Here is a 55,155-nt window from a genome sequence, read left to right on the forward strand (position 1 = left end):
CCGCCGACCCGCACGATGGCCGCCTCGCCCACCACGGTCAGGCGTTCGGCGCCCAGCACCTGGTCGAAAAACTGGGTCATGGTGGTCTGGAACTGGGTAATTTCCTTGCGCCGGTAGCCGATGTTGTCGGCGCCAAATGAGCTCCTGATAGGTGACACGGTGTTACCGGCAATCGGGTTGACCAGGGCCAGGGTCAGGTCAGTGGTGTTGAGTTGCACGGGGGCGTTGGGGCGGTAGCTGATTTCCCCGGTCCAGGCCGTGCCGGTGGGCAGGGTCGTGGAAAAGCTGGCGCCGTACAGGCGGATATCTTCGGGGTAATCCAGGTAGTACTGGCCGCGCCCGAGCATCACGCTCTGCGCCAGGCCGGCGCCACTGCCGGGGGCAATGCCGTTGGCGGTATTGATGATATTGCCGATGGTCGCCAGGTTGGTGTTGGCCGTGAGGGTGCCCACCGTCGGTGTGCGGCTGTGGTAGTTCATGAAGTACAGGCCGTACTCGGTGTCATCGCCCAACCAGCGCAAGGCCATGCCGAACTGCCCGGAATCCCGGGCGTCACGGTCGGCGGCGCGGCGTACGATCACCCCTTCATTGGTTACGCCAAAACCCTGGCCGAACGCGGCAGCGACCGGTTGCAGCGGGCGGATCGCCGGGCTGCCAACGGTGTAGTTGTCGGTGCAGCCATCGGCCGCCACGTCGCCACCAAAGTAGGTGCCGCAGTTATCCAGCACGGTCTGGTCCCATTCCAACTGGTAGAAACCTTCCACAGTCAGTTGGTTGGTCAGGCCCTGGGAGGCGAACAGCATGTTGACTGGAATCAGGCCCTCCTTGATCTCGGCGCCCGGCCGGCGGAAGGCCGAGACGTCAATGGGGTTGATGCTGTTGATGGAGTTACCGATGAAGGTACTTTCGCCCCAACTGACCACCTGTTTACCGGCGCGCACGGTGCCCGGCAGGTCGCCCAGGGAATAGTTGTGATAGACGAAGGCATCGAGGATCTGCGCACCGCTGGACTTGGAGCCTTCCTTGCGGTTGTGGTCGCTGATCGGCTTGAACTCGCGGTCTTCGTCCTTGAGTTCGAAGTCGTACCAGTATTTGCCCCGCACAAACACACCGGTATCGCCGTACTTGAGTTCCAGGTCGTGCAGGCCCTTGAAGATTTTCGAGAAGGTTTCGCCCTTCTTGAAGTTCAAGCGCCCGTCATCCCCGGTGGAGGCCTGGCCACTGCCCCCGTTGACCGTCCCCACCAGCTTGCGGTCGGCATCGCGCATGCCCCAACTGGCCCCGACCGACAGCGATGAATCGAATTGACCCTCGATCTCGCCGATATTGAATGAAACAGCCTGCGCCTGAACGCAGCAGCCCAAAGCAACCGCAGCGGCCAGCGCCTGTGGCCTGAAGATGGCGCGCATTGTTGTTTTTGTCATGCGTCTTCCCCGGTGGTGTGACAGAAGGCCCCACCCTACTGCCCGCCAGCAGGAGCGATAAGCGCACCAAGGAGGTATTCGTTGTGTCGCTCGAAAGGATTAGCGCAGGCTCTAGCGTGGGTATCGGCGGGGCTATGGACGCAGTGGATGGAGCGCCATCAAGAGAATGGATACCCCCGCCCGGCAGGGGCGCCACTGTTGTTGTTTTGGTAACAGTCCTTGTCCTGAATCAGTGTTTTTCATTCTGTTACAACGGACTATTCTTGCCGGGCTTTCAAGGCAAACCGCCTGCTTCACGAAAGCCAGTTCTGGATGGATTGAAGCTTATTTTCAGTCTGTTAACGGTGTTCACTGACGTTGATTTGTAGCTCCTTGATCCAACGTCTTACTTCGGCCGCTGCTTTTGCAGCGGCCTTTTTTATGCCTGAAACAAAGCGGGGCGCTCTCAGCGCCCCGCAGGATTAAATGTTTTTCAGGTAACGATCACAGGCTGTACTTCTGCAGGTTGTCCATCATCTCTTTCAAGGCTTCGATATTGTCCTTGGGATGGGCCGCCCCTTCAAAGTCGCAGATCTGCTGCCAGTGCGCCGCCACATCCTCTGGCGAGAAGCCAGCCTCAGGATCAAAGCCTACGCCCAGGCTGCGTTCCCAGCGGGTCTTGCCGATCCAGCCGCCGCCCACTTCAAACAGCCCCGAGGTTTCCTGGCAGGTCTCGCTGCCCAGGTACACCACCAGCGGGCTGACCAGCTCGGGCTTGAGTCGCTCGAACACCTGCGGCGGAATCAACCCTTCAGTCATGCGCGTGCCGCCAGTGGGCGCGATGGCGTTGACCAGGATGTTGTGCTTGCGCCCTTCCAACGCCAGGGTGCGGGTCAGGCCATACAGGCCGAGCTTGGCCATGCCGTAGTTGGACTGGCCGAAGTTGCCGTAGATGCCTGAAGTGGACGCGGTGAAAATCACCCGGCCGTAGCCTTGCTCGCGCATATGCCGCCAGGCGGCGCGGGTCACTTTGTAGGCGCCTTCGACGTGCACGCGGTACACCAGGTCCCAGTCGCTGTCCTCCATCTTGTGGAAGGTCTTGTCCCGCAGGATCCCGGCGTTGTTCACCACCACGTCGATGCGGCCAAACACGTCGAGGGCGTGTTGCACGATCTTTTCGCCGTCGGTCACCGAATCGTGATTGGCCTCGGCAATGCCGCCGGCCTCACGAATCTCGGCCACTACGCGGTCGGCCGCCGAGGCGTTGGCGCCTTCGCCCTGAGTCGAGCCGCCAAGGTCGTTGACCAGTACCTTGGCCCCGTGCCTGGCGAACAGCAGCGCATGGGCACGGCCCAAACCACCCCCGGCCCCGGTGACGATCACGACTTTATCTTGGAACTGCACAGACTCACTCATAGGGAACTCCAGCGAAGACAGTGGACGATGGCTTGAGTGTCAGGCACCGGGCTTGTGGTCACAATAAATACGGGCGGGGGTGAATGGTGCGCAATAAGGCACGGGGATGATTGAACTGATGCAGGAGATAGCTTGTGTGGCAGTTGGCTTATGTGGGAACTGGCTTGCCTGCGATTGCATCACCTCGGTACAACTGATTTACCGAGGTGTACCCATCGCAGGCAAGCCAGCTCCTACACAAGCCAGTTCCCATAGCGGGTCTTTGCTGTTGCCGATGCCGTCGCGAAATGCCAGGTAATGCTTGAGCACCTGCACCGGCGCCTCGATCTGCGGGTAGTGGCCGATATTGGCCAGCAACACCGTGTCGGCGTCCGGTATCAACTCGCGGTAACGCGCGACCATGTGCGCGCCGGAGACCGGATCGACTTCGCCATCGATCACCCGCAACGGCACTTCGCCGCGCTGCATGGCCGCCACCCAGCGCTCACGCTGGCGACGGCGCTGGGGAATGTAGGCGATGAGTTTGTGCAGGATCCGCGGGCCGTCGTTGTTTTCGATCAAGCTCCAGAAATCATCCAGGGCACTTTCGCTGGGACGGGTGTCGGGGCCGAAGATCTGCTTGAAGCTGTCGGCCAGGGCGTTGCGCCCGAATGCGCGACCGATCATCCACCCCAGGGGGCTGAGCAAGAGTTTTTGTACCAGCGCCGCGCGGTGGGTCTCGGGGAACAGCCCGCCATTGAGAAATACACAACTGGCCAGTTGAAAACGACCTTCGTAGTGCCGGGCGAGCAGTTCCTGGGCCACGCTGTCGCCGTAGTCATGGGCCATGACATGCACCGGCTGTTGAATCCGCAGATGGGCCAGCAGCGCCTGTTGCAGGTCGGCCTGTTCCAGCAGGCAATAAGTGTGGTCCAGGGGCTTGGCCGAGTCGCCGAAGCCGAGCATGTCGCAGGCGATCACCTGATAACGCTGGGCCAGGGGCTGCCAGAGGTAATGCCAGTCCCAACTGGCGCTGGGGAAACCGTGGATCAGCAGCAAGGGCTCGCCCTGCCCGGCCACCCAATAACGCAGGGTCTGCCCGCGAAAGACAAAACTCTGCCCGCGCTTGCGCCAGGCGCTCAGGGGGATCTCGGCCAGTGGCATCAGAGTCGGTATCCTGGGTCTTGTTGGTCCAGCTTGCGCAGCAATGCCGGCCAGGCCAGCGCACCGCCCATGCCTTGGGCGCTCTTGGTAACCCCAGCAATCATCGCCTTGGCCCCCGCCAGAATCTGCGGCTCGATGGCAATCAATTCCGCACCGCCGTTTTGCGCCAGCACCTGGATATCGCAGGCGCGCTGGAAGGTGAACATCATCAGGAACGTATCGGCGATGGTCGCACCGCAGGTCAACAGGCCATGGTTGTGCAGCATCAGGAAATTGTTCGGCCCCAGGTCGGCCTGCAGGCGGGCCTTTTCCTCGTGGTTGAGCGCTACGCCTTCGTAGGCGTGATAGGCCAGGCTCGACAGCACGAACAGCGATTGCTGGCTGATGGGCAGCACGCCCTGCTTCTGCGCCGACACGGCCACGCCAGCCGCCGTGTGGGTGTGCAGCACGCAGACCACGTCGTGGCGTACTTCGTGTACCGCGCTGTGGATGGTGTAGCCGGCCGGGTTGATCTCGTAGGGGCTGTCCATCAACTTGTTGCCGGCCTGGTCGACCTTGACCAGGCTGGAGGCGGTGATTTCGTGGAACATCAGCCCGAACGGGTTGATCAGGAAGTCTTCGGTGCCCGGCACCTTGGCCGAGATATGGGTGAAAATCAGATCATCCCAGCCATGCAGGGCCACCAGGCGATAGCAGGCGGCCAGGTCGATACGGGCCTGCCATTCGGCGGCGCTGACCTGGTCTTTCACACTCTGTGTCGATTGAACGGGGGCTAGGCTCACGGCAATGACCTCGACGCTGTGGTGTTCTTATTATTTTTTTAGGGTGATGGGCCAGTCTAGCCAGACCTCGGGGCAGCCGTAGTTGCGTTGGCAGCCAGCTTGATGACCGAGCGAGTCAACTACGAGGATAGTTCATATTCGTACAACAAGGTGTCAGAGAAGCGACGCCAATAAAGGCGCGGCAAACAGGTTGAGCAAACCGGCCAGGACCATCACCAGTCCGGCCACCGAGCCCTCCTCGCCCCCCACTTCATGGGCACGGCTGACGCCCGCACCGTGGGCGCCCACGCCAAACAACGCGCCCCGCGCCAGGGCACTGCGCAGCGGCAACCACTTGAGCAGTACCCCGCCGAGCATGGCGCCGAACACACCGGTGAACATCACAAATACTGCCGTCAGCTCCGGTACACCGCCCAAGTCATGGGCCAGGGGCATGGCAAAGGGCGTGGTGATCGAGCGTGGCACCAACGACATCGTGACCGAACTGTCCAGGGCCAGGGCCTTGGCCAGGCCAAATGAGGTGCCAATGGATGCCGCGCTACCCGCCAGCATCCCCAGCAGCAACGCCGACCAGTGCCGCATCAATAACTGGCGCTGCTGCCAGATCGGAATGGCGAACGCCACCGTGACCGGCCCCAGTACCAGCATCAGCCAATGGGTGTCGGTGGAGTACTCGGCATAGGCGGTGTTCAGTGGCACGGCCACCGCCAGCAGCAGCGCGGGCACAAGAATCAGTGGCGACAGCAGGTAGCGCCCGGTACGCCGATAGATCCAGCGGCTGAAACCATAGGCCACCAGGGTCAGGGCCAGCCAGAACAGCGGCATCAGTTCAAGCTTCATGGCGCAACTTCCAGCGGCAGACCAGTTCGACGGTAAACGCCGTGACCAGCATCACCATCAGGGTACTGAGGGCGATCACCAGCATGATCCGCCAGCCGTCATGGCGCATCAGGCCACCGTAATCGAGCAGGCTCATCAGCGCCGGGATAAAGAACAGCAGCATCTCTGCCATCAGCAGGCCAGCGCCCAATTGCAGGGCCGCCGGTTTGATCAGGCCGCTGGCGAACACCAGCAACAGCAAGCCCAGGCCAATCACCCCGCCAGGGATCGGCCAGGCCAGCCACACGGCCACTTGGCAGCCCAGCAAGTAAATCGCCAGCAATACCAGCAACTCAACCAGCAGCCGGCCCAGATGTTTGAAGGTTAAGCGTTTAGTAGACATAGGTTCCTCGCAGGCCTTCATTTTAAAGAGCCGCGTGGCATACCCGAAGCGAATTGTTAGACTGCAAGCCATTCCAAACAGGAATTACCGCAATGGAATTCAAACAACTGCGCAGCTTTATCGAAGTGGTCCACCGTGGCGGGTTTACCCAGGCCGGGAAAACCTTGCATATCAGCCAGTCCGCCGTGAGCAAGCAAGTGGCGCAACTGGAGCAAAGCCTGGGCACGCCGCTGCTCGACCGCATTGGCTCCCAGGTGCGCCTGACCGCCGCCGGGCAGGTGGTGCTGCAACGGGCCGAAGCCATGTTGCGCCTGCAAACCGAGCTGCTGAGCGAGCTGGACGACTTGAATCAACTCACCCGTGGCGAGTTGCGCATGGGCCTGCCGCAGTTGGGGGGCGACACCCTGTTTGCCGGGCTGTTTGCCGAATATCGCCGGCGCTACCCCAATGTCAGCATCCAATTGCTCGAAGGCGGCAGCCGCAATATTGAGCAGGCAATCCTCGCGGGTGAGCTGGACGTCGGCGGCAGCCTGCTGCCCACCGATCCGGCCTTCGCCTGGCAAGCCTTCTGTGATGAACCGCTGGATGCGCTGCTGCCCGTGGACCACCCATTGGCGCAGCACACAGAGATTGGCCTGGAGGAACTGGCCGACACGCCATTTTTGATGTACCAGCGCAGCTTTGTGCTCAATGACCGGCTACTCCAGGCCTGCCAGCAACTGGGCTTCACACCCCGGGAAAGTGGGCGCAGTGGCCAGGCGGACTTTCTGGTGGCACTGGTGGCCGCCGGCCAGGGCGTGGTGCTTCTGCCCAGCGTGGTCGCACGTGGGCTGGAACGTCCCGGCGTGGTGCGCCTGACACTCAGGGCACCGCAATTCCTACGTTGGGATATCGCCTTTATCTGGCGCAAGGGCGCCTATCTGTCGAAAGCCGCCCTGGCCTGGCTGGCGCTGCTGCGCGAATACCCGATCAGCCGCGCAGTGCGCTGACCAACTCTGCCAGCCATGGCTCCGCGTCAGCTTCCGGGGTGACGCTTTCGCTGGCATCCAGGCGCAGCATTGGCAGGACTTCGCGCACCCCCAATTCGCCGAACAGCTCACGCATCTGCTCGCCGCCGCCACAGAAGGTGTCGCCGTAGCTGGCGTCGCCCAGGCCGATCACCGCGCCAGGCAAACCGCGCCAGGCGGCGGGCAATTGGTCGCGGATCATCGAATACAGCGGCATCAGGTTGTCCGGCAGTTCGCCCATGCCGGTGGTGGAGGTGACGGCCAGAAAGGCGTCCGGGGCGAAGGCCTGCACATCGGCCAGGGTCGCCCGCGGGTTATGCCAGGCCTCGAAACCGGCTGCATTGAGGATACCCATGGCGTGGCGGGCAACTTCTTCTGCCGTGCCATAGACCGAGCCGGAAAGGATGGCGACTTTCATCAATCTGATCCTGTAGTTGAGTGAAAACCTGGGATATTAACAGTTGGCAGCCGGGTGGGTTGCCCTACACTAAGAAATCCACAAACACGCTATGGATCGCTCAATGATCAACGCCAAGCTCATGCAAATGGTGGTCAATGCCTCCAACGACGGGATTGTCGTGGCGGAACGGGAAGGCAAGGACAAGCCGCTGATTTACGTGAACCCCGCCTTCGAACGCATGACCGGCTACAACCTGGACGACGTCCTTTATCAGGATTGCCGCTTCCTGCAATCGGGTGACCGCGACCAGCCGGCCCTGATGGCCATTCGCGAAGCCCTGGACAGTGGCGGCGCATGCCGGGAAATCCTGCGCAACTACCGCAAGGACGGCACGCATTTCTGGAATGAACTGTCATTATCGACGGTTTATAACCAGGCCGATCAGCAGACTTACTTCGTCGGCGTGCAAAAAGATGTCACGATTCAGGTCAAGGCCCAGCAGCGTGTGACCCAGCTGGAAGCCCAGGTAGCAGCACTTACGGCCGAGTTGGCAACGCTCCGGGCGACGAGCGGATCTAACAAACTTTAGAAAATATGGTCTTTAGGGTGATAATCAGTTTAATCACGCATTTCCTTGAGCCACATCAATGCAACGCGACGCGCTTTTGACCCAGGACGAGCTGGATTTCATCCAGAACATGCACCACAACCCGCAACTGAATGTGCGGGATGTGTCGTCGAGCCTGACGGTCAACGGTGGCGCGCAGATCCGCGACCTGCTTACGCGCCTGGCGGCCCATGAGCAGGTGACGATCCAGGCGCAGTTCGATAACCAGCAAATGACCTTTCCACTGCAACTGGTGGAAGACGAGTTCCATGCCCTGCACTTGCGTCTTGGGGTGCCGAGTATTTTCGAGGATGGGCCGATGATTCGGCCCTGGCGCCTGGTGCTTGAAGAGCCGGTCGCCCTGGAAAACGTCAGGGGTCAGCCCGGAGCGTTGTGGGTGCATGAAGTGTCGTTCAAGGGCCTGCTGGTGCAGTGTCGCGGCCGCAGCAAACCACCGCGCACGTTCTCGATGTGGTTCAGCCCCTCCGGCTACGAACGGATTGCCGTGCGTGGCACGTTAGAGCGCGAAACGGCTCGCGGTCTGTTTGCCTACCGCTTGAGCCAGGGCGATGCGGATGAAACCGAGCGCCTGCGCCAGTTCATCCTGCAACAGCATCGCCTGGCCCACCCCGAAGTGCATGCCTGATCTCAGGTATCCAGGGTTCCACTGAGAAACTGCTGCAAGCGTCGCTGCATCAACCGCCCTTCATTGCCCAGGCAACCGATGGCAGTACCGGCCAGTTGCTTGTCGGCCATGTCCGAGGCATCACCGGCCAATAGCAGCGGGCACTCCAGGGTCAGGGCCAAGCGCTCCAGCCGATTGGGCAAATCGTGGGTCGGTGAGTGGTTGGAGAACAGCACCAGCGCCTGCGGCCGGGTCTTCTCGCAGATCAGCGTCAACTCATCCAGGGGATGGCCCAAGCTCAACACGTGAACGGCCAGTTCATCACCACTGAGCATCAGCCCCGCCACCAGCAACTCCAGTTCTCGGCACTCCCCGGCAATGGCCGCCAGCAATACCTGTGGCGTACGGCCGGCACGGGCCATCTGCAGGCGCTGGGAAATCCGCGCCCGCAGGAAACTGTCGAAAAACAGCCATTCGCTGGCCTGGCCGAAACGCCCCTGGTGACGCAACAACTGTTGCCAAAGGGGCATCAGGATGTCCTGGAACACCACCGCAACGGGGTATGCCGCAAAAATCTGCCCGTACAGACGTTCCAGTTGCAGCTCATCAAAAGCGCCGATGGCAAGTTGCAACTGCTGCTGCCACTGAGTCGACTCGTGTTCTGCGTCGCCTTCCTGCAACTGGCGCACGAAAGAGGCCTGCGAATCGTCGCGCGCGAGGATCTTGCCAACTTTGCTGACCGCCACGCCACGCTCGATCCAATCCAGAATGCGATGGACGGTCTCAATATCCTTCTGCGTGTACAGGCGATGCCCGCTTTCGGTGCGTACCGGTTGGATCAAACCATAACGCCGCTCCCACGCTCGGAGCGTGACCGGGTTGATACCCGTCAATCTCGCAACTTCGCGAATCGGGAACAACTCATCTGCCGCACAGTGGGCGCTTGGTGCAATACCTTGGGATGGTGCTGTGATTACAGGCATCGGCTGACCAAAACTATACAAAGTTGGATCCCATTTAACGCTTTTATACCTGTCTTTTTCAAGGGAATTGCCCAGCCGTCCAATGTCGCTGGCGTATTTCGTCAAATCAGGAATAATCCTTGCCTGTTTTTTCTGCGTCGCCGCTCTACCCCGCGGTTTCGCCAGGGACGCCACCTACCCGGTACAGCGCTCCCACACATTCGGAGATACACAATGTCTACCCTCCCCGTCACCTTGATGGTCGCGCGCCGCGCTGCCCAAGGTCGCTATCAAGACATGATGAGCTGGCTGCGTGAAGGCGAGCAACTGGCCACTGACTTTCCCGGTTACCTGGGCTCCGGCGTGCTTGCCCCGCCTGCCGACGGTGGCGAATTCCAGATCATCTTCCGCTTCGCCGACGAGCAGACCCTGCACGCCTGGGAATTCTCGGCCTCGCGCAGCGCCTGGCTGGGCCGTGGCAGCGAGTTGTTTGCTGACCCTATGGAGCATCGGGTCAGCGGCATGGAGGGCTGGTTTGGTGCCGTAGGCCAACGCCCGCCGCGCTGGAAACAGGCCGTGGCGATCTGGCTGGCGTTTTTCCCGGTGTCGCTGCTGTTCAACTTTGGCCTTGAGCCCTTGCTGGCCGAACTGGGCCTGTTCAGCCGCGTGCTGGTCAGCACCCTGGCCCTGACGCCGTTGATGGTCTATCTGTTCATCCCGCTGTCGACCCATTTGCTGGCAGGCTGGCTCAATCCTGCGCCGCCACGGGTAAAACCTGCCGAAGCAACCGTTTGAGCCGATCCGCAACAGGCCGGTCGCTGGTATAGTTTTAGCTTGCCCGCGACTCGAGCTTCCCATGACTTCTCCCGCTCCGATCCTGATCACCGGCGCCGGCCAACGTGTCGGCTTGCACTGCGCCCTGCGCCTGCTGGACGATAACCAGCCGGTGATCTTCAGCTATCGCAGTGAGCGTCCCGGCGTGCAGGCCCTGCGCGAACGTGGGGCGATTGGCGTGTTTGCCGACTTCTCCTCTGAGGCCGGCATCCTGGCATTTATCAGCGAACTCAAGAGCCATACCGATAGCCTGCGGGCGATTATCCACAATGCCTCGACCTGGGCCGCAGAAACACCTGGCGACGAAGCCCACGCCTTTATTGATATGTTCAGCGTGCACATGCTTGCGCCGTACCTGATCAACCTGCATTGTGCTGACTTGTTGCGCTGCTCGACGCTGGCCGACATTGTGCACATCAGCGACGACGTGACCCGCAAGGGCAGCCGCCAGCATATCGCCTACTGCGCCACCAAGGCCGGGCTCGACAGCCTGACCCTGTCCTTCGCCGCCCAATACGCGCCCCGGATCAAGGTCAATGGCATCTCGCCGGCCATGGTGATGTTCAACGACGGCGACGACGCGGCCTATCGCGCCAAGGTCCTGGCCAAGTCTGCATTGGGTATCGAACCCGGGCCTGAGGTGATTTACCAGAGCGTGCGTTACCTGCTGGACAACCCTTATGTGACTGGCACCACCCTGACCGTCAATGGCGGGCGGCATGTCAAGTAAACCCGAACACCAGCCGCCTGGGGTTCCTGCAACTGATTGGACGGAGCAAGTAGCAATGCCACAACTTCAACCAGGTATGGCGCGCATCCGGGTCAAGGACCTGTGTCTGCGCACCTTTATTGGCATCAACGAGGAGGAGATCCTCAACAAGCAGGATGTGTTGATCAACCTGACCATCCTGTATGCCGCACAAGACGCGGTGCGCGATAACGACATCGACCACGCCTTGAACTACCGCACCATCACCAAGGCCATCATCGCCCACGTCGAAGGCAACCGCTTTGCCCTGCTCGAACGCTTGACCCAGGAACTGCTGGACCTGGTGATGAGCAATGAGTCGGTGCTGTATGCCGAAGTCGAAGTCGACAAGCCCCATGCGCTGCGTTTTGCCGAGTCGGTGTCGATCACCCTGGCAGCCAGCCGTTAACCCCCTGAATCTGCGTGAACCCCATGACTGATCAACAACGCCTGGAACTCGAAGCCGCCGCCTTCCGCCGGCTGGTCGCACACCTGGACAGCCGCAAGGACGTGCAGAACATCGACCTGATGAACCTCGCCGGGTTCTGCCGCAACTGCCTGTCCAAGTGGTACAAGGCCGAAGCCGACGAACGCCAGATCGAGGTCAGCCTCGATGACGCCCGCGAAGCGGTCTACGGCATGCCGTACGCCGAGTGGAAAGCCCAATACCAGCAAGAAGCCAGCGCCGAACAACAAGCGGCGTTTGCCAAAGGAAAACCCCATGACTGACCTGAACACCCTGCGCGCCAGCCTCAACAGCGGCGCACACGTCTTTGCCGACACCCTGGCGTTTATCGCTGCCGGCTACGACTACCAGCCCCAGGCCTTCACCAACGGTGGTGTAGAAAACGCCGCCGGGCAAAACGAGGGCTCGTGCAAGACCCTGGGCCTGGCGCTGCTGGAAGGCTTGAGCGACCAAGAGGCCCTGCTGGCGTTTGGTGAGCACTATCGTTCGGTGCTGGCGACGCCTGAGGGCACAGATCACGGCAATATCCGCGCGTTGATCGAGCATGGGTTGGCGGGTGTGAAGTTCGGCGCCCAGCCCTTGAGCCAGCGCTGATCGGGTTAACACGTCTGTACTCTGGCGTTGCTTGAATCGCGCCCATAAAAAAACCGGCCTCGCAGCCGGTTTTTTCATTGCAACGGTTTAGAAAGCAGCGTCTTTCAAGCCGTCGAGGTAACGCTCGGCATCCAGGGCCGCCATGCAGCCGGCGCCGGCCGAGGTGATGGCCTGGCGGTAGACGTGGTCAGCCACGTCGCCAGCGGCAAAGATGCCTTCGATGTTGGTCGCGGTAGCATTGCCTTCACGGCCGCCCTGCACCACCAGGTAACCGTCTTTGGCGGTCAGCTTGCCTTCGAACAGCGAGGTGTTCGGAGTGTGGCCGATGGCGATGAACACGCCGTCGACTTTCAGCTCGTCGAAGCTGCCGTCGTTGTTTTTCAGGCGCGCACCGGTCACACCCATGTTGTCGCCCAGGACTTCATCCAGGGTGGCGTTGAGCTTGAGGATGATCTTGCCTTCGGCAACCCGCGCGTGCAGCTTGTCGATCAGGATCTTCTCGGCGCGGAAGGTTTCGCGGCGGTGAACCAGGGTCACGGTGCTGGCGATGTTGGCCAGGTACAGTGCTTCTTCGACAGCGGTGTTACCACCACCGACCACAGCCACCGGCTTGTTGCGGTAGAAGAACCCGTCGCAGGTCGCGCAGGCGGAAACGCCCTTGCCCATGAACGCTTCTTCCGATGGCAGCCCCAGGTAACGGGCGCTGGCGCCGGTGGCGATGATCAGCGCGTCACAGGTGTAGACGCCACTGTCGCCGGTCAGGCTGTAGGGCTTTTTCGAGAAGTCCACGGCATTGATATGGTCGAAGACGATTTCGGTCTCGAAACGCTCGGCGTGCTCTTTCATGCGCTCCATCAACACCGGGCCGGTCAGGCCGTGGACGTCGCCCGGCCAGTTGTCGACTTCAGTGGTGGTGGTCAACTGACCACCCGCCTGCATGCCGGTGATCAGCAACGGCTTGAGGTTGGCCCGGGCCGCGTAGACCGCAGCGCTGTAACCGGCAGGGCCGGAACCGAGAATAATCACTCGCGAATGACGGGTATCAGACATGACTCACTCCTATCGACCGCCCGGACTACAGAGCGGCTGGAATAAAAAAGGACCGCGAAGCACTTGGGGAAGGCTTTTTAACTCGCAGGCCCTAAAAATAATGGGTGCAGCGTATAGAGGGGGGCAAGATTAAGGAAATACGGATTAACAATCCAGCTCATAGGCGGTCTCTATGCCGTGGCACCTATTAATCAACATGTTTGTTACCGTTAATGTCGGCTTGCTGACCGTGCTTTCACCCTACCGGCAAAGCCGGTAAGGTCGGCGCGTTTACCCTTTTGCCCGGAGTTTTCCATGCCCGCCCCCGTTCTGTCAGGCCCACAATACCTGCGTGAAGGCCTGAAACTGGTCTTGAGCCCAGGCCTGCGCCTGTTCGTCCTGCTGCCCCTGGCGATCAACCTGATACTGTTCGTCGGGTTGATTTATTTTGCTGGCCATCAGTTCAGCCTGTGGGTCGACACCTTGATGCCGACGCTGCCCAGCTGGCTGAGCTTCCTCAGCTACATCCTGTGGCCGCTGTTTGTGCTGCTGGTGGCCTTTATGGTGTTTTTCAGCTTCACCATGCTCGCCAATATCATCGCCGCGCCCTTCAATGGCTTCCTCGCGGAAAAAGTCGAAGTGGTGGTGCGCGGTACCGATGATTTCCCCGCCTTCAGCTGGGCCGAGCTGTTCGCCATGGTCCCGCGCACCCTGGCCCGGGAAATGCGCAAGCTGGGCTACTTCCTGCCCCGGGCCATCGGCCTGTTTATCCTGTCCTTCATCCCCGTGGTCAACCTGATTGCCGCACCGCTGTGGCTGCTGTTCGGGGTGTGGATGATGGCGATCCAATACATCGACTACCCGGCCGACAACCACAAGCTGGGCTGGAACGAAATGCTCGCCTGGCTGCGCCAGAAGCGCTGGCAGAGCATGAGCTTCGGCGGGATTGTTTACCTGGTGTTGCTGGTGCCGGTGGTCAACCTGCTGATGATGCCGGCGGCGGTGGCCGGGGCCACGTTGTTCTGGGTGCGTGAGCGCGGCGCCGAAACGATGCTGGCGCAAAAGCCCTAACCTGTTCGATTGACCTGGATCATGGCGATTTGCCCACACAGAGCACATGGTTATTAAAACTATAAGCCTGTGGGGAGCACACCGTGTACAGACCGTTAATGCTGATGTTCGGATTGATGTTGGGCGGCGAGGCCTGGGGGGCCGCCGCCGCCAATGAACCCATCTTGCCGGTGCAACCGGCGAAGATCACCGATGCCAACAAAGTCGAGTTGGGCAAGCAATTGTTCTTCGACCCGCGCTTGTCCAAGTCCGGTTTTATTTCCTGCAACTCGTGCCACAACCTGAGCATGGGTGGCAGCGACAACCTGCCCACCTCCATCGGCCATAACTGGCACCAGGGCCCGATCAACTCGCCGACGGTGCTCAACTCGAGCATGAGCGTCGCGCAGTTCTGGGACGGGCGCGCGGCGACTCTGCAGGAGCAGGCCGGCGGCCCGATCGCCAACCCCGGCGAGATGGGCTTTACCCACGACCTGGCGGTGGACGTACTGCGCTCGATCCCGCAATACCAGGCGGCGTTCAAGAAGGTGTATGGCGATGACGGCATCAAGTTCGACGATGTGACCAATGCCATTGCGGCCTTCGAAGAAACCCTGGTCACCCCCAACGCCCCATTCGACCGTTGGTTGCTGGGCGATAAAAAAGCCATCAGCGCCACTGCGGCGCAGGGCTACCAGCTGTTCAAGAGCATCGGCTGTGTGGCGTGCCATAACGGCGAAGCGGTCGGTGGCAGCACCTTCCAGAAAATGGGCATGGTCGAACCCTATGCCACCCAGAACCCGGCCCAGGGCGTGGCGGGCCTGACCGGCAAGGATCAGGACCGGATGATGTTCAAGGTACCGACCTTGCGTAACGTCGCCCTGACCTACCCCTACTTCCACGACGGTGCCTACTGGAACCTCAGCGAAGCCGTGGACGTGATGGCCCGCCTGCAACTGGGGCGCAAGTTGAGCACCGATGAGGTCAGCCAGATTGTCGCATTCCTCGACACCCTGACCGGCGACCAGCCGGACTTCAAGCTGCCGATCCTGCCACCGTCCTCGGCCAAGACCCCGCGTCCTGCGCCGTTCAACTAAGCCAGTACCGGGCCTGTCGTCATAAATCCGTCATTGCGATGACACAATGACGACATGGCCCGCGCCGACACTGGCTGCATGACGACAGCTTCCCTGAATATCACCCTGATCACCGAAACCTTTCCACCGGAAATCAACGGCGTGGCCAACACCCTTGGCCGCCTGTGTGACGGCCTGCGCGCCCGTGGGCATCAGGTGGAGTTGGTGCGCCCGCGCCAGGGTGGCGACTTGAGCCGCCTCAGCGACGACGGCCTACTGTTGTGTCGCGGCTGGCCTCTGCCAGGGTATCCCGGCCTGCAATGGGGCCAGTCCTCGATGCACAAACTGCTGCGGCGCTGGAAACGCCAGCGTCCGGACGTGCTGTACATTGCCACCGAAGGCCCGCTGGGCTTGTCGGCCTTGCGCGCGGCACGGCGCCTGGGGATCAGCGTGGTCAGCGGTTTCCATACCAACTTCCAGCAGTATTCCAGCCAGTACGGCCTAAGCATGCTCAGCCGCATCTTGACCCACTACCTGCGCTGGTTCCACAACCGTTCCAGCCTGACCCTGGTGCCCAGCGTCAGCCAGCGCCTGGAACTGGAACGCCGCCACTTCGAGCGCCTGGACCTGTTGTCGCGCGGGGTCGACAGCCAACTGTTCCACCCGGCCAGGCGTGACAACACCTTGCGTGGGCAGTGGGGCCTGGGCAATGACGATATTGCGATCTTGCATGTCGGACGCCTGGCGCCAGAGAAAAACCTCGGCTTGCTCAAACGCTGCTTCGAGGGGTTGCAGGCGACTTATCCACAGCGTCGTTTAAAGCTGATCGTGGTCGGTGACGGGCCACAGCGGGAGACACTGGCGAAGAGCCTCCCCGAGGCGATTTTCTGCGGCACGCAACGCGGCGAGGAACTGGCCCGGCACTATGCGTCAGGGGACTTGTTTCTGTTCCCCAGCCTCACCGAGACCTTTGGCAACGTGGTACTGGAAGCCATGGCCTCCGGATTGGGCGTAGTGGCCTACGACCAGGCGGCCGCCACCCAGCATATCCGCCATGGCTACAGTGGTGCCGTGGCGATGCCGGGTGACGAGGAGGCATTTTGCGATGCCGCCAGTTGGTTACTGGAAGAACCCGAGAGTCTGCGCCGGATGCGCCTGAATGCCCGCCAACATGCCAGTCGCCAGGGCTGGCCGGCGATTATCGAGCAGTTCGAGCACCAACTGCGCAGCGTGTGCGGTGAGGAACCTGTCGATACAGGCAGCTCGCGCCTGGTGTGAGGTATATCCAGTTACTTTAGACATGGAACCATCAGCCCTCTAGCGCCATACAGATAGGGCTGCAGATTCAGGCTCGTGCAGGTCTGCGCAGACAATCATGCGATGGAGTCTTAACCATGTTAATCAACACCAACCCTTTACCGACCTCAGCCATCCCCCCGAACAACGGCCAGAAGGATCCCGCGCAGTATGATCATTTATGGCAAAAGCACGGCAGAGACATCGAACCCTTCACCGCCGACGAGCAGAAACTGCTGAACAGTGACCGATTCAATCGACTCACACATGAGGCAGACCTCCCTGATCAAACAGCTGTGCAGGAAAAAGCGCAGCGCAATCAACTTCGGCGGCAGTTGGGGATATCGTCGCAAGAGCCCTCACACTCACCCAGCCAAGTCAGCTCGGGTCAGCCTAAGGCAGAGTCCCGCCCCTTTGAGCAGCTTACTTCCGCCCCAAGGGTGGATAATCCGCTACCGCCCGAGGTTGCATCGCGCCCCTTGATGTACGCTCCGAACACCGCCAAGGGTGGATAGCCCGCCCTTCAGCCGCAGCTAAAGCATGGGGATGAGCCGGGCCAGCCGGCTCATCCTGAGCGTCACACCAAGGTCATCAGCGCTTCACGACTGAACGGCAAGATATCGCCCTCACGGCCTTCACGGACCTTCAGCGCCCAATCCGGGTCGACCAGCAGCGCACGACCAACGGCCACCAGGTCGAACTCATCGTTATTCAGGCGCTCCAGCAGTTTTTCCAGGCTCGCCGGCTGCGCCACTTTGTCAGTATTGACCATGAACTGCAGGAACTCGCCATCCAGTCCCACGCTGCCCACAGTGATGGTCGGTTTGCCAGTGAGCTTGCGGGTCCAGCCCGCCAGGTTCAGTTCGGAGCCTTCAAACTCCGGTTCCCAGAAGCGCCGTGTGGAGCAGTGAAAAATATCCACACCCGCGTCCGACAACGGCTTGAGAAACTCACCCAGTGCCTCGGGCGTTTGCACCAGGCGCGCGGTGTAATCCTGCTGCTTCCATTGGGAGAAACGGAAAATGATCGGGAACTCGGGACCTACCGCCGCCCGCACGGCCTGAATCAACTCGATGGCGAACCGGGAGCGATTGGCCAGGCTGCCGCCGTATTCATCGGTACGCTGGTTGCTGCCTTCCCAGAAGAACTGGTCGACCAGGTAACCGTGGGCACCGTGGATCTCCACGCCGTCCATACCGATGCTCTGGGCATCCTTGGCGGCCTGGGCGAAGGCAGCAATCACCGCCTGGATATCCTGGACCGTCATGCCGTGGACCACCACGTTACCGTCCTTGAGTTTTTCCATCGGGCCATAGGCCGGCACGCTGGCATCGGGTTCTGTGCCTATGCGCCGCACGCTGCCAACGTGCCACAGTTGCGGGACGATCTTGCCGCCCTCGGCATGCACCGCGTCGACCACTTTCTTCCAGCCGGCCAATGCCGCTTCACCGTAGAAATGCGGGACATTCGGATAGCCGTTGGAAGCCTGGTGGCCCACCACCGTGCCCTCTGTGATGATCAGGCCAACGCCGGCCGCCGCGCGACGGCGGTAGTACTCGATGACTTTGGAATTGGGTACGCCACCGGGGGAAAACGAACGGGTCATCGGCGCCATGACCACGCGGGTCGGCAATTGCAGTGCACCGAGCTGGAAAGGTTTGAACAAGGCTTGGACAGGCATGGCAGCACTCCGCATGAAAGGGGTTTTATGATGCGGATAATATGGAGTGCAGACCGCACTGGATAGCACTATTGATTGCGGTGATTAAGGTGCAAAAGCGGGAGGATACATCGACTTGTGGCAAAGGGGCGTGCCCCCTCACCACAGCGCCAAATCAGGCCAGGGCCTTTTCGATGGCCTGGATAACACTCGGATCATCAGGCGCGGTACGTGGGGAAAAACGCGCCAGCACCCGCCCATCCTTACCCAGCAGGAATTTCTCGAAGTTCCAGGTGATATCCCCTGGAAACTCCGCGCCCTCACCTGCCAGCAAGCGATACAACTGATGACGATCGGGACCGTTGACCTCCAGCTTGCTGCCCAGGGGAAAGCTCACGCCATAGTTGAGGCTGCAAAACGCCTGGATCTCGTCTTCGGTCCCGGGCTCCTGGCCTGCAAATTGATTGCACGGCAGGCCCAGCACGGTGAAACCCTGGCCCTTGTACTGCTGATAAAGTTTTTCCAGCGCCGCATACTGCGGGGTCAGTCCACACTTGGAGGCGACATTGACCACCAGCACGACTTGCCCCTTATAGGGCGTCAGAGGCAGCTCCTGACCATCCAGGGCTGTGAGTTTAAGGTCGTGGAAAGCACTCATGACGAACTCCAGATTTCCCATATTCTGTGTAACGGCCATTCGAGATTACAGCCGCCCAGCCGGCAAGAATAGCCGCCAATCAAAAAAGGCGCCCGAAGGCGCCTTTCTTTTCAACTGACTGGACGTGGCCCGTCAATCAATGGTGGTGACCACCTTCGCCGTGTACGTGGCCGTGGGCAACTTCTTCCTGGGAAGCGTCGCGGATGGCAACGATCTTGACCTGGAAGTTCAGGCGCTGGCCTGCCAGCGGGTGGTTGCCGTCGACGGTGACATCGTCGCCGTCCAGGTCGCGAATGGTCACGATCTGCATTTGGCCGTCCGGAGCGGAGGCGTGGAACTGCATGCCCACTTCCAGTTCGTCGACGCCTTCGAACATGCTGCGGCTCAGGGTGCTGACCAGTTCGGCCGAGTACTCGCCGTAGGCATCTTCAGGTTCTACGGCAACGGTCAGTTCATCACCAACCTCTTTGCCTTCCAGGGCCTTTTCCAGGCCCGGGATGATGTTACCTGCGCCTTGCAGGTAGACCAGCGGCGCGCCGCCGGCGGAGCTGTCGATGACCTCACCAGCGTCGTTGGTCAGGGTATAGTCAATGGAGACAGCCTTGTTGGCGGCGATCGGCATGGGGCGAGACCTTTTGCATAAGAATGAAGAACGGACAAGTCTAAACAAGGATTTGCCCGAAAGCGAACACAACCCGGACAGACGGAGTCGATCCAGTGACTCGACGGTCGTCGGATTTCACCAGGACGCAGACGGCCACTGGGTCGCCGCGCTGTCCTGCGGCCATACGCAGCACCTGCGCCACCAGCCGCCCTGGCAATCCAGGGGCTGGGTGATTGATCCGGCGCAACGCCTGGCAAAAATAGGCCAGCCCTTTGCCTGTGGCTGGTGTGCGCAGCGCCCGGATAACGATACCCTTGGCAACTGATTCCCGGTCGGCGCGCAGCCATAGCGCACCACCGAAGCCATGCACCTTCAGAGAATTCGCATGCAGACTTTTTTTATCGCGCCCACCGATTTTGGTGTGGGTCTGACCTCCATCAGCCTTGGGCTGGTGCGTACCCTTGAGCGGGCCGGGCTGAAAGTCGGCTTTTTCAAACCGATTGCCCAGCCGCACCCCGGCGATACCGGGCCTGAGCGTTCCACCGAGCTGGTGGCGCGTACCCACGGCCTGAAACCGCCGCACCCCCTGGGGTTGGCCCATGTCGAGCGGATGCTCGGCGATGGCCAGCTCGATGAGTTGCTCGAAGAAATCATCACCCTGTACCAGCAGGCCGCCGTGGGCAAGGACGTGCTGATTGTCGAGGGCATGGTGCCGACCCGCAGCGCCAGCTATGCCGCACGGGTCAACCTGCACCTGGCGAAAAGCCTGGATGCCGAAGTCATCCTCGTCTCGGCCCCGGAAAACGAAGTGCTGACCGAACTGTCCGGCCGCGTGGAATTGCAGGCGCAACTGTTCGGCGGCCCTAAAGACCCGAAAGTGCTGGGCGTGATTCTGAACAAGGTGCAGACCGACGAAAGCATGGAAGTCTTCGCCGCGCGCCTCAAGGAGCATTCGCCGTTACTGCGCAGTGGCGATTTCCGCTTGCTGGGCTGTATCCCGTTCCAGCCCGAGCTCAATGCCCCGCGCACTCGCGACGTGGCCGACCTGATGGGCGCACAAGTGCTCAATGCGGGCGACTATGAAACCCGGCGCATGAGCAAAATCATCATCTGCGCACGCACCATGCGCAACACCGTGGAGCTGCTCAAGCCCGGCGTGCTGGTGGTGACGCCGGGGGATCGCGATGACATCATCCTCGCCGTCAGCCTGGCCGCGATCAATGGCGTGCCCCTGGCCGGCCTGCTGCTGACCAGCGACACCCTGCCCGACCCACGGATCATGGATCTGTGCCGTGGTGCGTTCCAGGCCGGGCTGCCGGTGCTGTCGGTGAGCACCGGCTCCTACGACACCGCCAACCAACTCAACAGCCTGAACAAGGAAATCCCGATTGATGACCGCGAACGTGCGGAGATCATCACCGATTTCGTCGCCAGCCACCTGGACGCGCGCTGGCTGCACCAGCGTTGCGGTACGCCACGGGAGATGCGCCTGTCACCGGCGGTGTTCCGCTACCAGTTGATCCAGCGTGCCCAGGCCGCCAACAAGCGCATTGTGCTGCCCGAGGGCAGCGAGCCGCTGACCGTGCAAGCCGCCGCCATCTGCCAGGCCCGGGGCATTGCCCGTTGTGTGCTGCTGGCCAAGCCGGCTGACGTCGAAGCCGTGGCCCGCGCCCACGGCATCGAGTTGCCCGAAGGCCTGGAGATTCTTGACCCGGATCTGATTCGCGAGCGCTATGTCGAGCCGATGGTGGCCCTGCGCAAGAGCAAAAGCCTCAACGCGCCGATGGCCGAGCAGCAACTGGAAGACACCGTGGTGATCGCCACCATGATGCTGGCGCTGGATGAAGTGGACGGCCTGGTCTCCGGGGTCATCCACTCCACCGCCAATACCATCCGCCCGGCCCTGCAACTGATCAAGACCGCGCCGGGCTGCACCCTGGTGTCGTCGGTGTTTTTCATGCTGTTCCCTGAACAAGTACTGGTCTACGGCGACTGCGTGATGAACCCGCACCCCAGCGCCGCGGAACTCGCGGAAATCGCCCTGCAGAGCGCCGACTCGGCCGCCGCCTTCGGTATCACCCCGCGCGTGGCGATGATCAGCTACTCCAGTGGTGACTCGGCCAGTGGCGAAGAAGTGGAGAAAGTCCGCGAGGCCACCCTGCTGGCCCACGAACAACAAAGCTCGCTGCTGATCGATGGCCCCTTGCAGTACGATGCCGCCGCCAACGAAAACGTCGCTCGGCAACTGGCACCCAACAGCCTGGTGGCGGGCAAGGCCACGGTCTTTGTGTTCCCCGACCTCAACACCGGCAACACCACCCACAAAGCCGTGCAGCGCAGTGCCGATTGCGTCAGCCTCGGCCCGATGCTCCAAGGCCTGCGCAAACCTGTGAACGACCTGCCCCGTGGGGCCCAGGTGGACGATATCGTCTACACCATCGCCCTGACCGCGATTCAAGCCGCCAACCGACCTATGGATGCCTAAATGCTGGACTTTCTGCCTGCCCCCCTGCGTGGGGTCCTTGCCTCGCTGCTGCTGGCGTTGAACACCATCCTGCTGTGTTCATTCCTGTTTATCGTCGCGCTGTTCAAGGCGCTGCCGTTCGCCAAGCGCTTCAGCGAGTGGTTGATGAACCACACCCATGAAGCGTGGATCAGCAATAACAAGGCCTGGATGAACCTGGTGCGCCGCACCCGCTGGCACCTCAAGGGCCTGGAAGGCCTGGACTACCAGCACTCGTACCTGGTGACCAGCAACCACCAGAGCTGGGTCGATATCATGGTGTTGCAGTACGTGCTCAATCGACGGATCCGCCCACTGAAGTTTTTCCTCAAGCAGGAGCTGATCTGGGTACCGGTGATTGGCCTCGCGTGGTGGGCGCTGGGCTTCCCCTTCATGAAGCGTTACACCAAGGCCTACCTGGAGAAACACCCGGAGAAGAAAGGCAAGGATCTGGAAACCACCCGCAAGACCTGTGCGAAATTTCGCGACAACCCGGTGGGTATTTTCAACTTTGCCGAAGGCACGCGGTTTACCCCTGGCAAACATGCCCAGCAACAATCGCCGTTCCGCTACCTGCTCAAGCCCAAGGCCGGCGGCATTGCGTTTGTACTGGATGCCATGGGCGAGCAACTGAAGTCACTGGTCAATGTGACTATCCACTACCCAGGCGGGCGCCCGGGGTTCTGGGACTTGCTGTGCGGCAATGTAAAAGACGTGGTGGTGCAGTTTGAAGAGGTGCAGATCCCGGCCGAGTTCATTGGCAAGAATTATGAACAGGATGGGGAGTATCGGTTGGCGTTCCAGGGCTGGATCAACCAGTTGTGGGAAGACAAGGATGCCCTGTTGAGCCGGCTTCACATCGAGTACCCAGGTAATCGCTGATCAACCTGTGTGTGGCGTGCCCGCGATAGCGGTCTGTCAGATGTAAGTGCATTGCCTGAACCACTGCCATCGCAGGCAAACCAGCTCCCACACTGACTGTGTCAACCTGAAGAATGTGAAAAGCCCGCCACCGAGTGATCGGTGGCGGGCTTTTTTGTGGCGGCGAGGTTTAGATCGCGCCGCGCTGGCGCAACAGCTCCAGCACTTGCTTGACGCTGTCGTCCAGCGACAGGGCCTGGGTGTCGAGCACCAGGTCGGCATTCAACGGCACGTCGTACGGGAACGACTCACCAGGGATGTTATCCCCACCCGCAGCATACAGGCCTTGCGGGTCACGCTCGGCACACACCAGCGGCGAGGCCTGCACGTACACGGTCAGCAAACGATCACTGCCGATCAACGCCTTGGCCTGTTCACGGCCCTCGGCATCCGGCGCCACGAAGGCCGCCAGGGTCAGCAGGCCGGCTTCGTTGAACTGACGCGCCACGTGAGCAGCACGCCGCCAGTTCTCGGTACGCCCGGCTCGGTCCTGTGGCAGACCTTTATTGAGGTCATGGCGCAGGTTCTGGCCATCGAGCACAAACACCGCACGGCCCATGTCGAACAATTTACGCTCAACTGCATAGGCCAAGGTGCTCTTGCCTGCGCCCGACAGACCGCTGAACAACACGGTGGCCGGCTGCTGGCCGAAACGCTGGGCGCGCTCTTCGGTGGCCACGTGGGCCAACTTGCCGTGCTGCGCCGCGATGCCATGGCTGACCGGTGGTGCGATGATCATGCCCGCGGCCACAGTGCCGTTGGTCAGGCGATCAATCACGATAAAGGCGCCGGTGGTGCGGTTGCTGGCGTAACCGTCCAGGGCAATCGCCGCGTCGAGGCTGACCTTGACCCGACCGATCTCGTTCAGTTGCAAGGCACTGGCGGGGCCTTCTTCCAAGGTGTTCACATCCACACGATGCACGATGCTGGTGATGGAACCCGGCACGTAGCTGGTAGCACGCTTGATGTCGTATTTCTTGCCCGGCAGCATCGGCTCCTCGGCCATCCACACCAGCATGGCGTCGAAGGCGTCGGTCACTTGCGGCACGTTGTCGGCATGCACCAGCAGGTCGCCACGGGAGATGTCGATCTCGTCTTCCATGGTCAGGGTCACGGCCTGGCCTGGGCCTGCGTGCTCCAGCTCACCTTCGAAGGTGACGATGGATTTGATGCGGCTGCTCTTGCCCGACGGCAGCACCACCACTTCGTCGCCCTTGTGCACGATGCCGCTGGCCAGGGTGCCGGCGAAACCACGGAAGTTCAGGTTCGGGCGGTTGACGTACTGCACCGGGAAACGCAGGTCGGTGTAGTTGCGGTCGTTGGCGATCTCGACGGTTTCGAGGATCTCCATCAGCGACTGGCCGGTGTACCACGGCGAACGCTCGCTCTTGTTCACCACGTTGTCGCCCTTGAGCGCCGACATCGGCACAAAGGCCATGGTGCTCGGCTTGAACGCAATGCCCTCGGCAAACTTCAGGTAGTCGGCCTTGATCGACTCGAAGATGCTCTCGTCGAAACCGTTGAGGTCCATCTTGTTGATCGCGATGACGATGTGCTTGATGCCCAACAGCGAGGCGATAAAGCTGTGGCGACGGGTCTGGGTCTGCACGCCGTAGCGCGCATCCACCAGGATGATCGCCAGGTCACAGGTGGACGCACCGGTGGCCATGTTGCGGGTGTACTGCTCATGGCCGGGGGTGTCGGCAATGATGAATTTGCGCTTGGCGGTGGAGAAATAGCGGTAGGCCACATCAATGGTGATGCCCTGCTCACGCTCGGCCTGCAGGCCGTCGACCAGCAAAGCCAGGTCGATATCGTCACCGGTGGTGCCGACTTTCTTCGAATCGCGGGTGATGGCTTCCAGATGGTCTTCGTAGATCATCTTGGAGTCGTGCAGCAGGCGCCCGATCAGGGTGCTCTTGCCGTCGTCGACGTTGCCACAGGTCAGAAAGCGCAGCATTTCCTTGCGTTCGTGCTGGCCCAGGTAGGCGAGGATGTCCTCGCTGATCAAATCAGATTGATGCGACATGACAGCCCCTTAGAAATAACCTTGACGTTTTTTATCTTCCATCGAGCCTGCACCATCGTGGTCGATGACACGGCCCTGGCGCTCGGAAGTTCGCGTCAGGAGCATTTCCTGGATGATGTCCGTCAGCGTCTCGGCTTCGGACTCCACCGCGCCCGTCAACGGGTAGCAGCCAAGGGTACGGAAACGGACTTTCTTTTTGACGATGCGGGCTTTGTCCTCGTCGGACAGGTGCTCGAGAATGCGCTCGTCGTCGATCATGATCAGCGTGCCGTTCTTCTCGATCACTTCACGTTCGGCGGCGAAGTACAGCGGCACGATGGGGATGCCTTCCAGATAGATGTACTGCCAGATATCCAGCTCGGTCCAGTTGGACAGCGGGAACACGCGGATCGACTCGCCCTTGTTGACGTTGCCGTTGTAGACGTTCCACAGCTCCGGGCGCTGGTTTTTCGGGTCCCAGCGGTGCTTGCTGTCGCGGAACGAGTACACGCGCTCTTTGGCGCGGGATTTCTCTTCATCGCGACGGGCGCCGCCGAAGGCTGCGTCGAAACCATGCTGGTCCAAGGCTTGTTTCAGGCCTTCGGTCTTCATGATGTCGGTGTGCTTGGCGCTGCCGTGGGTGAACGGGTTGATGCCCTGCGCCACACCGTCCGGGTTGACGTGAGTGATCAGCTCCAGGCCCAGTTCCTCGACCATGCGGTCGCGAAACTTGTACATTTCCTGGAATTTCCACTGGGTGTCCACATGCATCACCGGAAACGGCAGCTTGCCCGGGAAGAATGCCTTGCGCGCCAGATGCAGCATCACGGCGGAGTCTTTGCCGATGGAGTAGAGCATCACGGGGTTGTCGAACTCGGCGGCAACCTCACGGATGATGTGGATGCTCTCCGCCTCCAGCTGTTTCAGATGCGTCAGTTTGTCGACCATGGCTACTCACGGAAAAACGATCTTATGGACGGCCTGCGGGCCGTGTTCGAGCGAGGCATGCTAGCACAGCACCTACTTCTAATCAGGGAGCTGACTAGATCGAAACGGTATATGGATATACCGCTCGGTTTGCCTGCAATGACGGGCCTGTTGGGAGGCTTAGATCGGGTTGGGGCAGTCGATAAACAGGTGCTCGAGGGCAAAGCGCCGGGCCAGATAATCGCCCAGGGCCTGCACGCCATAACGCTCGGTGGCGTGATGGCCGGCGGCGATAAAGCTGATGTCGTTTTCCCGGGCACTGTGGAAGGTCTGTTCCGAGGCCTCGCCGCTGAGGTACAAATCCACCCCGGCCAGCACGGCCTGGTCGATGTAGCCCTGGCCGCCGCCGGTGCACCAGCCCACGCGGCGGATCATCGCGCTGCCTTCGATCAGCAGCGGCTCGCGGCCCATGGCTTCCTGCACACGGCGGGCGAAATCCCGTGCCGACAGGGGCTCGGCCAAGGAGCCGACCAGGCCGACGACCTTGAGGTTGTCCGGGTCCAGCGGGCCTTCGACGGTGATGTCCAACTGGCGGGCCAACTGCACGTTGTTGCCCACGTCCGGGTGCAGGTCCAGCGGCAGGTGGTAGGCCAGGAGGCTGATGTCGTGCTTGAGCAGGGTCTTGAGGCGGCGCTGTTTCATGCCGGTGATGCACGGGCTCTCGCCTTTCCAGAAATAACCGTGATGCACCAGCACCAGGTCGGCCTTGGCCTCCACCGCCGCGTCGAGCAGCGCTTGGCTGGCAGTCACGCCACTGACAATGCGCAACACCTGCGGCCGGCCTTCGACCTGCAGGCCATTGGGGCAGTAATCGGCAATTTTCGCGCTGTTCAAGTAGCGATCCGCTTCTTCAACCAGGGTGCTCAGGGCGACGGCCATAAAAGACTCCTAAATATCCCGTTCAGAGGCGCTCGCGGCCTCGTATAATGCGCGACATTATGGGCGCTCCCGCGCCCCCTGCAACCTGTCAGGACTTACTTGATGCTCAAGGCGCTGCGTTTTTTTGGATGGCCATTGTTGGCCGGCGTGCTGATCGCGATGCTGATTATTCAGCGTTATCCGCAATGGGTCGGCCTGCCAAGCCTGGACGTCAACCTGCAACAGGCACCGCAAACCAGCGCGGTGCAACAAGGCCCGGTGACCTACGCCGATGCGGTGGTGGTCGCTGCGCCCGCAGTGGTCAACCTATACACCACCAAAGTCATCAATAAACCGGCGCACCCGCTGTTTGAAGACCCACAGTTCCGGCGGTTCTTCGGTGACAATTCGCCCAAGCAGCGCCGCATGGAGTCGAGCCTCGGCTCCGGGGTGATCATGAGCCCCGAAGGCTACATCCTGACCAACAACCATGTAAGCACCGGGGCCGACCAGATTGTCGTGGCCCTGCGCGATGGCCGCGAAACCCTGGCGCGGGTGGTGGGCAGCGACCCGGAAACCGACCTTGCGGTCCTGAAGATCGACCTGAAGAACCTGCCCTCCATCACCATCGGCCGCTCCGAAAGCCTGCGGGTCGGTGATGTGGCCTTGGCGATCGGCAACCCGTTCGGCGTCGGCCAGACCGTGACCATGGGCATCATCAGCGCCACCGGGCGTAATCAGTTGGGCCTTAACAGCTACGAAGACTTTATCCAGACCGACGCGGCGATCAACCCGGGCAATTCCGGCGGCGCGCTGGTGGACGCCAATGGCAATCTGACCGGCATCAACACGGCGATTTTTTCCAAGTCCGGCGGCTCCCAGGGCATCGGTTTTGCGATCCCGGTGAAGCTGGCGATGGAAGTGATGAAGTCGATCATCGAGCACGGCCAGGTGATCCGTGGCTGGCTGGGGATTGAAGTGCAACCGCTGACCAAGGAGCTGTCGGAGTCGTTTGGCCTGACCGGGCGCCCAGGCATCGTGATTGCCGGCATCCTGCGCGGCGGCCCGGCGGAGAAAGCCGGGATGCAGGTGGGCGATGTGATCCTCAGCATCGATGGTGAACCGGCGGGCGATGGTCGCCGTTCGATGAACCAGGTGGCGCGGATCAAACCGACGGAAAAGGTCGCGATCCAGGTGATGCGCAACGGCAAAGAGATCAAGCTGCTGGCCGAAGTGGGCCTGCGCCCGCCGCCCGCCCCGGTGAAAGAGCAGGAATAAAGGACGATCCTTAAAGAGATACACTCTCAATAGTCATGTTATATTATTTCAATATTGATATTGGAATGTTAGACCATGACGTCTCGAAAGTTTGCGCCCCTGGCCGGTCTCGCCCTGGGATTGCTGGTGGACCCGGTGTTTGCAGAAGACACCAACACCCTTGAACTGGGCACCACCAGCATCACCGGCGAGGCGTATGAATCCGCTACCGGCCCGGTCACGGGTTACCGTGCGACCCGCTCGGCCAGCGCGACCAAGACCGACACCGCCCTGCGGGATATCCCACAGTCAATCAGTGTGATTCCCACCACAGTGCTCAAGGACCTGGGCAGCAACAACGTCGAGCGCGCCCTGGAGTTTGCCGGCGGGGTGTCCAAGCAGAACAACTTCGGTGGCCTGACCCTTTACGAATATAGTATTCGCGGCTTCACCACCTCGGCGTTCTACCAGGATGGTTTCAGCGCCAACCGTGGCTACCCGAGCACGCCGGACACGGCCAATATCGAACGTATCGAAGTGCTCAAGGGCCCCGCCGCCAGTCTCTATGGCCGTGGCGATCCCGGCGGCACCGTGAATATCGTCACCAAAAAGCCCCAAGCCGAAGCCTTTACCACCCTGCAGACCAGCGCCGGCAGTTGGGACCGCTACCGCACCGCCGTCGATATCAACACCCCGCTGGACAGCGAAGGCAATGTGCTGTCGCGGGTCAATCTGGCAGTGGAAGACAACCATAGCTTTCGCGACCACGTGCAGAGCAAGCGGGTGTTTGTCGCCCCTTCGTTCAGTTGGCAACTGGACCCGGACACCAGCCTGTTGGTGGAAAGTGAGTTCGTGCGCCACAGCTCAACGTTCGACCGGGGCATCGTCGCGCCGAATGACCGCTGGAGCGGCATGTCCCGCTCGACCTTCCTCGGCGAGCCCAACGACGGCGATATCGACAACCACAACAACCGCCTGCAAGCCACCCTCGAGCATCACTTGAACGATGCCTGGAAACTGCGCCTGGCCAGCCATTACAAACAAGGCAGCCTCTGGGGCCACGCCTCGGAAAGCCGCCCGCTGAATGCCGATGGGCATACCGTCAACCGCCGTTACCGCGAACGCTCCATGGGTTGGCACGACAGCATCACCCAGTTGGAGCTGCGCGGTCTGTTCGATATCGGCAGTTGGCAGCATGAATTGCTGATCGGCACCGAGTACGAGGACTACCGCAAGAAAGAACGGGTGACCGCCATCGCCGGCAGCTACCCGATTGATATCTACCAACCGGTCTATGGCCAGCCCAAGCCCAATGGCAAGCCCACGGGCACTGATTTTTTCACCCAGGTGAAAAGCCAGGCGCTGAACCTGCAGGACCAGATCGTATTTACCGACCGCCTGCGCGGCCTGGTAGGCGTGCGCCTGGAGCACGTCGAGCAAAGCTCAGAGGACTTCACCCGCAACGGCGCCAAGAGCCAGAAAACCCACGATGTCATGACCCAGCGGGCCGGCCTGCTGTATCAACTGACCCCGCAGGTGGGGCTGTTTGCCAACGCCAGTACCTCGTTCAAGCCGCAAAGTGACCTGGACGCAGCCGGTAAATTCCTCGAGCCCGAAGAAGGCGTTGGTTATGAAGTCGGTATCAAGACAGAGCTGTTCGACGACCGCCTGAGCGCCACCGTCGCCGCCTTCCATATCAATAAAGAAAACACCCTGGCCACCGACCCGGCCACCGACCTCAAGCGCGCTATTGGCAAGGCCCGCAGCCAGGGGGTTGACCTGCAACTGAGCGGGCAATTGACTGACGCTGTGCGGGTGATTGGCGCCCTGGCCTACATCGATGCGCAAGTGACCAAGGGTGACAAAGAAATCCCCACCGGCAGCCGCGTCCCTGGCGTGGCCAAGCGCAGTGGCAGCCTGTTGGGCGTGTATGAGTTCCAGGATGGCGCCCTGCGGGGCTCGGATCTGGGCGCGGCCTTTACCTACGTCGGCGACCGCTCGGGCGAGGCCGGTAAAAGCTTCGAGTTGCCGGCCTACCACACGGTCGACCTGCTGGCCCATTACAAGGCCAGCGACAACCTCACCGTGGGCTTGAACCTCAACAACCTGTTCGATGAAAAGTACTACGAGCGCTCCTACAGCAACTACTGGGTAACCCCCGGAGAGCCGCGCAACTTCACCGTCAGCCTGACCCTCAATCTGTAAAAGGACCTCACCATGCAAGCGCTCAAATCATTGGCCGTGCTCGGCCTGCTGTTCGCCACCCAGGTATCGGCCCACGGTCTGTGGACCGAGCAACGCCGGGGGCATATCGAGGTGGTCTATGGCCACGGTGCCGAAGACGAAGCCTTCAAGGCCAGGAAAGTCAGCGGCGCCTGGGCCTATGACGCCAGTGGCCGGATGATCCCGGTGACCGTACAACGCCTGGACGACCAGGCGCGCCTGCAACCGCTCAAATCTCCTGCGGTGCTGGCCGTGGCGTTTGATAACGGCCTGTGGACGCAAACCCCAGACAAGAAATGGGTGAACAAGGGCCACAGCCAGGTGCCGGGCGCCGTCGAAACGACCCAGGCCCTGAAGTACAGCCTGGCGATCTATCAGGCCGGGGCAAAACTGCCCAAGCTGGATCAGTTGAGGATGGTGATCGTGCCCGAAGTCGACCCGCTGACCGTCGGCCCAGGCCAATCGCTGCCTGTACGGGTGCTGATCGACGGCAAGCCCGCCGCCGGAATCAAGTTGATTGGCGACTACCGCAGCGCGCCGAACACCTTGAGTACCGAGACCGACAAGGATGGCCGGGCCCAGGTACTGGTGCGCAATGAAGCGCTGAATGTGATTGCGGCGCAGGCACAAGTGCCGGTCAAAGATAACGGCGAGGTCCACATCCGAGCGCTGTTCAGCTCACTGACCTTTCTTGGCCAGCCCCATCACGAGTAAAGCCCGCTGAAGCCATGTGGGAACTGGCTTGTATGGGAGCCAGCTCCCGTACAAGCCGCCACCTTAGAGGCTGACGGGCGCTCTTTCGCACAAGGTGTTAAGTGCCGCCGCCCACTGCGGATCATCATTGAGGCACGGCACCAGCACTAACTCCTCGCCCCCGGCTTCGCGGAACTGTTCCAGGCCGCGATCACCGATCTCCTCCAGGGTCTCGATGCAATCGGCGACAAACGCCGGGCACATCACCAGCAACTTCTTCACCCCCTGCTGAGCCAGGGCCTCCAGGCGGGCCTCGGTGTAGGGTTCGATCCACTTCGCCCGGCCCAGGCGCGACTGGAACGCTACCGACCATTTACCCTCAGGCAGGCCCATGCGCGCGGCAAAGTCGCGGGCGACGCTGAAGCATTGCCCGCGATAACAGGTGGTACGCACCTCAGGCGACGCATCGGCACAGCAGTCGCCCGCACCGTCCAGGGAATGCCCGGGGTTGAGTTTATTCAGATGGCGTTCCGGCAGGCCATGGAAGCTGAACAGCAGGTGATCGTAATCCTGCTGCAAATGCGGCCTGGCACTGGCCACCAGGGCATCGAGGTATTCCGGCTGGTCGTAGAACGGTTGCAGGATCGAGAACTGCAGGTCGAGTTTCTTCTCGCGCACCACCCGCCGCGCTTCTTCGATCACCGTGGTCACGGTGCTGTCGGCAAACTGTGGATACAACGGCGCCAGCGTGACCTTATGGATGCCCTGGCCGGCCAGGCGGGTCAGCACGCTTTCAATCGACGGTTCGCCATAACGCATCGCCAGTTCCACCGGGCCATGGGTCCATTGGCTGGTCATCTGCTGCTGCAGGCGGCGACTGAGGACCACCAGCGGCGAGCCTTCGTCCCACCAGATCGAGGCGTAGGCGTGGGCCGACTGCTCGGGACGCTTGATCAGGATCAGCGACACCAGCAAGCGCCGCACCGGCCATGGCAGGTCGATCACATACGGGTCCATCAAGAACTGATTGAGGTAGCTGCGCACATCGGCCACCGAAGTGGACGCCGGCGAGCCCAGGTTGACCAGTAACAACGCGTGATCCGTCATGCAACATCCTATCTCTAGAGGCGGCTGGACAAGTCGTCCAGGGCCGCGTGCAACTCAGTGAACTGAAAAGTGAAACCGGCGGCCAACAACCGCTCGGGTAGCGCCTTCTGCCCGCCCAGCAACAGGCCGGACAACTCGCCCAAACCCACCCGCAAGGCAAACGCCGGCATCGGCATAAACGCCGGGCGGTGCAGCACCTGGCCCAGGGTCTTGGCAAACTCGCGGTTACGCACCGGCTGGGGCGCGCAGGCATTATAAGGACCGCTGGCGTCAGGTTTGTGTAGAAGAAAATCAATCAGGGCGATTTGATCCTTGATATGCACCCACGGCATCCACTGCCGACCGTTACCGATAGGCCCGCCCAGCGCCAGTTTAAAGGGCAGTAACAACCGCGACAAAAAGCCGCCCTCGGCCGCTAGCACCAGGCCAGTACGCACCAGCACCACCCGCAAGCCGAAGGCCTCGGCGCGCTGGGCGGTTTCTTCCCAGGCAATGCACAACTGGCTGGGAAAATCGTCCAGCACCGGGCCGCTGGCTTCGGTCAGCTCGCGCTCACCGCCATCGCCATACCAACCCACCGCCGACCCGGAAATCAACACCGCAGGTTTCACCGCCAGGCCTTCAAGCCAGGCCAGCAAGGTTTCCGTCAGGCTGATCCGACTGCTCCACAGCAATGCCTTGCGTTTATGGGTCCAGAGCCGGTCGGCGATCGGCGCGCCGGCCAGGTTGATAACAGCATCCACCGGCTGCGTTACATCCTGCAAACGGGCAACGCCCTTCACCTGCGCACCGCACAGGGTGGCGACCTGCGCGGGATTGCGGCTCCATACCGTCAACTGATGCCCCTGGGCGCTCCAGTACTGGCAAAGCTGGCGGCCGATCAGACCGGTACCGCCGGTCAGCAAAATATGCATGAGATCTTCCTCCTGTAACGTTGGCCGGGCATCGCTGGTCTATTTTATAAGCAGGGATCTTTTTAATCGGGCGCGACCTACGTTTAACCATAGGCCACGCCACACGTTAAGGCATGCCGAAACTTATACCAAAAAACAATATTGTACAGCTATTGGTGTCGGCGTAGTCTGTACCCAAAGGTAAAACGAGGCCTCCCATGACTGTTCCCATCGCGATCATCGGTACCGGCATCGCCGGACTTTCTGCCGCCCGAGCGTTAAAAGATGCCGGGCACGCCGTCCAACTCTTCGATAAAAGCCGCGGCAGTGGCGGGCGCATGTCCAGCAAGCGTAGCGAGGCCGGCACACTGGACCTTGGCGCGCAGTACTTCACCGCCCGCGACCGACGCTTCGTCGATGAAGTACAGCGCTGGCAAGCCAATGGCTGGGTTGCCGAGTGGGAACCGCAACTCTACAACTGCCAATCCGGCCAACTGAGCCCTTCTCCCGATGAGCAGACCCGCTGGGTCGGCACCCCGCGCATGAGCGCCATCACCCGCGCACTGCTGGACGACCTGCCGGTGGAGTTCGGCTGCCGTATCACCGAAGTGTTCCAGGGCCAGCAACACTGGAACCTGCTGGACGCCGACGGTGGCAACCATGGCCCCTTCAGCCACGTAATCATTGCCACCCCGGCGCACCAGGCCACGGCCCTGCTGGCCGCGGCGCCGAAACTGGCGAGCACGGCAGCCGGGGTGAAAATGGACCCGACCTGGGCCATTGCCCTGGCCTTCGACACGCCGCTGGATACGCCGATGGAAGGCTGCTTCGTACAAGACAGCCCCCTCGACTGGCTGGCCCGCAACCGCAGCAAACCAGGGCGGGACGCCACGCCAGATACCTGGATCCTGCACGCCACCAGTGCCTGGAGCAAACAGCACCTGGACCTGCCCAAGGAAGCCATCATCGAATTGCTGCACGGCGCCTTTGCCGAATTGCTGCATTGCAGCATGCCGGCGCCCTCCTTCAGCCTCGCCCACCGCTGGCTGTACGCCCGCCCGGCGGGCAGCCATGAATGGGGAGTACTGGCGGATGCCGACCTGGGCCTGTACGTGTGTGGCGACTGGTGCCTGTCAGGCAGGGTCGAAGGCGCGTGGCTCAGCGGCCAGGAAGCCGCGCGGCGCTTGCTCGGACACCTGCAATGAACCGCATCAATCCAACAAAACTGCTGCTCTCCAAATGGACAGCAACCCACCCGCGAAACAAGGAAAAACATTTCCTGGTCACCGAGTTGTTTCGCGATGAAGAAGACAACGTACTGGAGATTGAACTGCAAGCCGTCTTGACCCGGCGCGGAGAACGCCTGACCTGGCAGAGCCTGCAAGATGCCGAGCGCTGGAAAATGGGCTGGCAATAACCTCATCAAAAAACTTGTACAAACTATTTGACTTGTACAGCGCAAAACCTATGATGAGATTAGTTGTACAGAAAACATTAACTGTACAGGAATCTTGTCGAGGCTTTGCCATGTCCTGCAACGTGTCCGTCACCGGCAAACCAAAAATCGCCATCAGCGCCTGCCTGCTCGGCGAAAACGTGCGCTTCAACGGCGGGCACAAACAATCCCCCCTGTGCAGCCAGACACTCAGTGACTATTTCGACTTCGTGCCACTGTGCCCCGAAGTCGCTATTGGCCTGGGCATCCCCCGTGAGCCGATTCGCCTGGTGGGCGACCCACTCCAGCCGCAAGCCGTGGGCACAGTCCACCGCGAACTGAATGTGACCGGCGCACTGGATGAGTACGGCCAGCGCATGGCCGCCGAACATACGGACCTGTGCGGCTATATTTTCATGCAGAAATCACCGTCCTGCGGCCTGGAACGGGTCAAGGTCTACCGCGACAACGGCACCCCGGCCGAGGGCGGTGGGCGCGGCATCTATGCCCAGGCATTCTGCGCACGCCATCCCAACCTGCCGGTGGAGGAAGATGGCCGCCTGCACGACCCGGTGCTGCGGGAAAATTTCCTGACCCGGGTCTTTGTCTATGCCACATGGCAACAATTGCTGGCGCAGGGTCTGACCCGTCACCAGCTGCTGGCCTTCCACTCGCGCTATAAATACCTGCTGATGGCCCATAGTCCGGCCCACTACAAAAGCCTGGGCAACCTGCTGGGCAGCATGAGCAAGGACTGTGACCTGCCAGTGCTGGCCGCCGAGTATTTCAGCGAGCTGATGACGGCCCTGAAAAAGTGCGCCACCCGTGGCACCCATTCCAATGTGTTGCAGCACATCAGCGGTTACCTCAAGCAGGCCCTGAGCGCCGCAGACAAACAGGAAATGCAGGCACTGATCAGCCAATACCGGCAAGGCATCGTGCCGCTGGTCGTGCCGCTGACCTTGCTCAAACATCACTTTCGCCAACACCCGGACCGCTACATCGCGCAGCAGGCCTACCTGCAACCGCATCCGGAAAATCTCAGCCTGCGTAATGCGATCTAACCCATGAATGTTTCTCCGCAACCCCCTGCCCAACCCGTCGAAGATGTGGCCCTGGCCCTGGAACAAGGCTGGCTGCCGATTCGCGAAGTGGCCCGCCAGACCGGGGTCAACGCGGTGACCCTGCGCGCCTGGGAACGGCGTTACGGCCTGATCGTGCCGCAGCGTACGCCCAAGGGCCATCGGCTGTTCAACGCCGACCATGTGCAGCGCATCCAGACTATCCTGACGTGGCTCAACCGAGGCGTACCGGTAAGCCAGGTCAAGCAGTTGATCGACAACGCCCAGCCGGTGGACGACAGCGTCGAAAACGAATGGCAGAACCTGCGCCAGACCTTGATCCAGGCCATCGGTCAACTGGCCGAGCGCCGGGTCGACGACGTGTTCAACCAGGCCATGGCCCTTTACCCACCGCGTACCCTGTGCGAGCAACTGCTGTTGCCACTGCTCAAGGAGCTGGAGCAGCGCTGGCAAGGCCAGTTCGGCGCGCAGATGGAGCGGGTGTTTTTCCATTCCTGGCTGCGCAGCAAGTTCGGCGCACGGATGTATCACAACAACCGCCAGCTCAACGGCCCGCCATTGTTGCTGATCAACCATTCCGACCTGCCGCTCGAACCGCACCTGTGGCTGAGCGCCTGGCTGGCCAGCAGCGCCGATTGCCCGGTGGAAGTTTTCGACTGGCCGTTGCCCACCGGCGAACTGGCCCTGGCTGTCGAGCACCTGCAACCGCGCGCCGTGCTGCTGTACTCGAGCAAGGCCCTCCATTTAGCGACCTTGCCGAAACTGCTGAGCGGCACCCACTGCCCGATCCTGATCGCCGGACCAACGGTGTGCATCCATCAAGCCGAGTTATCCGTATTAACTCAGGACACCCCTCAATTGGTGCTGGCCGAAGACCCCTTGTCGGCCCATCAGCTCCTGATCCAGCGTGGGCTTCTCTAATGCATCTGATCTGGCTGCGCAGCGACCTGCGCCTGCATGACAACACCGCCCTCGCTGCCGCCTGCCAGCGCGGCCCGACAGCGGCGGTGTACCTGATTACCGCCGATCAGTGGCTGGCCCATGACGATGCGCCGTGCAAGGTGGACTTCTGGCTGCGCAACCTCAAGGCCCTGAGCCTGGCCCTGGGAGAGCTGAATATTCCCCTGCTGATCCGCCATGCCGACACTTGGGACCAGGTGCCACAGGTACTGGTGCAGGTGTGCCAGACACTGTCAGTCGAGAGCGTGCACACCAACGAAGAATACGGGATCCACGAAAGCCGGCGCGATGCCGCCGTGGCCCAGGCTCTGGAAGCACACGGGGTAGGGTTTCACAGCTATCTGGACCAACTGCTGTTCCAGCCTGGCAGCGTATTGACCAAGACCGGCACTTACTTCCAGGTGTTCAGCCAGTTTCGCAAGGTCTGTTACAACCGCCTGCACAGTGCCCTGCCGCGCCGGGTGGCGACGCCCAAGGCGCAGGCCGCGCTGCCGTTCGCCAGTGATGCAGTTCCCGAGCAGGTCAAGGGATTTGCCCCGCCCAGCGACACCCTACGCGCCCTTTGGCCGGCCGGTGAAGATGAGGCGCAGCGACGCCTTGCCCAGTTTGCCGACGCACAAATCAGCTATTACAAGGATGAACGCGACTTCCCGGCCAAGCCCGGCACCAGCCAACTGTCTGCGTACCTCGCCGCCGGCGTGATTTCGCCACGCCAGTGCCTGCATGCGGCGCTGCAAAGTAACCAGGGTGAATTCGAAAGCGGCGACATCGGCGCAATCACCTGGATCAACGAGTTGCTGTGGCGCGAGTTCTACAAACATATCCTGGTGGGTTACCCACGGGTGTCGCGCCATCGTGCCTTTCGCCCGGAAACCGAAGCTGTGGCCTGGCGCCACGCTCCCGCTGATCTGGCCGCCTGGCAAGAGGCACGCACCGGCCTACCGATCATTGATGCCGCGATGCGCCAGCTCTTGGAAACCGGCTGGATGCATAACCGCCTGCGCATGGTGGTGGCGATGTTTCTGACCAAGAACCTGCTGATCGACTGGCGCGAAGGCGAGCGCTTTTTTATGCGCCACTTGATCGACGGCGACCTGGCGGCCAATAACGGCGGCTGGCAATGGAGTTCGTCCACCGGCACCGATTCGGCACCGTACTTCCGCATTTTCAGCCCGTTGAGCCAGTCCGAGAAATTCGATGGCGAAGGGCGTTTTATCAAGCAGTGGCTGCCACAACTGGCGGGATTGAACAAAAAGGAAGTGCACAACCCCGACGCTGTCGGCGGGCTGTTTGGCGTGGCCGACTACCCACGGCCCATCGTCGACCTGAAGTCTTCCCGCGAGCGGGCGCTGGCGGCCTTTCGTGCCCTGCCCTCGCGCCAGGCGGCAGGGGGTGTGTATGAGTGACTTCCTGCGCCAGTTCGCCGAGTCCTTCGCCACCCTGGACAAACACAACCTGCACCGGCTCGACAGCCTGTACAGCCAGGACATAGCGTTTACCGATCCACTGCACCAGGTCCACGGTATCAGCGCGCTGAAGGCGTACTTTGCCGAGCTTTACAGCAACGTCGACCCATTGCATTTTGACTTCCACGGTTTCGACCACGTGGCCGAAGGCGAAGGTTACCTGCGCTGGACCATGAGCTTTTGCCACCCGCGGTTGGCGGGCGGCCAACAGATTCAGGTGCAAGGCTGCTCTCACCTGTTATGGCACGACAAGGTTTACCGGCACCGCGACTACTTTGATGCCGGAGCGCTGCTTTACGAACACCTGCCGGTACTCGGCCGGTTGATCCGTTGGTTGAAAGGGAGAATGGCATGAGCCTGACATCGCCACGCCGTTATTGGCTGACCGGGGCAAGCAGCGGTATCGGTGCGGCCCTGGCCGAAGAGTTGCTCGGCAGTGGGGCGCAGGTCGCGCTGAGTGCGCGCACCCAAGCGCCGCTGGAGCAACTTGCGCAACGTTACCCCGGGCAAGTGCTGGTGGTCCCCGGCGACTTGACCAACAGCCAGGTGGTACGGGAAATCGGCGAGCACATCATGCAAACCTGGGGCGCCCTGGACACCGTGATCCTGAATGCCGGCACCTGCGAATATGTGGATGCCAAGCAGTTCGATGCGTCGATTATCGAACACGTGGTGCGCACCAACCTGCTGGCTAGCAGTTATTGCATCGAAGCCGCATTGCCGCTGCTGCGCGCCGGGTCAACCCCGCACCTGGTGGGCGTCGCCAGTGCCGTCACCTACCTGCCGATGCCCCGCGCAGAAGCCTACGGCGCGTCCAAGGCAGGCCTGCGCTATTTGTTCGAATCGCTGCGCATCGACCTGTCTCCCGAAGGCATTGATGTCACGGTGGTCAGCCCCGGCTTCGTCGATACGCCGTTGACCGAACGCAATGATTTCCCGATGCCCTTGAGCTGGCCGGCTGACAAGGCAGCGCGGCATATTTTCGGCAAACTGGAAAAACGCCCACTAGAGATCGCCTTCCCGGCACTGTTTATTGCCACCCTCTGGCCTTTGTCGAAACTGCCGAACCGCGCGCAACTGATCATCGGCAAGCGCATGCTGCGCAGCCCACCGCCACAAAAGGACGACCTGTGAAGATCGCCATTATCGGCAGTGGGATTTCCGGGCTGACCAGTGCCTACCTGCTCAGTCGCCGCCACGACATCACCCTGTTCGAAGCCGCCGACCGGATTGGTGGCCATACCCATACGGTAGACGTGACCGTCGATGGCAGACATTACGCGGTGGACACCGGCTTTATCGTGTTCAACGACTGGACCTACCCCAACTTCATCCGTTTGCTGAGGCAGATCGGCGTGCCGTTCAAACCGACCGAAATGAGCTTCTCGGTCTGTGCCCCAGAGGAAAACCTCGAGTACAACGGCAATAACCTCAACAGCCTGTTCGCCCAGCGCAGCAATATCCTGTCCCCCGGCTTCTGGGGGATGTTGCGCGATATCCTGCGCTTCAATCGCCAGGCGCCGCTGGATTTGCAGGAGCAACGCATCAGCGCACAGACGACCCTGGGCGAATACCTGCAGGCGGGCAACTACGGCCCACGCTTTATCCGGCACTACATCGTGCCCATGGGCGCGGCGATCTGGTCGATGCCCCTGGCGGACATGCTGGGGTTTCCGCTGCAGTTCTTCGTGCGCTTCTTCAAGAACCACGGCCTGCTGTCGGTGAACAATCGGCCGCAGTGGTGTGTGATCGAGGGCGGTTCCAGCCGTTATATCGAGCCCCTGACCGATTCGTTTCGCCAACAGATCCGCCTCAACTGCCCGGTGCAAAAAGTCGAGCGCACACTGGAAGGTGTGGTCATCCACAGTGCCGATGGCCGCGAAATTTTCGACAAGGTCGTCTTCGCCTGCCACAGCGACCAGGCCCTGGCCCTGCTGAACGACCCGAGCCAGGCTGAGCAGCAAATTCTTGGGGCAATAACCTACGCCGACAACGACGTGGCCCTGCACACCGACACCCGCTTGCTGCCCGATCGCCCACTGGCCTGGGCCAGCTGGAACTATCGACTGGACGCCAGTATGCACAAGCCAGCGGCCGTCACCTACGCCATGAACATCCTGCAAGGCATCGACAGCCCCACCACCTTTTGCGTGAGCCTCAATCAGACAGCAATTATCAACCCGCTGAAAATCCTTGCCCGCTACACCTATGCCCATCCCCAATACAGCCTGGCGGCGGTGGCGGCGCAAGCGCGCTGGGAAGAACTGCATGGCGCCCAGCACACCTATTATTGTGGGGCCTACTGGGCCAACGGCTTTCATGAAGACGGCGTGGTCAGTGCCCTGCGCGTGGCCCAGGCCTTCGGGGAAACCCTGTGAACAGCGCCCTCTACAGTGGCTGGATCGCCCATCGGCGATTTACCGCCAAGGGGCATGCGTTTCGCTATCGCATCGGCCTGCTGTACCTGGACCTCAGCGAACAGGAGCAGGTGCTGGGGCTGTCGCCGTTCGCCGGCCGTGGCCGCTTCGCGCCGTTTTCATTGCGCCAGCAGGACTACCTGCCTGAATTGACCCGCGATGGCACCTGTTTGACTGATGCCGTGCGCCAGGTGGTCAGTACGGCGTTGGGGCATACCCCACAGGGCGCTGTCTGCCTGCTGACCCAGGTCCGCAGTTGGGGCCTGGCGTTCAACCCGGTGAGTTTCTTTTACTGCTTCGAGGCTGATGGGCAACTGGCGGCGATTGTCTGTGAAGTGACCAACACCCCGTGGCGCGAACGCTATCACTACGTGCTGCCGGCCCGCGCCCTGGCGGGCGGCGAGCACCAGCATTTCGCGGTGGCCAAGGCGTTTCATGTGTCGCCGTTCTTGCCCCGAGACCTGGAATACCGCATGAGCTTCAGCCCACCCGGCCAGCGCCTGGGGGTGCATATGGCCGACTGGCAGGGCGAGACCAAGGTGTTCGACGCCACCTTGAGCCTGCAACGCGAAGCCCTGGACCGCGCCAGCCTGCATCGCTACTTGTGGCGCTTCCCGTGGATGACCGCCAAGACCGGCCTGGCAATTTACTGGCAAGCCCTGCGCTTGCTGCTTAAACGCACACCGATTTTCCCCCATCAGGCCGCCGATGGCGCCTGTGCAACTGGGTATCCCAAGGATCGCCGCCATGAAATCCCCTAGCTTATCGGTCAAATCCAATCGCCTGAACGTCAATGGCCTGACCGGCGCGTTGTTGCGCAAGGCCGTGCTGCGTCAACTCGGCAACCTGCGTCACGGCCAACTGGTGGTGGTCGAGGACGGTGAGCGCCAGGTGTTCGGCGCACGGGAGGCGCACTTGCTGGGGGAAATCCAGATCCTCGACCCGGCGGTGTGGGGCCTGGTAGCCGCCAACGGTTCCATCGGCGCCGGCGAGGCGTTTATTCATGGTTACTGGAGTAGCCCGGACCTGACCGCGGTGGTGCGGGTGATGGTCAGCAACCTTGAGGTACTGGATGCCCTGGAAGGCGGCCTGGCCAAGTTGGCCCGCCCATTCACCCAGGGCCTGCACTGGCTCAACCGCAATACCCGCAAGGGCTCGCAAAAGAACATCGCTGCTCACTACGACCTGGGCAACGACCTGTTCCAGGAGTTTCTCGACCCGACCATGATGTATTCGGCGGCGCAGTTCCTCACCGCCGACGACACCCTGGAACAGGCGCAGCTCAACAAGCTCGAACGCATCTGCCAGAAACTCGCGCTCAAGCCTTCGGACCACCTGCTGGAAATCGGCACCGGCTGGGGCAGCATGGCCCTGTACGCGGCGCAGCAGTATGGCTGCCGGGTCACCACGACCACCTTGTCCAAAGAGCAGTTTGCCTACACCGAACAGCGCATCCAGGCCCTGGGCTTGCAGAATCAGGTGACATTGCTGTTGCAGGACTACCGCGACTTGAGCGGGCAGTACGACAAACTGGTGTCCATTGAAATGATCGAGGCCGTGGGCCATCGTTTCCTGCCCACCTACTTCAAGCAATGCGCGCACTTGCTCAAGAGCGACGGGCTGATGCTGTTGCAGGCCATCACCATCCGCGAACAACGCTATGAACAGGCCAAGAGCAGCGTCGACTTTATCCAGCGCTACATTTTCCCCGGTGGCGCCCTGCCCTGTGTACAGAAGATGTTGCAGATCGTCAGTCGCGACACCGATATGAACCTGCTGCACATGGAAGACTTCGGCCTGCATTACGCGCGAACCCTGCGCTTGTGGCATGAGAATTTTCGCCGTGCCCATGGCCGCCTCACGGAACTGGGCTACGACGAATACTTCCTGCGGTTGTGGGAGTTCTACCTGTGCTACTGCGAAGGTGGTTTTATGGAACGCACCATCGGCACCGCGCAATTGCTGCTGGCCAAACCTGGCGCGGTGACACAACCACTGCTCGGGCGCTTCAATGCTTAAAAACCTGGCCAATGCCGCGCTGTTCCAGTGCGGCTGGTTTGCCTGTGTGATGGGTGGCGACAGCCTGTGGTTATTGCTCGGGCTGGGCGTGCTGGCGATCCACCTGCTGTGGATAACTTCGTGGGCCGTTGAAGGGCGGTTGATCTTGAGCGTGACCGTGCTGGGTACCCTGCTCGACACACTGTTGCGCACGGCCGGTGTATTTGAATTCAGTGATCCAGGCCCGTTGATTCCTCTGTGGTTAATCTTGCTGTGGGCGCTGCTGGCGACTACCTTGCGCCACTGCCTGGCCTGGAGCGCCCGGCCCTGGTGGCGGGCAAGCCTGCTGGGAGCAGTGGGCGGGCCGCTGTCGTACTACGCCGGTAGCCAGTTGGCAGGCGTGAGCTTCGGGTTTGCCACGGCCCCGACCCTGGCGGCCATCGCACTGCTGTGGGCTGTGGTGTTTCCTGGCCTGCACCGGCTCGCGCGCTGACGTCCGTCAGAGCTTTCACACGCGCCCGACCGGCTTGCCTTACACTGCGCGCCTATGACCACCATTCCCCACATTCAAATCGCCGAACCCGCCGTGACGTGCTCCACGTGTGCAGCTTGCTGCTGCCAACTGGAAGTCATGTTGATCACCGACACTGGCGTGCCTGATCGCTATATCGACACGGACGATTGGGGCGGCGAAGTCATGCTGCGCCTGGACGACGGCTGGTGCGCGGCGCTGGATCGCGACACGATGATGTGCACTATCTATGAGAAGCGACCGCTGATTTGCCGGGAGTTCGAGATGGGCGCGCCGGAGTGCCTTGAAGAGCGCCAGGGGATTGCGACGGTCTACCGCTGACCGTGAAAACTGCCGAGCTCAAATGGGGGAGCGGGCTTATGTGGGAGCTGGCTTGCCTGCGATAGCATCACTTCGGTTTGTCTGAAGTACCGAGCCATCTGCATCGCGGGCAAGCCCGACTCCCACACAAGCCCGGCTTCCACATGGGTTCTGCTGTGCCGGGGAATATCAGAGCGGCAGGGTGTAGTTCAACGAATAGCTCTCGATACCATCGTTGTGACTACTGATGCCTGCGTTGGAATAGTGCGTGGCACGGATCCCCACCTGATGCCCGCCGGCAAAACGCAAGCCGAAGCCCAGGCGGTCTTCGAACTGGAAGGCCCCGCCGATGTTGTTGTCCTCGATCCGGGTGCGTGAGAACAGCGCCACGCCGATCCCCGCTTCGATATAGGGTTTCACCGACTCGCCGGCGAATTCGTACACAAACACCGGCGAAAACGACAGGCTGCTGACACTCGCACGTTCATCACCGTCCCAGAAGGTATAAGCGCCGCTCCAGTAGCCGGTCAGGCGCCCCACATCGCTCTGCCACCAGCTCTTGTCCCAGTCCGATTGCAGGCCCAGACGATAAGTCATGGTCGAATCGCTGGTATGCCCTACCGCAAATTCCAGGCCGGCAGCCTGGGCCGAAACCGAGTGTCCCAACACAGCGGCTGCAATCGCAGCCAAACAGAACAAGCGCTTCATAAGAAACATCCTTTCCAAACGAAGTTGTATGGTTGTGTACCGCTAATCAAGAGCTATAGAAATCACGGACTACGCAGAAGTTCAGCTAAAAAACCCGCTATTTCACGAATTTTTCACAGACCGAAGCTTCGCACAACGCCGCTGAACTTCCACAGTGTGGGTAGGATATTTCTTAGATGCTGCGGATCACCGCTAGTCCAGAACTGCGCAGCCCGAGGATTGCCCTCGGCCAGCAGTTGGCGCTCGCCCAGCAGACGCTGCAACTGACGCGCCACGGCCGCCCCGGTGTCGATCAGGATGACCGTCGGTGGCAGCATCGTCGCCAGCAATGGCTTGAGAAAAGGATAATGAGTGCAACCGAGGATGATGGTGTCGCACCCGGCCTCAACCAGCGGCGTGACGTACCCCTGCAGCAACTGGCGCAGCGCCGGGCTGCCCAGGTCGCCGGCCTCGATCAACTCCACCAGCCCCGGACAGGGTTGAGTGACCACCCGCACATCGCTGGCAAAGCGGTCCAGTAACGCGGCGAACTTGGCGCTTTGCAGGGTGCCCGTGGTGGCGAGCACACCGATCACCCCGCTGCGGGTCGCGGCGGCGGCCGGTTTGACTGCCGGCTCCATGCCCACCAGGGGCCAATCCGGATAATCAATACGCAAGTCCGCAACCGCGGCTACGGTTGCCGTGTTGCAGGCGATCACAAAAGCCTTGGCGCCCTGCTCGCGGAAAAACTCCGCGACCACCCGCGAACGTTCGCGAATGAACGCCGGGGTTTTCTCGCCGTAGGGGATATGCCCGCAATCCGCCACGTACAGCAGCGACTCACGGGGCAATAAACGATGAATTTCGTCCAGCACCGACAGCCCGCCAACGCCGGAGTCGAACACACCAATCGGTGCATCCTTAACCATGCTGGCTGCCGCAGACGCTGCAACCGGGATCGCGCTTGACCCGCAGTTCGCGAAAACGTGTGCCCAGGGCGTCGATCAACAGCAGGCGCCCAACCAGCGGTGTGCCAAAGCCAGCCAGCAGCTTCAGGGCTTCCAGGGCTTGCAGGCTGCCGACCAACCCCACCAGCGGGCCGACGACGCCGGCTTCGCTGCAGGTCAGCTCGGTATCGCTGCCGTGCCCATATAAGCAGTGGTAGCACGGGCTTTCCGGGCGCCGCGGATCAAACACCGAGAGCTGGCCTTCGAGGCGAATCGCCGCGCCGCTGACCAGGGGCTTGCCAGCTGCCACGCACGCCGCGTTCACCGCTTCGCGGGTGGCGAAGTTGTCACAACAGTCGAGCACCAGGTCCACATTGGACACAGCGGCGGCCAACGAATCAGCGTCCAGCGCCGTGCGGTGGGCAATCAGTCGGATCTCGGGGTTGATCGCGCTCAAGCGGCCGATGGCGGAATCGACCTTGCTCAGGCCGATGCTATCGGTGTCGTGGATGATCTGGCGTTGCAGGTTGGTCAGGTCGACGGTGTCAAAGTCCGCCAGATGCAGCTCACCGACGCCAGCCGCTGCCAGGTACAAGGCCACCGGAGCGCCCAGGCCGCCAAGGCCGACAATCAGCACGCGGCTGTTTTTCAGGCGTAACTGGCCGTCGATATCGACCTGTTGCAACAGGATCTGCCGGCTGTAGCGCAACAGCTCCTGATCGGTCAGCACGGCCGGCGTCCCAGGCTGATGCGCTCATGGCCGCCGAGGTCGATACGGCTGTGGACCTCTTCGAAACCTTGCGCCAGCAGCAGGTCGCGCACGGCCGGAGCCTGGTCGTAACCATGCTCGAGCAACAACCAGCCACCGGCCTCCAGGTGCTGCGGCGCCTGGGCGATGATCAGGCGCAGGTCGTCCAGGCCGTCGTGGCCGGCCACCAATGCGCTGGCCGGCTCGAAACGCACATCGCCCGCCGCCAGGTGCGGATCGCTGTCGGCAATATAGGGCGGGTTGCTGATGATCAGGTGATAGGTGTGATCTTTGAGGGCGCTGAACCAATGACTATTGAGCACCGTGACGTTTTCCAGGTGCAGGCGCTGGCGATTGCGCTCGGCCAGGGCCACGGCTTCCAGCACGCGATCCACCGCCGTCACGCGCCAGGCCGGGCGCTCGCTGGCCAGGGCCAGGGCGATGGCGCCGCTGCCAGTGCCCAGGTCGAGGACATTGGCCGGGGTGGCGGACAACAACTCCAGGGCCGCTTCCACCAGCAGTTCGGTGTCCGGGCGCGGGATCAGGGTGTGCGGCGCGACTTCCAGGTCAAGCTTCCAGAAACCTTGCTGGCCAAGGATATAGGCCACCGGCTCGCCGCTGCGGCGACGTTGCAGGTAGTCGGCAAAGCGCAGCGCGTCTTCGCTGCTGACGATTTTTTCCGGCCAGGTGTGCAGGTAGCTGCGGGACTTGCCCAAGGCAGCGGCCAGCAACAACTCCACATCCAGGCGCGCGGTAGGCGAGTCCGGCAGGTCGGCGGCGCGCAGCAAGCTGGCAATAATGGTCATTTATTCACCTATCGCGGCCAGTTGGTCCGCCTGGTATTCGGCGAGCAACGGCTCGATCACTGCGTCCACGCCACCGGCAAGGATCTCGTCCAGGGAATACAGGGTCAGGTTGACCCGATGGTCGGTAACCCGGCCCTGAGCGTAGTTATAGGTGCGAATGCGTTCGGAGCGGTCACCCGAGCCCACCAGCAACTTGCGCTCACTGGCAATGGCGTTGGCGGCGGCGCTGGTCTGCTGGTCGTTGAGCTTGGCCGACAACCAGGACATGGCCCGCGCACGGTTCTTGTGCTGGGAGCGTTCTTCCTGGCACTCCACCACAATGCCGGACGGCAAGTGGGTGATGCGGATCGCCGAGTCGGTCTTGTTGACGTGCTGGCCACCGGCGCCCGACGAGCGGTAAGTGTCGACCCGCAAGTCTGCCGGGTTGATTTCAATGGCTTCCTGCTCGTCCGGCTCGGGCAATACCGCCACGGTGCAGGCCGAGGTGTGGATACGGCCCTGGGATTCGGTGGCGGGCACACGCTGTACGCGGTGCACGCCGGACTCGAATTTCAGCTTGCCGTAGACGTTCTCGCCTTCGACCCGGGCAATGATTTCCTTGTAGCCACCGTGCTCCCCTTCGTTTTCCGAGAGGATTTCCACGCGCCAGCCGCGCCGCTCGGCATAGCGCGAATACATGCGGAACAGGTCGCCGGAGAAGATCGCCGCCTCGTCACCGCCAGTACCGGCGCGGATTTCCAGGAATACGTTACGCCCGTCGTTGGGATCTTTGGGCAGCAGCATGCGTTGCAGGTCGCCCTCCAACTCGATGAGCTTATCTTTGGCTTCGCGGACTTCTTCCACGGCCATTTCACGCATGTCCGGGTCGCTGTCCTTGAGCAGTGCCTGGGCACCTTCGAGGTCGGCCTGCACTTTGAGCAGTTGTGAATAGGTGGTGACAATCGGCTCAACTTCGGCGTATTCCTTGGAATAGGCACGGAATTTGGTCTGATCGGAAATAACCTCGCCATCGCCGAGCAAGGCGGTCAGTTCTTCGAAACGGTCCTGGAGCACGTCCAGTTTATTGAGCAGTGACGCTTTCATTGCGGTTTTTTATCCGAAGAGCTGTCTGACGCGCCCTCTCCGAGGGCAAAAAGTTCCTGGGCCATGGCCAGCGCATCGAGGCGGCCTTCGGCTGTCAGTTTTTTAAGCTGTACGCTGGGAGCATGCAACAGCTTGTTAGTAAGGCCACGGGCCAATTGCATCAAAATGTCTTCAGCGTTGCCGCCATTGGCCAGCAGGCGCTGGGCCTTGATCAACTCTTCGTCACGCAAGCGCTCGCCCTGTTGGCGATAGGCCTTGAGCACATCCACGGCGGCCAGCTCGCGCAGGCGCACCATAAAGTCATCGGCGCCGATCGCGACCATTTCCTCGGCGGCCTGGGCAGCGCCCTGGCGACTCTTGAGGTTTTCGGCGACCACTTCGTGCAGATCGTCGACGCTATAGAGGTAAACGTCGTCCAACTCGCCGACTTCCGGCTCGATATCCCGGGGAACGGCGATATCCACCATGAAAATCGGTTTGTGCTTGCGCAGTTTCAGGGCGCTTTCCACCGCGCCCTTGCCAAGGATCGGCAACTGGCTGGCGGTGGAGCTGATGACGATATCGCTGCGCACCAGTTCGGCCGGAATATCGGCGAGCAACACGGCGTGGGCGCCGAACTCTTCGGCCAGGATGCTGGCGCGCTCCAGGGTCCGGTTGGCCACCACTATGCGCTTCACGCCCAGGTCATGCAGGTGCCGGGCGACCAGGGTGATGGTCTCGCCCGCGCCGATCAGCAGGGCCTGGCTGCGTTGCAGGTCGCTGAAAATCTGCTTGGCCAGGCTGACGGCGGCAAACGCCACAGAGACCGGGTTTTCACCGATGGCCGTATCAGTGCGCACCTGTTTAGCCGAGTTGAAAGTGGCCTGGAACAAACGCCCCAACAACGGCCCCACGGTCCCGGCTTCGCGGGCTACGGCGTAGGCCGATTTCATCTGGCCGAGGATCTGCGGTTCGCCCAACACCAGCGAGTCGAGCCCGGACGCCACACGCATCATGTGACGAACTGCCGCATCATCTTCATGCACATAAGCGCTGGCGCGCAGGTCATCCAGGCTCAAATGGTGGTAATCAGCCAGCCAGCGCAGCACCCCATCCGACGAAAGATGTTCCTGCTCTATATAGAGCTCGCTGCGGTTGCAGGTGGAAAGGATCGCAGCTTCGCGGCTGTCGGTGAGCCGGCACAGCTGCTGCAAAGCCTCAACCAACTGCTCCGGGGTAAACGCCACGCGCTCGCGGACGTCTACAGAAGCAGTCTTGTGGTTGATACCCAGAGCAAGGAAGGCCATTCAATATCGCTGATGATGTCGAGAAGCCGACAATTGTCCTACTTCGACTGATTCAGAACAACCACCGTCGTCTATTGTCCTAATGCCCTATGCCTATAAAGGCGCCAATTGAGACTCGGTTATGTTTGGCCGAGGGCTTGTGTCATGATGATCCGACCGCAGGTTAGTCGTCCTCTTCCTATATGAATAGATCTTCCGCGTTGCTCCTTGCCCTTGCCTTCCTAGGCGGCTGCCAGTCCATGGCCCCCGTATCGCCGCAGAGTCCTGCGCCGGTGGAAGACAACACCCCCGCCCCTGAAAAGCCCAAGGTTTATTCCTCGTTCAGCGAAGAAACGGTGTTCAGCCTGCTGAGCGCGGAGCTGGCCGGCCAGCGCAATCGTTTCGACATTGCCCTGGATAACTACGTGACCCAGGCCATCAATACCCAGGACCCGGGGATTTCCGAGCGCGCGTTTCGCATCGCCGAATACCTGGGCGCCGACCAGGCCGCCCTGGACACCGCACTGATCTGGGCGAAAAACGCCCCGGACGATCTCGAAGCCCAACGCGCTGCGGCAATCCAGCTGGCACGTGCCGGGCGCTACGACGACTCCATGGTCTATATGGAGAAAGTCTTGCAGGGCAAGGGCGATACCCATTTCGACTTCCTCGCCCTGTCTGCTGCCGACACCGACCAGGACACCCGCGATGGCCTGATGAAGAGTTTCGACCGCCTGCTGCAAAAGCACCCGAGCAATGGCCAACTGGTATTTGGCAAGGCGCTGCTGCTGCAACAGGATGACGAACCGCAAGCAGCCCTCAAGCTGCTGGAGCAAAACCCGCCGGAAGAAGGTGAGATCGCCCCGCTGCTGCTGCGCGCGCGCCTGCTGCAAAGCCTCAACCGCGGTAAGGAAGCCTTGCCGCTGCTGCAAAAAAGCATCAAGAAGTATCCGGACGACAAGCGTCTGCGCCTGACTTATGCGCGCATGCTGGTAGAACAGGACCGCATGGAAGACGCCAAGGTGGAGTTCGCCAGCCTGGTCCAGCAATACCCGGACGATGACGAATTGCGTTATTCCCTGGCGCTGGTCTGCCTGGAAGCCAAGGCCTGGGAAGAGGCCAAGGGCTACCTGGAAGACCTGATCGCGCGGGAAAGCCATGTCGATTCGGCCCACCTGAACCTGGGGCGCATCGCCGAAGAACGGGATGACCCGCAAGGCGCGCTGATCGAGTACGCCCAGGTCGGCCCCGGCAATGACTATCTGCCGGCACAACTGCGCCAGGCCGATATCCTGATGAATAACGGCCGCACCGACGAAGCCGAAAAACGCCTGGCCGCCGCCCGCGATGCCGAGCCGGACTACGCCATCCAGCTGTATCTGATCCAGGCCGAAACCTTGTCGGCCAACAATCAGGGGGAGCGCGCCTGGAAAATCCTCGCCCAGGCCCTGCTGCAATACCCCGACGACCTGAACCTGCTGTACACCCGCGCCATGCTGGCCGAAAAACGCAACGACCTGGCGCAGATGGAAAAAGACCTGCGCCTGATCATCAAGCGCGACCCGGACAATGCCATGGCACTGAACGCCCTGGGTTACACCTTGTCAGACCGTACGACGCGCTATGCCGAGGCCAAGGCTCTGATCGAACAGGCGCACCAGCTCAACCCGGAAGACCCGGCAGTGCTCGACAGCCTGGGCTGGGTGAATTACCGCCTGGGCAACCTCGATGAAGCCGAACGCCTGCTGCGCCAGGCCCTGGAGCGATTCCCCGACCAGGAAGTCGCCGCGCACCTGGGCGAAGTGCTCTGGGCCCAGGGCAAACAACGCGAAGCCCGACAAATCTGGGGCAAGTTCCTCAAGGAACAACCCGACAGCCCTATCCTGCGCAGCACCATCAAGCGCCTGACCGGATCCGAGACTCTTTAATTCTATGTTTTTGCGCCACGCCATCGTTTTCAGTTTTATCGCCCTGCTCGCCGGTTGTGCGGGCTTCGGTGCCCGTGAGTCCGTCGAAGGCCAGGGCAACCCGGCACAGTGGCGACAGCATAAGGATCAGCTCAGCAGCATTGATGGCTGGCAGATCGAAGGCAAGATCGGGGTTCGCGCACCGAAGGATTCGGGCAGCGGCACCTTGTTCTGGCTGCAACGCCAGGACTATTACGACATCCGCCTTTCTGGCCCCCTGGGTCGCGGTGCTGCGCGCCTGACCGGTCGACCGGGGCAAGTGAGCCTGGAAGTGGCCAACCAGGGCCGCTACGAAGCGCCATCGCCGGAAGCCTTGCTTGAAGAGCAGGTCGGCTGGAAGCTGCCGGTCTCCCATCTGGTCTGGTGGGTTCGCGGCCTGCCCGCGCCCGAGAGCAAGAGCCGTCTGAGCCTCAATGGCGACAGCCGCCTGGCCACCCTGGAGCAGGATGGCTGGCGGGTCGAATACCTCAGCTATGTGGAACAAAGCGGCTACTGGCTGCCCGAACGCATCAAGCTGCACGGCTCCAACCTTGACGTCACGCTGGTGATCAAGGACTGGCAACCACGCAAGCTGGGGCAGTGACATGAGCGAACGCCTGACCCTGCCCTCCCCGGCCAAGCTCAATCTGATGCTGCACATCCTCGGACGTCGTGAAGACGGCTACCACGAGTTGCAGACGCTGTTTCAATTTCTCGATTATGGCGATGAGATGACCTTCGCCGTGCGCGACGATGGCGTGATTCAGCTGCACACCGAATTTGCCGACGTGCCCCATGACAGCAACCTGATCGTGAAGGCCGCAAAAAAACTTCAGGAACAATCCGGTTGCCCGCTGGGCATTGATATCTGGATCGACAAAATCCTGCCCATGGGTGGCGGTATCGGTGGTGGCAGCTCGAATGCCGCGACCACCCTGCTCGGCCTCAATCACTTGTGGCAGCTTGGCTGGGATGAAGATCGCCTGGCCGCACTGGGCCTGACCCTGGGCGCCGACGTCCCGGTTTTTGTGCGTGGACACGCCGCATTTGCTGAGGGTGTAGGGGAAAAACTCACCCCTGTAGACCCCGAAGAGCCGTGGTATGTCGTGCTTGTTCCGCAAGTATCTGTAAGTACAGCAGAAATTTTTTCAGATCCGTTGTTGACACGTAACTCTTCTCCCATTAAAGTGCGCCCCGTTCCCAAGGGAAACAGTCGAAATGACTGCTTACCGGTGGTAGCAAGGCGTTATCCAGATGTACGTAACGCATTGAATTTGTTAGGTAAATTTACCGAAGCAAAACTCACCGGAACTGGAAGTTGTGTGTTTGGGGGCTTCCCAAGCAAAGCTGAAGCTGATAAAGTCTCGGCCCTTCTTACAGAGACCCTTACAGGGTTTGTAGCAAAGGGAAGCAACGTTTCGATGTTGCATCGCAAGCTGCAAAGTCTGCTCTAAAGGAACCGAGTACTGGGTACTCGTTGCAACAGATACAGGGGCGTCGCCAAGCGGTAAGGCAGCAGGTTTTGATCCTGCCATGCGTTGGTTCGAATCCAGCCGCCCCTGCCATTTTCTATACTCATCCAGGTTACCCTCAGCCTCTAGGTACTGCGCGTGTCCAAGATGATGGTCTTTACGGGGAACGCTAACCCCGATCTGGCTCGACGTGTCGTACGTCAGCTGCATATCCCTCTCGGTGACATCTCTGTCGGTAAGTTTTCCGACGGCGAAATTACAGCCGAGATCAATGAAAATGTCCGCGGTAAAGATGTTTTCATTATTCAGCCGACTTGCGCTCCGACCAACGATAACCTGATGGAACTCGTCGTGATGGCTGATGCCTTCCGCCGCTCCTCAGCGACTCGAATCACAGCTGTAATCCCTTACTTTGGTTATGCCCGTCAGGATCGCCGTCCGCGTTCCGCACGTGTGGCTATCAGCGCGAAAGTCGTCGCTGACATGCTGACCGTGGTAGGTATCGACCGTGTTCTCACGGTTGACCTGCACGCTGACCAAATCCAGGGGTTCTTCGATATTCCGGTAGATAACATCTACGGCTCCCCCGTTCTGGTGGATGACATCGAAGACCAGCGCTTTGAAAACCTGATGATCGTGTCCCCGGACATTGGTGGCGTCGTGCGTGCACGGGCTGTTGCCAAATCCCTGGGCGTGGACCTCGGGATCATCGACAAACGCCGCGAGAAAGCCAATCACTCTGAAGTGATGCATATCATCGGTGATGTCGAAGGGCGTACCTGTATTCTGGTCGATGACATGGTTGATACCGCCGGCACCTTGTGCCACGCGGCAAAAGCCTTGAAAGAGCACGGTGCGGCTAAAGTCTTCGCCTACTGCACACACCCTGTGCTGTCGGGCCGAGCGATCGAGAACATCGAGAACTCTGTGCTGGATGAACTGGTGGTGACTAACACCATCCCGTTGTCCGCTGCTGCTCAAGCCTGTGCACGTATCCGTCAACTGGATATCGCACCGGTTGTTGCTGAGGCGGTTCGCCGTATCAGCAATGAAGAATCGATCAGCGCGATGTTCCGCTAAGGGTCAAACCCTGGCGGCATCAACCTGACGAAAAGCGCCCCGCCCCAGCACAATGCTGGGGCGGGGCTTTTTTGCCCATATCGCCTTTAGCGCTGGTCGCAAACGCTGGGGCGAATGTGGTTATTTTGGAGATACAACATGAACGATTTTACTTTGAATGCTGAACTGCGTTCCGACCTGGGGAAAGGTGCGAGCCGCCGCCTGCGTCGTCTCGCAAGCCTGGTTCCAGCTGTAGTCTACGGTGGCGAAAAAGCCCCTGAGTCCATCAGCATGCTGGCTAAAGAAATTGCCAAACTGCTCGAAAACGATGCGGCCTACAGCCACATCATCGAGCTGAACGTTGGCGGCAAAAAGCAGAACGTCATCATCAAGGCCCTGCAACGTCACCCAGCTAAAGGTCACGTGCTGCACGCTGACTTCGTACGCGTCGTAGCAGGTCAGAAACTGACCGCTATCGTACCTGTGCACTTTGTTGGTGAAGAAGCTCCGGTCAAGAAAGGCGGCGAAGTCTCGCACCTTATCGCCGAGATCGAAGTGACCTGCCTGCCTAAAGACCTGCCTGAGTTCATCGAAGTCGACCTGTCGGCTCTGGAAATCGGTGACATCGTTCACCTGTCCGACCTCAAGGCCCCTAAAGGCGTTGAGTTCGTTGCTCTGGCTCACGGTGATGACAAGGCTGTTGCCAACGTCCACGCTCCACGTGTTGCTCCAGAAGCTGAAGAAGGCGCTGCAGAGTAATTCACTCTGTAATGCCGGAGCTTGAGGAAACATCGCGGACCGAAACGTAGCGAGAAAGCGGGCGATAACGCGAAGTTTATCTCTGGATAAGTGAGCTCCTGTCGTCCACTTTCGCCGCAATGAGGTTGCGGCGATGTTATCCACAACTCCAAAGGAAGGGCCCCTGTCGTGACTGCCATTAAACTGATCGTTGGCCTGGGAAATCCAGGCGCCGAATACGAACAGACCCGGCACAACGCGGGGGCCCTTTTTGTTGAGCGCATCGCCCACGCCCAAGGCATCAATCTGGTGGCCGATCGCAAATATTTTGGCCTGACCGGACGCTTCTCGCATCAGGGTCAGGATGTTCGTCTGCTGATTCCCACCACCTACATGAACCGCAGCGGCCAGGCTGTCGCGGCGCTTGCGGGCTTCTTCCGGATCAAACCCGAAGAAATCCTGGTGGCCCATGACGAACTGGACCTGCCGCCCGGCGTTGCCAAGCTCAAGCAAGGCGGCGGCCACGGCGGTCATAATGGCCTGCGCGACATCATTGCGCAGTTGGGCAATCAGAATACGTTTTACCGTCTGCGGCTCGGCATTGGCCACCCAGGCGTTGCCAGTATGGTTTCAAATTTCGTCCTGGGTCGTGCGCCACGCGCCGAACAGGAAAAACTCGATGCCAGCATCGACTTTGCCCTCGGCGTGCTGCCGGATATCTTCGCCGGTGAATGGAACCGTGCGATGAAAAACCTGCACAGCCAGAAGGCCTGACTTTTTTGCGAGGGGAAACACCATGGGATTCAATTGCGGCATCGTCGGCTTACCTAACGTCGGCAAGTCCACCCTGTTCAACGCCCTGACCAAGTCCGGTATTGCGGCGGAGAACTTCCCCTTCTGCACCATCGAACCCAACACCGGTATCGTGCCAATGCCCGATCCGCGCCTGGAGGCCCTGGCGGCCATCGTCAATCCCAAGCGCATCCTGCCGACCACCATGGAGTTCGTCGACATCGCCGGCCTGGTGGCTGGCGCGTCGAAAGGTGAAGGCCTGGGCAACAAGTTCCTCGCCAACATCCGTGAGACCGATGCCATCGCCCACGTGGTCCGCTGCTTTGAAGACGAGAACGTGATTCACGTCTCCAACAGCGTCGACCCGAAACGCGACATCGAGATCATCGA

60 protein-coding genes and 1 tRNA gene (2 of these 61 running past the window's edge) are annotated in these 55,155 nt (G+C 61.0%); 38 read left to right on the plus strand and 23 right to left on the minus strand.

Annotated elements, in window-relative coordinates; genetic code table 11:
• The 6 genes from HBR93_RS14740 to HBR93_RS14765 form a co-directional block, all read right to left on the minus strand.
• Positions 1-1,424, minus strand: partial view of a DUF1302 domain-containing protein gene (locus HBR93_RS14740; RefSeq protein ID WP_120731682.1) — the 5' portion only. 367 nt of this gene lie to the left of the window's left edge; the window shows 1,424 of its 1,791 coding nt (coding positions 1-1,424); its start codon is at positions 1,422-1,424; its stop codon lies beyond the left edge, outside the window.
• Positions 1,425-1,907: 483 nt separating this feature from the next.
• A complete protein-coding gene (locus tag HBR93_RS14745) occupies positions 1,908-2,819 on the minus strand; it encodes an SDR family oxidoreductase (protein ID WP_169960570.1) in 912 nt (303 codons plus the stop codon).
• A 198-nt stretch (positions 2,820-3,017) separates the two neighbouring features.
• Positions 3,018-3,962: an alpha/beta hydrolase gene (locus HBR93_RS14750; protein ID WP_057437820.1), complete on the minus strand. Its 945-nt coding sequence runs from the start codon at positions 3,960-3,962 to the stop codon at positions 3,018-3,020.
• Entirely contained in the window at positions 3,962-4,744 is a 783-nt protein-coding gene (locus tag HBR93_RS14755) for a class II aldolase/adducin family protein (RefSeq protein WP_057958329.1), read from the minus strand. The genes HBR93_RS14750 and HBR93_RS14755 overlap by 1 nt, the downstream gene beginning before the upstream one ends.
• 153 nt (positions 4,745-4,897) lie before the next feature.
• Complete coding sequence (locus HBR93_RS14760) at positions 4,898-5,584, minus strand: LrgB family protein (RefSeq protein WP_169960571.1); 687 nt, start codon at positions 5,582-5,584, stop codon at positions 4,898-4,900.
• Entirely contained in the window at positions 5,574-5,966 is a 393-nt protein-coding gene (locus HBR93_RS14765) for a CidA/LrgA family protein (RefSeq protein WP_120731676.1), read from the minus strand. The genes HBR93_RS14760 and HBR93_RS14765 overlap by 11 nt, the downstream gene beginning before the upstream one ends.
• Before the next feature lie 92 nt (positions 5,967-6,058).
• On the opposite strand from HBR93_RS14765, the gene HBR93_RS14770 reads away from it, so the two are divergent.
• Positions 6,059-6,955 (plus strand): LysR family transcriptional regulator, encoded by an 897-nt coding sequence (locus HBR93_RS14770; protein ID WP_057437816.1) that lies wholly within the window; start codon positions 6,059-6,061, stop codon positions 6,953-6,955.
• Here HBR93_RS14770 and HBR93_RS14775 read toward each other — a convergent pair.
• Complete coding sequence (locus HBR93_RS14775; protein WP_057444540.1) at positions 6,936-7,391, minus strand: flavodoxin; 456 nt, start codon at positions 7,389-7,391, stop codon at positions 6,936-6,938. The genes HBR93_RS14770 and HBR93_RS14775 overlap by 20 nt on opposite strands.
• A gap of 103 nt (positions 7,392-7,494) precedes the next feature.
• On the opposite strand from HBR93_RS14775, the gene HBR93_RS14780 reads away from it, so the two are divergent.
• Complete coding sequence (locus HBR93_RS14780) at positions 7,495-7,962, plus strand: PAS domain-containing protein (protein WP_169960572.1); 468 nt, start codon at positions 7,495-7,497, stop codon at positions 7,960-7,962.
• A 58-nt stretch (positions 7,963-8,020) separates the two neighbouring features.
• Positions 8,021-8,626, plus strand: coding sequence for a hypothetical protein (locus HBR93_RS14785; RefSeq protein WP_057437811.1), 606 nt, complete (start codon positions 8,021-8,023; stop codon positions 8,624-8,626).
• Between the two features lie 2 nt (positions 8,627-8,628).
• Here HBR93_RS14785 and HBR93_RS14790 read toward each other — a convergent pair whose 3' ends face one another.
• Positions 8,629-9,588: a MerR family transcriptional regulator gene (locus tag HBR93_RS14790; protein WP_057437810.1), complete on the minus strand. Its 960-nt coding sequence runs from the start codon at positions 9,586-9,588 to the stop codon at positions 8,629-8,631.
• 213 nt (positions 9,589-9,801) lie between these two features.
• Here HBR93_RS14790 and HBR93_RS14795 point away from each other — a divergent pair, with 213 nt between their 5' ends.
• The 5 genes from HBR93_RS14795 (at position 9,802) to HBR93_RS14815 (ending at position 12,209) form a co-directional block, all read left to right on the plus strand.
• On the plus strand, positions 9,802-10,362 hold the full coding sequence (locus HBR93_RS14795; protein ID WP_169960573.1) for an antibiotic biosynthesis monooxygenase: 561 nt from the start codon (positions 9,802-9,804) through the stop codon (positions 10,360-10,362).
• Between the two features lie 61 nt (positions 10,363-10,423).
• Positions 10,424-11,131 carry a dihydromonapterin reductase gene (folM, locus tag HBR93_RS14800; protein ID WP_057437799.1) on the plus strand — a complete coding sequence of 236 codons (708 nt, stop codon included), beginning with the start codon at positions 10,424-10,426 and terminating at the stop codon, positions 11,129-11,131.
• Positions 11,132-11,186: 55 nt separating this feature from the next.
• Positions 11,187-11,558: a dihydroneopterin triphosphate 2'-epimerase gene (gene folX / locus HBR93_RS14805; protein ID WP_057437798.1), complete on the plus strand. Its 372-nt coding sequence runs from the start codon at positions 11,187-11,189 to the stop codon at positions 11,556-11,558.
• A 23-nt stretch (positions 11,559-11,581) separates the two neighbouring features.
• Positions 11,582-11,878, plus strand: coding sequence for a DUF1244 domain-containing protein (locus HBR93_RS14810; RefSeq protein WP_169960574.1), 297 nt, complete (start codon positions 11,582-11,584; stop codon positions 11,876-11,878).
• Positions 11,871-12,209 (plus strand): HopJ type III effector protein, encoded by a 339-nt coding sequence (locus HBR93_RS14815; protein WP_169960575.1) that lies wholly within the window; start codon positions 11,871-11,873, stop codon positions 12,207-12,209. Before HBR93_RS14810 ends, HBR93_RS14815 begins: the two co-directional genes overlap by 8 nt.
• An 87-nt stretch (positions 12,210-12,296) precedes the next feature.
• On the opposite strand, the gene trxB is transcribed toward HBR93_RS14815, so the two are convergent.
• Positions 12,297-13,259 carry a thioredoxin-disulfide reductase gene (gene trxB / locus HBR93_RS14820; protein WP_057958322.1) on the minus strand — a complete coding sequence of 321 codons (963 nt, stop codon included), beginning with the start codon at positions 13,257-13,259 and terminating at the stop codon, positions 12,297-12,299.
• Positions 13,260-13,553: 294 nt separating this feature from the next.
• Between trxB and cysZ the strand changes: the two genes are divergently transcribed.
• The 4 genes from cysZ to HBR93_RS14840 all read left to right on the plus strand — a co-directional run bounded on the left by cysZ (position 13,554) and on the right by HBR93_RS14840 (position 17,175).
• On the plus strand, positions 13,554-14,309 hold the full coding sequence (gene cysZ / locus HBR93_RS14825) for a sulfate transporter CysZ (RefSeq protein WP_029295586.1): 756 nt from the start codon (positions 13,554-13,556) through the stop codon (positions 14,307-14,309).
• Between the two features lie 83 nt (positions 14,310-14,392).
• Positions 14,393-15,385: a cytochrome-c peroxidase gene (locus tag HBR93_RS14830; protein WP_120731672.1), complete on the plus strand. Its 993-nt coding sequence runs from the start codon at positions 14,393-14,395 to the stop codon at positions 15,383-15,385.
• A 78-nt stretch (positions 15,386-15,463) separates the two neighbouring features.
• Positions 15,464-16,642, plus strand: a complete 1,179-nt coding sequence (locus HBR93_RS14835) for a glycosyltransferase family 1 protein (RefSeq protein WP_169960576.1) — start codon at positions 15,464-15,466, stop codon at positions 16,640-16,642.
• 116 nt (positions 16,643-16,758) lie between these two features.
• Positions 16,759-17,175 carry a hypothetical protein gene (locus tag HBR93_RS14840; RefSeq protein WP_169960577.1) on the plus strand — a complete coding sequence of 139 codons (417 nt, stop codon included), beginning with the start codon at positions 16,759-16,761 and terminating at the stop codon, positions 17,173-17,175.
• Positions 17,176-17,237: 62 nt separating this feature from the next.
• On the opposite strand, the gene HBR93_RS14845 is transcribed toward HBR93_RS14840, so the two are convergent.
• The 3 genes from HBR93_RS14845 to HBR93_RS14855 form a co-directional block, all read right to left on the minus strand.
• A complete protein-coding gene (locus tag HBR93_RS14845; protein ID WP_057437784.1) occupies positions 17,238-18,341 on the minus strand; it encodes an NADH:flavin oxidoreductase in 1,104 nt (367 codons plus the stop codon).
• A 154-nt stretch (positions 18,342-18,495) separates the two neighbouring features.
• The gene (locus tag HBR93_RS14850; protein ID WP_057958318.1) at positions 18,496-18,978 is read right to left on the minus strand and encodes a glutathione peroxidase; all 483 of its coding nucleotides are present in this window, start codon (positions 18,976-18,978) and stop codon (positions 18,496-18,498) included.
• A gap of 136 nt (positions 18,979-19,114) precedes the next feature.
• Positions 19,115-19,600: a peptidylprolyl isomerase gene (locus HBR93_RS14855; RefSeq protein ID WP_017476012.1), complete on the minus strand. Its 486-nt coding sequence runs from the start codon at positions 19,598-19,600 to the stop codon at positions 19,115-19,117.
• Here HBR93_RS14855 and HBR93_RS14860 point away from each other — a divergent pair.
• Genes HBR93_RS14860 through HBR93_RS14870 form a run of 3 tightly spaced genes read left to right on the plus strand, consistent with a single transcriptional unit; the run spans position 19,569 to position 22,967 of the window.
• Positions 19,569-19,907 carry a DUF3565 domain-containing protein gene (locus tag HBR93_RS14860; protein WP_081044174.1) on the plus strand — a complete coding sequence of 113 codons (339 nt, stop codon included), beginning with the start codon at positions 19,569-19,571 and terminating at the stop codon, positions 19,905-19,907. The two genes, HBR93_RS14855 and HBR93_RS14860, sit on opposite strands and share 32 nt — an antisense overlap.
• A 60-nt stretch (positions 19,908-19,967) precedes the next feature.
• Positions 19,968-22,067 carry a phosphate acetyltransferase gene (gene pta, locus HBR93_RS14865; RefSeq protein ID WP_169960578.1) on the plus strand — a complete coding sequence of 700 codons (2,100 nt, stop codon included), beginning with the start codon at positions 19,968-19,970 and terminating at the stop codon, positions 22,065-22,067.
• On the plus strand, positions 22,068-22,967 hold the full coding sequence (locus HBR93_RS14870; protein WP_057958316.1) for an acyltransferase: 900 nt from the start codon (positions 22,068-22,070) through the stop codon (positions 22,965-22,967).
• A 169-nt stretch (positions 22,968-23,136) separates the two neighbouring features.
• Here HBR93_RS14870 and cysN read toward each other — a convergent pair whose 3' ends face one another.
• The 3 genes from cysN to HBR93_RS14885 all read right to left on the minus strand — a co-directional run bounded on the left by cysN (position 23,137) and on the right by HBR93_RS14885 (position 26,880).
• Entirely contained in the window at positions 23,137-25,035 is a 1,899-nt protein-coding gene (gene cysN / locus HBR93_RS14875) for a sulfate adenylyltransferase subunit CysN (RefSeq protein ID WP_169960579.1), read from the minus strand.
• A 9-nt stretch (positions 25,036-25,044) separates the two neighbouring features.
• Positions 25,045-25,962 (minus strand): sulfate adenylyltransferase subunit CysD, encoded by a 918-nt coding sequence (cysD, locus tag HBR93_RS14880; protein WP_057437780.1) that lies wholly within the window; start codon positions 25,960-25,962, stop codon positions 25,045-25,047.
• Positions 25,963-26,121: 159 nt separating this feature from the next.
• Entirely contained in the window at positions 26,122-26,880 is a 759-nt protein-coding gene (locus HBR93_RS14885; RefSeq protein ID WP_057958314.1) for a Nif3-like dinuclear metal center hexameric protein, read from the minus strand.
• 102 nt (positions 26,881-26,982) lie between these two features.
• On the opposite strand from HBR93_RS14885, the gene algW reads away from it, so the two are divergent.
• The 3 genes from algW to HBR93_RS14900 all read left to right on the plus strand — a co-directional run bounded on the left by algW (position 26,983) and on the right by HBR93_RS14900 (position 31,053).
• Positions 26,983-28,137 (plus strand): Do family serine endopeptidase AlgW, encoded by a 1,155-nt coding sequence (gene algW / locus HBR93_RS14890; RefSeq protein WP_057437778.1) that lies wholly within the window; start codon positions 26,983-26,985, stop codon positions 28,135-28,137.
• A 75-nt stretch (positions 28,138-28,212) separates the two neighbouring features.
• Positions 28,213-30,321, plus strand: coding sequence for a TonB-dependent siderophore receptor (locus tag HBR93_RS14895; protein ID WP_169960580.1), 2,109 nt, complete (start codon positions 28,213-28,215; stop codon positions 30,319-30,321).
• A gap of 12 nt (positions 30,322-30,333) precedes the next feature.
• Entirely contained in the window at positions 30,334-31,053 is a 720-nt protein-coding gene (locus HBR93_RS14900) for a DUF4198 domain-containing protein (protein ID WP_057958312.1), read from the plus strand.
• Positions 31,054-31,116: 63 nt separating this feature from the next.
• On the opposite strand, the gene hemH is transcribed toward HBR93_RS14900, so the two are convergent.
• Both hemH and HBR93_RS14910 read right to left on the minus strand, forming a co-directional pair.
• Positions 31,117-32,139: a ferrochelatase gene (gene hemH / locus HBR93_RS14905; protein WP_169960581.1), complete on the minus strand. Its 1,023-nt coding sequence runs from the start codon at positions 32,137-32,139 to the stop codon at positions 31,117-31,119.
• A gap of 14 nt (positions 32,140-32,153) precedes the next feature.
• Positions 32,154-33,053, minus strand: a complete 900-nt coding sequence (locus tag HBR93_RS14910; RefSeq protein ID WP_057437775.1) for a TIGR01777 family oxidoreductase — start codon at positions 33,051-33,053, stop codon at positions 32,154-32,156.
• 197 nt (positions 33,054-33,250) lie between these two features.
• On the opposite strand from HBR93_RS14910, the gene HBR93_RS14915 reads away from it, so the two are divergent.
• From HBR93_RS14915 to HBR93_RS14970, 12 genes are all read left to right on the plus strand, one after another.
• Positions 33,251-34,237, plus strand: coding sequence for an NAD(P)/FAD-dependent oxidoreductase (locus HBR93_RS14915; RefSeq protein WP_057437773.1), 987 nt, complete (start codon positions 33,251-33,253; stop codon positions 34,235-34,237).
• The gene (locus HBR93_RS14920; protein WP_057437771.1) at positions 34,234-34,449 is read left to right on the plus strand and encodes a TIGR02450 family Trp-rich protein; all 216 of its coding nucleotides are present in this window, start codon (positions 34,234-34,236) and stop codon (positions 34,447-34,449) included. Before HBR93_RS14915 ends, HBR93_RS14920 begins: the two co-directional genes overlap by 4 nt.
• A gap of 122 nt (positions 34,450-34,571) precedes the next feature.
• Positions 34,572-35,531, plus strand: coding sequence for a DUF523 and DUF1722 domain-containing protein (locus tag HBR93_RS14925; RefSeq protein WP_057958357.1), 960 nt, complete (start codon positions 34,572-34,574; stop codon positions 35,529-35,531).
• Positions 35,532-35,534: 3 nt separating this feature from the next.
• On the plus strand, positions 35,535-36,470 hold the full coding sequence (locus HBR93_RS14930; RefSeq protein WP_115127436.1) for a MerR family transcriptional regulator: 936 nt from the start codon (positions 35,535-35,537) through the stop codon (positions 36,468-36,470).
• On the plus strand, positions 36,470-37,915 hold the full coding sequence (gene phrB, locus HBR93_RS14935) for a deoxyribodipyrimidine photo-lyase (protein ID WP_057437767.1): 1,446 nt from the start codon (positions 36,470-36,472) through the stop codon (positions 37,913-37,915). The genes HBR93_RS14930 and phrB overlap by 1 nt, the downstream gene beginning before the upstream one ends.
• Positions 37,908-38,330, plus strand: coding sequence for a nuclear transport factor 2 family protein (locus HBR93_RS14940; RefSeq protein WP_057437765.1), 423 nt, complete (start codon positions 37,908-37,910; stop codon positions 38,328-38,330). The genes phrB and HBR93_RS14940 overlap by 8 nt, the downstream gene beginning before the upstream one ends.
• Entirely contained in the window at positions 38,327-39,109 is a 783-nt protein-coding gene (locus HBR93_RS14945; protein ID WP_057437762.1) for an SDR family NAD(P)-dependent oxidoreductase, read from the plus strand. The genes HBR93_RS14940 and HBR93_RS14945 overlap by 4 nt, the downstream gene beginning before the upstream one ends.
• Positions 39,106-40,353, plus strand: a complete 1,248-nt coding sequence (locus tag HBR93_RS14950) for an FAD-dependent oxidoreductase (RefSeq protein ID WP_169960582.1) — start codon at positions 39,106-39,108, stop codon at positions 40,351-40,353. The genes HBR93_RS14945 and HBR93_RS14950 overlap by 4 nt, the downstream gene beginning before the upstream one ends.
• Positions 40,350-41,153 (plus strand): DUF1365 domain-containing protein, encoded by an 804-nt coding sequence (locus HBR93_RS14955; protein WP_057437760.1) that lies wholly within the window; start codon positions 40,350-40,352, stop codon positions 41,151-41,153. Before HBR93_RS14950 ends, HBR93_RS14955 begins: the two co-directional genes overlap by 4 nt.
• Positions 41,140-42,411, plus strand: coding sequence for a cyclopropane-fatty-acyl-phospholipid synthase family protein (locus HBR93_RS14960; RefSeq protein WP_057437758.1), 1,272 nt, complete (start codon positions 41,140-41,142; stop codon positions 42,409-42,411). The genes HBR93_RS14955 and HBR93_RS14960 overlap by 14 nt, the downstream gene beginning before the upstream one ends.
• Entirely contained in the window at positions 42,404-42,883 is a 480-nt protein-coding gene (locus HBR93_RS14965) for a DUF2878 domain-containing protein (protein ID WP_057958305.1), read from the plus strand. The genes HBR93_RS14960 and HBR93_RS14965 overlap by 8 nt, the downstream gene beginning before the upstream one ends.
• A 54-nt stretch (positions 42,884-42,937) precedes the next feature.
• The gene (locus HBR93_RS14970) at positions 42,938-43,243 is read left to right on the plus strand and encodes a YkgJ family cysteine cluster protein (protein ID WP_057437756.1); all 306 of its coding nucleotides are present in this window, start codon (positions 42,938-42,940) and stop codon (positions 43,241-43,243) included.
• A gap of 168 nt (positions 43,244-43,411) precedes the next feature.
• On the opposite strand, the gene HBR93_RS14975 is transcribed toward HBR93_RS14970, so the two are convergent.
• From HBR93_RS14975 to hemA, 6 genes are all read right to left on the minus strand, one after another.
• Positions 43,412-43,930 (minus strand): acyloxyacyl hydrolase, encoded by a 519-nt coding sequence (locus HBR93_RS14975; protein WP_057437754.1) that lies wholly within the window; start codon positions 43,928-43,930, stop codon positions 43,412-43,414.
• Between the two features lie 113 nt (positions 43,931-44,043).
• The gene (gene murI, locus HBR93_RS14980) at positions 44,044-44,838 is read right to left on the minus strand and encodes a glutamate racemase (protein ID WP_057437752.1); all 795 of its coding nucleotides are present in this window, start codon (positions 44,836-44,838) and stop codon (positions 44,044-44,046) included.
• Positions 44,831-45,586, minus strand: a complete 756-nt coding sequence (locus tag HBR93_RS14985) for a molybdopterin-synthase adenylyltransferase MoeB (protein ID WP_120731660.1) — start codon at positions 45,584-45,586, stop codon at positions 44,831-44,833. Before HBR93_RS14985 ends, murI begins: the two co-directional genes overlap by 8 nt.
• A complete protein-coding gene (gene prmC / locus HBR93_RS14990; RefSeq protein WP_169960583.1) occupies positions 45,580-46,410 on the minus strand; it encodes a peptide chain release factor N(5)-glutamine methyltransferase in 831 nt (276 codons plus the stop codon). Before prmC ends, HBR93_RS14985 begins: the two co-directional genes overlap by 7 nt.
• Positions 46,411-47,493 carry a peptide chain release factor 1 gene (gene prfA, locus HBR93_RS14995; protein ID WP_057437746.1) on the minus strand — a complete coding sequence of 361 codons (1,083 nt, stop codon included), beginning with the start codon at positions 47,491-47,493 and terminating at the stop codon, positions 46,411-46,413.
• Positions 47,490-48,779, minus strand: a complete 1,290-nt coding sequence (hemA, locus tag HBR93_RS15000; RefSeq protein ID WP_057958299.1) for a glutamyl-tRNA reductase — start codon at positions 48,777-48,779, stop codon at positions 47,490-47,492. Before hemA ends, prfA begins: the two co-directional genes overlap by 4 nt.
• A gap of 182 nt (positions 48,780-48,961) precedes the next feature.
• Here hemA and HBR93_RS15005 point away from each other — a divergent pair, with 182 nt between their 5' ends.
• The 8 genes from HBR93_RS15005 to ychF form a co-directional block, all read left to right on the plus strand.
• Positions 48,962-50,686 (plus strand): tetratricopeptide repeat protein, encoded by a 1,725-nt coding sequence (locus tag HBR93_RS15005; RefSeq protein WP_115127433.1) that lies wholly within the window; start codon positions 48,962-48,964, stop codon positions 50,684-50,686.
• 4 nt (positions 50,687-50,690) lie between these two features.
• Positions 50,691-51,308, plus strand: a complete 618-nt coding sequence (lolB, locus tag HBR93_RS15010) for a lipoprotein insertase outer membrane protein LolB (protein ID WP_057437742.1) — start codon at positions 50,691-50,693, stop codon at positions 51,306-51,308.
• 1 nt (position 51,309) lies between these two features.
• Entirely contained in the window at positions 51,310-52,158 is an 849-nt protein-coding gene (gene ispE, locus HBR93_RS15015) for a 4-(cytidine 5'-diphospho)-2-C-methyl-D-erythritol kinase (RefSeq protein WP_115127432.1), read from the plus strand.
• Positions 52,159-52,194: 36 nt separating this feature from the next.
• Positions 52,195-52,269: transfer RNA gene (locus tag HBR93_RS15020), tRNA-Gln, on the plus strand.
• A 45-nt stretch (positions 52,270-52,314) separates the two neighbouring features.
• Positions 52,315-53,256 (plus strand): ribose-phosphate pyrophosphokinase, encoded by a 942-nt coding sequence (locus tag HBR93_RS15025; protein WP_003171603.1) that lies wholly within the window; start codon positions 52,315-52,317, stop codon positions 53,254-53,256.
• A gap of 138 nt (positions 53,257-53,394) precedes the next feature.
• On the plus strand, positions 53,395-53,994 hold the full coding sequence (locus tag HBR93_RS15030) for a 50S ribosomal protein L25/general stress protein Ctc (RefSeq protein WP_115127431.1): 600 nt from the start codon (positions 53,395-53,397) through the stop codon (positions 53,992-53,994).
• Positions 53,995-54,162: 168 nt separating this feature from the next.
• Entirely contained in the window at positions 54,163-54,747 is a 585-nt protein-coding gene (gene pth / locus HBR93_RS15035) for an aminoacyl-tRNA hydrolase (RefSeq protein WP_032857782.1), read from the plus strand.
• A 22-nt stretch (positions 54,748-54,769) separates the two neighbouring features.
• Positions 54,770-55,155, plus strand: partial view of a redox-regulated ATPase YchF gene (ychF, locus tag HBR93_RS15040; protein ID WP_057437736.1) — the beginning only. It continues 715 nt past the right edge of the window; the window shows 386 of its 1,101 coding nt (coding positions 1-386); its start codon is at positions 54,770-54,772; its stop codon lies off the right edge, out of view.

The sequence above is a fragment of the Pseudomonas sp. WS 5411 genome (assembly GCF_012985595.1).
Classification (GTDB): Bacteria; Pseudomonadota; Gammaproteobacteria; order Pseudomonadales; family Pseudomonadaceae; genus Aquipseudomonas; species Aquipseudomonas shahriarae.

What these genes read in the sequence shown, in the direction of transcription:
- folX (WP_057437798.1), top strand. Translation starts at nt 11,187, where the DNA reads ATGCCACAACTTCAACCAGGTATGGCGCGCATCCGGGTCAAGGACCTG.
- folM (WP_057437799.1), top strand. Translation starts at nt 10,424, where the DNA reads ATGACTTCTCCCGCTCCGATCCTGATCACCGGCGCCGGCCAACGTGTC.
- HBR93_RS14960 (WP_057437758.1), top strand. Translation starts at nt 41,140, where the DNA reads ATGAAATCCCCTAGCTTATCGGTCAAATCCAATCGCCTGAACGTCAAT.
- HBR93_RS14835 (WP_169960576.1), top strand. Translation starts at nt 15,464, where the DNA reads ATGACGACAGCTTCCCTGAATATCACCCTGATCACCGAAACCTTTCCA.
- HBR93_RS14850 (WP_057958318.1), bottom strand. Translation starts at nt 18,978, where the DNA reads ATGAGTGCTTTCCACGACCTTAAACTCACAGCCCTGGATGGTCAGGAG.
- HBR93_RS14965 (WP_057958305.1), top strand. Translation starts at nt 42,404, where the DNA reads ATGCTTAAAAACCTGGCCAATGCCGCGCTGTTCCAGTGCGGCTGGTTT.
- hemA (WP_057958299.1), bottom strand. Translation starts at nt 48,779, where the DNA reads ATGGCCTTCCTTGCTCTGGGTATCAACCACAAGACTGCTTCTGTAGAC.
- HBR93_RS14870 (WP_057958316.1), top strand. Translation starts at nt 22,068, where the DNA reads ATGCTGGACTTTCTGCCTGCCCCCCTGCGTGGGGTCCTTGCCTCGCTG.
- murI (WP_057437752.1), bottom strand. Translation starts at nt 44,838, where the DNA reads ATGGTTAAGGATGCACCGATTGGTGTGTTCGACTCCGGCGTTGGCGGG.
- HBR93_RS14790 (WP_057437810.1), bottom strand. Translation starts at nt 9,588, where the DNA reads ATGCCTGTAATCACAGCACCATCCCAAGGTATTGCACCAAGCGCCCAC.
- HBR93_RS14750 (WP_057437820.1), bottom strand. Translation starts at nt 3,962, where the DNA reads ATGCCACTGGCCGAGATCCCCCTGAGCGCCTGGCGCAAGCGCGGGCAG.
- HBR93_RS14840 (WP_169960577.1), top strand. Translation starts at nt 16,759, where the DNA reads ATGTTAATCAACACCAACCCTTTACCGACCTCAGCCATCCCCCCGAAC.
- cysD (WP_057437780.1), bottom strand. Translation starts at nt 25,962, where the DNA reads ATGGTCGACAAACTGACGCATCTGAAACAGCTGGAGGCGGAGAGCATC.
- HBR93_RS14795 (WP_169960573.1), top strand. Translation starts at nt 9,802, where the DNA reads ATGTCTACCCTCCCCGTCACCTTGATGGTCGCGCGCCGCGCTGCCCAA.
- cysZ (WP_029295586.1), top strand. Translation starts at nt 13,554, where the DNA reads ATGCCCGCCCCCGTTCTGTCAGGCCCACAATACCTGCGTGAAGGCCTG.
- ispE (WP_115127432.1), top strand. Translation starts at nt 51,310, where the DNA reads ATGAGCGAACGCCTGACCCTGCCCTCCCCGGCCAAGCTCAATCTGATG.
- HBR93_RS14930 (WP_115127436.1), top strand. Translation starts at nt 35,535, where the DNA reads ATGAATGTTTCTCCGCAACCCCCTGCCCAACCCGTCGAAGATGTGGCC.
- HBR93_RS14885 (WP_057958314.1), bottom strand. Translation starts at nt 26,880, where the DNA reads ATGGCCGTCGCCCTGAGCACCCTGGTTGAAGAAGCGGATCGCTACTTG.
- HBR93_RS14970 (WP_057437756.1), top strand. Translation starts at nt 42,938, where the DNA reads ATGACCACCATTCCCCACATTCAAATCGCCGAACCCGCCGTGACGTGC.
- algW (WP_057437778.1), top strand. Translation starts at nt 26,983, where the DNA reads ATGCTCAAGGCGCTGCGTTTTTTTGGATGGCCATTGTTGGCCGGCGTG.
- HBR93_RS14945 (WP_057437762.1), top strand. Translation starts at nt 38,327, where the DNA reads ATGAGCCTGACATCGCCACGCCGTTATTGGCTGACCGGGGCAAGCAGC.
- HBR93_RS14855 (WP_017476012.1), bottom strand. Translation starts at nt 19,600, where the DNA reads ATGCCGATCGCCGCCAACAAGGCTGTCTCCATTGACTATACCCTGACC.
- HBR93_RS14895 (WP_169960580.1), top strand. Translation starts at nt 28,213, where the DNA reads ATGACGTCTCGAAAGTTTGCGCCCCTGGCCGGTCTCGCCCTGGGATTG.
- HBR93_RS14760 (WP_169960571.1), bottom strand. Translation starts at nt 5,584, where the DNA reads ATGAAGCTTGAACTGATGCCGCTGTTCTGGCTGGCCCTGACCCTGGTG.
- trxB (WP_057958322.1), bottom strand. Translation starts at nt 13,259, where the DNA reads ATGTCTGATACCCGTCATTCGCGAGTGATTATTCTCGGTTCCGGCCCT.
- HBR93_RS14975 (WP_057437754.1), bottom strand. Translation starts at nt 43,930, where the DNA reads ATGAAGCGCTTGTTCTGTTTGGCTGCGATTGCAGCCGCTGTGTTGGGA.
- HBR93_RS14860 (WP_081044174.1), top strand. Translation starts at nt 19,569, where the DNA reads ATGGAGACAGCCTTGTTGGCGGCGATCGGCATGGGGCGAGACCTTTTG.
- HBR93_RS14810 (WP_169960574.1), top strand. Translation starts at nt 11,582, where the DNA reads ATGACTGATCAACAACGCCTGGAACTCGAAGCCGCCGCCTTCCGCCGG.
- HBR93_RS14745 (WP_169960570.1), bottom strand. Translation starts at nt 2,819, where the DNA reads ATGAGTGAGTCTGTGCAGTTCCAAGATAAAGTCGTGATCGTCACCGGG.
- HBR93_RS14815 (WP_169960575.1), top strand. Translation starts at nt 11,871, where the DNA reads ATGACTGACCTGAACACCCTGCGCGCCAGCCTCAACAGCGGCGCACAC.
- HBR93_RS14920 (WP_057437771.1), top strand. Translation starts at nt 34,234, where the DNA reads ATGAACCGCATCAATCCAACAAAACTGCTGCTCTCCAAATGGACAGCA.
- HBR93_RS14940 (WP_057437765.1), top strand. Translation starts at nt 37,908, where the DNA reads ATGAGTGACTTCCTGCGCCAGTTCGCCGAGTCCTTCGCCACCCTGGAC.
- HBR93_RS14770 (WP_057437816.1), top strand. Translation starts at nt 6,059, where the DNA reads ATGGAATTCAAACAACTGCGCAGCTTTATCGAAGTGGTCCACCGTGGC.
- HBR93_RS14900 (WP_057958312.1), top strand. Translation starts at nt 30,334, where the DNA reads ATGCAAGCGCTCAAATCATTGGCCGTGCTCGGCCTGCTGTTCGCCACC.
- lolB (WP_057437742.1), top strand. Translation starts at nt 50,691, where the DNA reads ATGTTTTTGCGCCACGCCATCGTTTTCAGTTTTATCGCCCTGCTCGCC.
- HBR93_RS15005 (WP_115127433.1), top strand. Translation starts at nt 48,962, where the DNA reads ATGAATAGATCTTCCGCGTTGCTCCTTGCCCTTGCCTTCCTAGGCGGC.
- HBR93_RS14765 (WP_120731676.1), bottom strand. Translation starts at nt 5,966, where the DNA reads ATGTCTACTAAACGCTTAACCTTCAAACATCTGGGCCGGCTGCTGGTT.
- HBR93_RS14785 (WP_057437811.1), top strand. Translation starts at nt 8,021, where the DNA reads ATGCAACGCGACGCGCTTTTGACCCAGGACGAGCTGGATTTCATCCAG.
- HBR93_RS14845 (WP_057437784.1), bottom strand. Translation starts at nt 18,341, where the DNA reads ATGCCTGTCCAAGCCTTGTTCAAACCTTTCCAGCTCGGTGCACTGCAA.
- HBR93_RS14775 (WP_057444540.1), bottom strand. Translation starts at nt 7,391, where the DNA reads ATGAAAGTCGCCATCCTTTCCGGCTCGGTCTATGGCACGGCAGAAGAA.
- prmC (WP_169960583.1), bottom strand. Translation starts at nt 46,410, where the DNA reads ATGACCATTATTGCCAGCTTGCTGCGCGCCGCCGACCTGCCGGACTCG.
- HBR93_RS14780 (WP_169960572.1), top strand. Translation starts at nt 7,495, where the DNA reads ATGATCAACGCCAAGCTCATGCAAATGGTGGTCAATGCCTCCAACGAC.
- hemH (WP_169960581.1), bottom strand. Translation starts at nt 32,139, where the DNA reads ATGACGGATCACGCGTTGTTACTGGTCAACCTGGGCTCGCCGGCGTCC.
- cysN (WP_169960579.1), bottom strand. Translation starts at nt 25,035, where the DNA reads ATGTCGCATCAATCTGATTTGATCAGCGAGGACATCCTCGCCTACCTG.
- HBR93_RS15030 (WP_115127431.1), top strand. Translation starts at nt 53,395, where the DNA reads ATGAACGATTTTACTTTGAATGCTGAACTGCGTTCCGACCTGGGGAAA.
- HBR93_RS14910 (WP_057437775.1), bottom strand. Translation starts at nt 33,053, where the DNA reads ATGCATATTTTGCTGACCGGCGGTACCGGTCTGATCGGCCGCCAGCTT.
- prfA (WP_057437746.1), bottom strand. Translation starts at nt 47,493, where the DNA reads ATGAAAGCGTCACTGCTCAATAAACTGGACGTGCTCCAGGACCGTTTC.
- phrB (WP_057437767.1), top strand. Translation starts at nt 36,470, where the DNA reads ATGCATCTGATCTGGCTGCGCAGCGACCTGCGCCTGCATGACAACACC.
- pta (WP_169960578.1), top strand. Translation starts at nt 19,968, where the DNA reads ATGCAGACTTTTTTTATCGCGCCCACCGATTTTGGTGTGGGTCTGACC.
- HBR93_RS14915 (WP_057437773.1), top strand. Translation starts at nt 33,251, where the DNA reads ATGACTGTTCCCATCGCGATCATCGGTACCGGCATCGCCGGACTTTCT.